This window comes from Campylobacter gracilis, from assembly GCF_018374135.1.
GTDB lineage: Bacteria > Campylobacterota > Campylobacteria > Campylobacterales > Campylobacteraceae > Campylobacter_B > Campylobacter_B gracilis_A.
The window spans coordinates 1-57,671 of the sequence record NZ_JAHAFS010000010.1; the positions used below are offsets into that span (position 1 = coordinate 1).

At 50.1% G+C, this 57,671-nt stretch carries 53 protein-coding genes and 1 pseudogene (1 of these 54 running past the window's edge); 13 read left to right on the plus strand and 41 right to left on the minus strand.

Annotated features, from left to right (window positions below):
• Position 1: 1 nt before the first annotated feature.
• From KH703_RS05785 to KH703_RS05810, 6 genes are all read right to left on the minus strand, one after another.
• The gene (locus tag KH703_RS05785) at positions 2–184 is read right to left on the minus strand and encodes a hypothetical protein (RefSeq protein ID WP_304294879.1); all 183 of its coding nucleotides are present in this window, start codon (positions 182–184) and stop codon (positions 2–4) included.
• Positions 185–280: 96 nt separating this feature from the next.
• Positions 281–1,513, minus strand: a complete 1,233-nt coding sequence (gene pepT / locus KH703_RS05790; protein ID WP_304294881.1) for a peptidase T — start codon at positions 1,511–1,513, stop codon at positions 281–283.
• An 11-nt stretch (positions 1,514–1,524) separates the two neighbouring features.
• Entirely contained in the window at positions 1,525–2,871 is a 1,347-nt protein-coding gene (gene dcuC, locus KH703_RS05795) for a C4-dicarboxylate transporter DcuC (RefSeq protein WP_304294882.1), read from the minus strand.
• A gap of 11 nt (positions 2,872–2,882) precedes the next feature.
• On the minus strand, positions 2,883–3,581 hold the full coding sequence (pepE, locus tag KH703_RS05800) for a dipeptidase PepE (RefSeq protein ID WP_304294884.1): 699 nt from the start codon (positions 3,579–3,581) through the stop codon (positions 2,883–2,885).
• Between the two features lie 10 nt (positions 3,582–3,591).
• A complete protein-coding gene (locus KH703_RS05805; protein WP_304294886.1) occupies positions 3,592–4,908 on the minus strand; it encodes an amidohydrolase in 1,317 nt (438 codons plus the stop codon).
• A 10-nt stretch (positions 4,909–4,918) separates the two neighbouring features.
• Positions 4,919–6,157, minus strand: a complete 1,239-nt coding sequence (locus tag KH703_RS05810) for a M20 family metallo-hydrolase (RefSeq protein ID WP_304294887.1) — start codon at positions 6,155–6,157, stop codon at positions 4,919–4,921.
• A 237-nt stretch (positions 6,158–6,394) separates the two neighbouring features.
• Between KH703_RS05810 and KH703_RS05815 the strand changes: the two genes are divergently transcribed.
• Both KH703_RS05815 and KH703_RS05820 read left to right on the plus strand, forming a co-directional pair.
• A complete protein-coding gene (locus KH703_RS05815; RefSeq protein WP_304294888.1) occupies positions 6,395–6,685 on the plus strand; it encodes a hypothetical protein in 291 nt (96 codons plus the stop codon).
• A 66-nt stretch (positions 6,686–6,751) separates the two neighbouring features.
• Entirely contained in the window at positions 6,752–7,342 is a 591-nt protein-coding gene (locus tag KH703_RS05820) for a hypothetical protein (RefSeq protein WP_304294889.1), read from the plus strand.
• 611 nt (positions 7,343–7,953) lie between these two features.
• Here KH703_RS05820 and KH703_RS05825 read toward each other — a convergent pair.
• The 3 genes from KH703_RS05825 to KH703_RS05835 all read right to left on the minus strand — a co-directional run bounded on the left by KH703_RS05825 (position 7,954) and on the right by KH703_RS05835 (position 11,167).
• Positions 7,954–9,291, minus strand: a complete 1,338-nt coding sequence (locus tag KH703_RS05825; protein WP_291938702.1) for an acetyl-CoA carboxylase biotin carboxylase subunit — start codon at positions 9,289–9,291, stop codon at positions 7,954–7,956.
• The gene (accB, locus tag KH703_RS05830; RefSeq protein ID WP_304294893.1) at positions 9,288–9,746 is read right to left on the minus strand and encodes an acetyl-CoA carboxylase biotin carboxyl carrier protein; all 459 of its coding nucleotides are present in this window, start codon (positions 9,744–9,746) and stop codon (positions 9,288–9,290) included. The genes KH703_RS05825 and accB overlap by 4 nt, the downstream gene beginning before the upstream one ends.
• A gap of 422 nt (positions 9,747–10,168) precedes the next feature.
• Positions 10,169–11,167, minus strand: coding sequence for a type II asparaginase (locus tag KH703_RS05835; RefSeq protein ID WP_304295006.1), 999 nt, complete (start codon positions 11,165–11,167; stop codon positions 10,169–10,171).
• Between the two features lie 174 nt (positions 11,168–11,341).
• Here KH703_RS05835 and dcd point away from each other — a divergent pair, with 174 nt between their 5' ends.
• From dcd to KH703_RS05855, 4 genes are read left to right on the plus strand one after another with little or no spacing between them, the layout of a single operon-like run.
• Positions 11,342–11,905 (plus strand): dCTP deaminase, encoded by a 564-nt coding sequence (gene dcd, locus KH703_RS05840; RefSeq protein ID WP_005871523.1) that lies wholly within the window; start codon positions 11,342–11,344, stop codon positions 11,903–11,905.
• 3 nt (positions 11,906–11,908) lie between these two features.
• On the plus strand, positions 11,909–14,140 hold the full coding sequence (topA, locus tag KH703_RS05845) for a type I DNA topoisomerase (RefSeq protein ID WP_304294895.1): 2,232 nt from the start codon (positions 11,909–11,911) through the stop codon (positions 14,138–14,140).
• The gene (locus tag KH703_RS05850) at positions 14,137–15,198 is read left to right on the plus strand and encodes a hypothetical protein (RefSeq protein ID WP_304294896.1); all 1,062 of its coding nucleotides are present in this window, start codon (positions 14,137–14,139) and stop codon (positions 15,196–15,198) included. The genes topA and KH703_RS05850 overlap by 4 nt, the downstream gene beginning before the upstream one ends.
• The gene (locus KH703_RS05855) at positions 15,195–16,334 is read left to right on the plus strand and encodes a cation:proton antiporter (RefSeq protein ID WP_304294898.1); all 1,140 of its coding nucleotides are present in this window, start codon (positions 15,195–15,197) and stop codon (positions 16,332–16,334) included. The genes KH703_RS05850 and KH703_RS05855 overlap by 4 nt, the downstream gene beginning before the upstream one ends.
• A 125-nt stretch (positions 16,335–16,459) precedes the next feature.
• Here KH703_RS05855 and KH703_RS05860 read toward each other — a convergent pair whose 3' ends face one another.
• The 14 genes from KH703_RS05860 to recA all read right to left on the minus strand — a co-directional run bounded on the left by KH703_RS05860 (position 16,460) and on the right by recA (position 32,974).
• Positions 16,460–16,927, minus strand: coding sequence for a hypothetical protein (locus KH703_RS05860; protein WP_304294899.1), 468 nt, complete (start codon positions 16,925–16,927; stop codon positions 16,460–16,462).
• 404 nt (positions 16,928–17,331) lie between these two features.
• Entirely contained in the window at positions 17,332–18,186 is an 855-nt protein-coding gene (locus KH703_RS05865) for a universal stress protein (RefSeq protein WP_304294900.1), read from the minus strand.
• Positions 18,187–18,206: 20 nt separating this feature from the next.
• Positions 18,207–20,321: a polyribonucleotide nucleotidyltransferase gene (locus KH703_RS05870; protein ID WP_304294901.1), complete on the minus strand. Its 2,115-nt coding sequence runs from the start codon at positions 20,319–20,321 to the stop codon at positions 18,207–18,209.
• Entirely contained in the window at positions 20,305–21,024 is a 720-nt protein-coding gene (locus KH703_RS05875; RefSeq protein WP_304294902.1) for a phosphoribosyltransferase family protein, read from the minus strand. Before KH703_RS05875 ends, KH703_RS05870 begins: the two co-directional genes overlap by 17 nt.
• Entirely contained in the window at positions 21,024–23,282 is a 2,259-nt protein-coding gene (locus KH703_RS05880) for an LPS-assembly protein LptD (protein ID WP_304294904.1), read from the minus strand. Before KH703_RS05880 ends, KH703_RS05875 begins: the two co-directional genes overlap by 1 nt.
• Positions 23,269–23,706, minus strand: coding sequence for an RDD family protein (locus tag KH703_RS05885; RefSeq protein WP_304294905.1), 438 nt, complete (start codon positions 23,704–23,706; stop codon positions 23,269–23,271). Before KH703_RS05885 ends, KH703_RS05880 begins: the two co-directional genes overlap by 14 nt.
• Entirely contained in the window at positions 23,703–24,959 is a 1,257-nt protein-coding gene (gene purD / locus KH703_RS05890) for a phosphoribosylamine--glycine ligase (protein ID WP_304294907.1), read from the minus strand. The genes KH703_RS05885 and purD overlap by 4 nt, the downstream gene beginning before the upstream one ends.
• Positions 24,960–25,204: 245 nt before the next feature.
• On the minus strand, positions 25,205–25,930 hold the full coding sequence (locus tag KH703_RS05895) for a uroporphyrinogen-III synthase (protein ID WP_304294908.1): 726 nt from the start codon (positions 25,928–25,930) through the stop codon (positions 25,205–25,207).
• A gap of 528 nt (positions 25,931–26,458) precedes the next feature.
• On the minus strand, positions 26,459–27,832 hold the full coding sequence (argH, locus tag KH703_RS05900) for an argininosuccinate lyase (protein ID WP_304295008.1): 1,374 nt from the start codon (positions 27,830–27,832) through the stop codon (positions 26,459–26,461).
• A gap of 193 nt (positions 27,833–28,025) precedes the next feature.
• Positions 28,026–28,655 carry an NAD(P)H-dependent oxidoreductase gene (locus KH703_RS05905; RefSeq protein ID WP_304294909.1) on the minus strand — a complete coding sequence of 210 codons (630 nt, stop codon included), beginning with the start codon at positions 28,653–28,655 and terminating at the stop codon, positions 28,026–28,028.
• Between the two features lie 9 nt (positions 28,656–28,664).
• Positions 28,665–29,840 (minus strand): hypothetical protein, encoded by a 1,176-nt coding sequence (locus tag KH703_RS05910; RefSeq protein WP_304294911.1) that lies wholly within the window; start codon positions 29,838–29,840, stop codon positions 28,665–28,667.
• Positions 29,841–29,851: 11 nt separating this feature from the next.
• Complete coding sequence (locus KH703_RS05915; protein ID WP_304294913.1) at positions 29,852–30,679, minus strand: septum formation initiator family protein; 828 nt, start codon at positions 30,677–30,679, stop codon at positions 29,852–29,854.
• Between the two features lies 1 nt (position 30,680).
• Positions 30,681–31,931, minus strand: coding sequence for a phosphopyruvate hydratase (gene eno / locus KH703_RS05920; protein WP_304295010.1), 1,251 nt, complete (start codon positions 31,929–31,931; stop codon positions 30,681–30,683).
• Positions 31,931–32,974: a recombinase RecA gene (recA, locus tag KH703_RS05925; RefSeq protein WP_304294914.1), complete on the minus strand. Its 1,044-nt coding sequence runs from the start codon at positions 32,972–32,974 to the stop codon at positions 31,931–31,933. The genes eno and recA overlap by 1 nt, the downstream gene beginning before the upstream one ends.
• A gap of 290 nt (positions 32,975–33,264) precedes the next feature.
• On the opposite strand from recA, the gene KH703_RS05930 reads away from it, so the two are divergent.
• The 3 genes from KH703_RS05930 to KH703_RS05940 all read left to right on the plus strand — a co-directional run bounded on the left by KH703_RS05930 (position 33,265) and on the right by KH703_RS05940 (position 35,562).
• A complete protein-coding gene (locus tag KH703_RS05930; protein ID WP_304294916.1) occupies positions 33,265–34,161 on the plus strand; it encodes a menaquinone biosynthesis family protein in 897 nt (298 codons plus the stop codon).
• A gap of 385 nt (positions 34,162–34,546) precedes the next feature.
• Positions 34,547–34,711 (plus strand): hypothetical protein, encoded by a 165-nt coding sequence (locus KH703_RS05935; protein ID WP_304294918.1) that lies wholly within the window; start codon positions 34,547–34,549, stop codon positions 34,709–34,711.
• A gap of 59 nt (positions 34,712–34,770) precedes the next feature.
• The gene (locus KH703_RS05940) at positions 34,771–35,562 is read left to right on the plus strand and encodes a UDP-N-acetylmuramate dehydrogenase (RefSeq protein ID WP_304294919.1); all 792 of its coding nucleotides are present in this window, start codon (positions 34,771–34,773) and stop codon (positions 35,560–35,562) included.
• A gap of 314 nt (positions 35,563–35,876) precedes the next feature.
• On the opposite strand, the gene KH703_RS05945 is transcribed toward KH703_RS05940, so the two are convergent.
• The 16 genes and pseudogenes from KH703_RS05945 to tig form a co-directional block, all read right to left on the minus strand.
• Positions 35,877–36,269 carry a hypothetical protein gene (locus KH703_RS05945; RefSeq protein ID WP_304294921.1) on the minus strand — a complete coding sequence of 131 codons (393 nt, stop codon included), beginning with the start codon at positions 36,267–36,269 and terminating at the stop codon, positions 35,877–35,879.
• Between the two features lie 42 nt (positions 36,270–36,311).
• Positions 36,312–37,841 carry a dual specificity protein phosphatase family protein gene (locus tag KH703_RS05950; RefSeq protein WP_304294923.1) on the minus strand — a complete coding sequence of 510 codons (1,530 nt, stop codon included), beginning with the start codon at positions 37,839–37,841 and terminating at the stop codon, positions 36,312–36,314.
• A gap of 622 nt (positions 37,842–38,463) precedes the next feature.
• Positions 38,464–40,470, minus strand: coding sequence for a bifunctional alpha/beta hydrolase/class I SAM-dependent methyltransferase (locus tag KH703_RS05955; protein ID WP_304294925.1), 2,007 nt, complete (start codon positions 40,468–40,470; stop codon positions 38,464–38,466).
• Positions 40,471–40,508: 38 nt separating this feature from the next.
• Positions 40,509–40,967: pseudogene (locus tag KH703_RS05960) on the minus strand (DUF1287 domain-containing protein); the annotation flags it as partial.
• A 103-nt stretch (positions 40,968–41,070) separates the two neighbouring features.
• Positions 41,071–42,000, minus strand: coding sequence for a phosphatidate cytidylyltransferase (locus KH703_RS05965; protein ID WP_304294927.1), 930 nt, complete (start codon positions 41,998–42,000; stop codon positions 41,071–41,073).
• Entirely contained in the window at positions 41,997–42,359 is a 363-nt protein-coding gene (locus KH703_RS05970; protein WP_304294929.1) for a hypothetical protein, read from the minus strand. Before KH703_RS05970 ends, KH703_RS05965 begins: the two co-directional genes overlap by 4 nt.
• Positions 42,340–42,978, minus strand: a complete 639-nt coding sequence (locus tag KH703_RS05975) for a 1-acyl-sn-glycerol-3-phosphate acyltransferase (protein WP_299086328.1) — start codon at positions 42,976–42,978, stop codon at positions 42,340–42,342. Before KH703_RS05975 ends, KH703_RS05970 begins: the two co-directional genes overlap by 20 nt.
• 461 nt (positions 42,979–43,439) lie before the next feature.
• Entirely contained in the window at positions 43,440–44,042 is a 603-nt protein-coding gene (locus KH703_RS05980) for a CDP-alcohol phosphatidyltransferase family protein (protein ID WP_304294932.1), read from the minus strand.
• A gap of 128 nt (positions 44,043–44,170) precedes the next feature.
• The gene (locus KH703_RS05985) at positions 44,171–44,347 is read right to left on the minus strand and encodes a hypothetical protein (RefSeq protein ID WP_304294934.1); all 177 of its coding nucleotides are present in this window, start codon (positions 44,345–44,347) and stop codon (positions 44,171–44,173) included.
• 255 nt (positions 44,348–44,602) lie between these two features.
• Positions 44,603–45,643 carry a DUF3137 domain-containing protein gene (locus KH703_RS05990; RefSeq protein WP_304294936.1) on the minus strand — a complete coding sequence of 347 codons (1,041 nt, stop codon included), beginning with the start codon at positions 45,641–45,643 and terminating at the stop codon, positions 44,603–44,605.
• Positions 45,644–45,773: 130 nt separating this feature from the next.
• Entirely contained in the window at positions 45,774–46,352 is a 579-nt protein-coding gene (gene purN, locus KH703_RS05995) for a phosphoribosylglycinamide formyltransferase (protein ID WP_304294938.1), read from the minus strand.
• Positions 46,343–47,989 carry an NAD(P)H-hydrate dehydratase gene (locus tag KH703_RS06000; protein WP_304294939.1) on the minus strand — a complete coding sequence of 549 codons (1,647 nt, stop codon included), beginning with the start codon at positions 47,987–47,989 and terminating at the stop codon, positions 46,343–46,345. The genes purN and KH703_RS06000 overlap by 10 nt, the downstream gene beginning before the upstream one ends.
• Positions 47,986–49,503 (minus strand): YifB family Mg chelatase-like AAA ATPase, encoded by a 1,518-nt coding sequence (locus tag KH703_RS06005; protein ID WP_304294941.1) that lies wholly within the window; start codon positions 49,501–49,503, stop codon positions 47,986–47,988. The genes KH703_RS06000 and KH703_RS06005 overlap by 4 nt, the downstream gene beginning before the upstream one ends.
• Positions 49,500–50,018 (minus strand): peptide deformylase, encoded by a 519-nt coding sequence (gene def / locus KH703_RS06010; protein WP_304294944.1) that lies wholly within the window; start codon positions 50,016–50,018, stop codon positions 49,500–49,502. The genes KH703_RS06005 and def overlap by 4 nt, the downstream gene beginning before the upstream one ends.
• Entirely contained in the window at positions 50,019–50,603 is a 585-nt protein-coding gene (gene clpP, locus KH703_RS06015) for an ATP-dependent Clp endopeptidase proteolytic subunit ClpP (RefSeq protein WP_005871578.1), read from the minus strand.
• Complete coding sequence (gene tig / locus KH703_RS06020) at positions 50,604–51,917, minus strand: trigger factor (RefSeq protein ID WP_304294946.1); 1,314 nt, start codon at positions 51,915–51,917, stop codon at positions 50,604–50,606.
• Between the two features lie 293 nt (positions 51,918–52,210).
• Between tig and folE the strand changes: the two genes are divergently transcribed.
• The 4 genes from folE to KH703_RS06040 all read left to right on the plus strand — a co-directional run bounded on the left by folE (position 52,211) and on the right by KH703_RS06040 (position 56,311).
• On the plus strand, positions 52,211–52,795 hold the full coding sequence (gene folE, locus KH703_RS06025; RefSeq protein WP_299086318.1) for a GTP cyclohydrolase I FolE: 585 nt from the start codon (positions 52,211–52,213) through the stop codon (positions 52,793–52,795).
• A gap of 111 nt (positions 52,796–52,906) precedes the next feature.
• On the plus strand, positions 52,907–54,106 hold the full coding sequence (locus KH703_RS06030) for a NifS family cysteine desulfurase (RefSeq protein ID WP_304294949.1): 1,200 nt from the start codon (positions 52,907–52,909) through the stop codon (positions 54,104–54,106).
• Between the two features lie 3 nt (positions 54,107–54,109).
• Positions 54,110–55,111 carry an iron-sulfur cluster assembly scaffold protein gene (locus tag KH703_RS06035; protein WP_298021778.1) on the plus strand — a complete coding sequence of 334 codons (1,002 nt, stop codon included), beginning with the start codon at positions 54,110–54,112 and terminating at the stop codon, positions 55,109–55,111.
• Positions 55,112–55,522: 411 nt separating this feature from the next.
• Positions 55,523–56,311, plus strand: coding sequence for a transporter substrate-binding domain-containing protein (locus KH703_RS06040; RefSeq protein WP_304294951.1), 789 nt, complete (start codon positions 55,523–55,525; stop codon positions 56,309–56,311).
• Positions 56,312–56,731: 420 nt separating this feature from the next.
• Here KH703_RS06040 and KH703_RS06045 read toward each other — a convergent pair whose 3' ends face one another.
• Together KH703_RS06045 and bcp are read right to left on the minus strand one after the other, a co-directional pair.
• Entirely contained in the window at positions 56,732–57,301 is a 570-nt protein-coding gene (locus KH703_RS06045) for an NAD(P)H-dependent oxidoreductase (protein WP_304294953.1), read from the minus strand.
• A 255-nt stretch (positions 57,302–57,556) separates the two neighbouring features.
• Positions 57,557–57,671: the end of a thioredoxin-dependent thiol peroxidase gene (gene bcp / locus KH703_RS06050; RefSeq protein ID WP_304294955.1), read on the minus strand. The gene runs 413 nt beyond the window's last position; only the last 115 of its 528 coding nucleotides appear in the window; its start codon lies beyond the right edge, outside the window — the gene reads right to left on this strand; it ends in the stop codon at positions 57,557–57,559.

The window sequence follows — 57,671 nt, forward strand, 5'->3', positions numbered from 1 at the left end:
TTTATCGTTTGCCCGCATAGTCAAATCGCGCAGCCCCCAAGCTAAACTCGAAGTTGTTTCGATCCACCGCGCCTACGCACGCGTCGCTATCGTAAAGCGCGAGCAGAAATTCCGCCATCTCCTCGCTCGAGTGATAGCGTTTAAAAGCCGCGTCGTAGTCGTAGCCCGCGTCATCCGTCGCCACGGGACCAAAAATTACGCTATGCAGGGTAAAATTTCGCGGCGGAATGAACGAGTTAAATTAAAATCAAATCTGTGCGCGGAGCAGAAAGCGCCCTAGCTAGGCTCGCGCCGCCGCCAGCGTTATGATCCGCTTAACCACCTCGCTCGCCGCTTTTAAAGAGCCTACGGGCAGGTATTCGTAGATCGAGTGGAAATTATGCCCGCCGGTAAAGAGGTTCGGGCACGGCAGCCCCTTTGCGGAGATGACGGCGCCGTCGTAGCCGCCTCGCATAGGCTTGATCTTGGGCTCGATATTTAGGCTTTTAAAAGCCTGTTTCGCAAAGCGTATCGCCGGCGCGTCGTCGTTTTTCAAAAAGTTATAGACGTTTTTATAGCGGTCGTTTAGCGAAATTTCGATCCGATCGCCCCAGATCGCGCGAAGCCCGTCCGCAGTTTTTTGCAAAAATTCCATGCGCTGCTCGTATCTTTTCTCGTCAAATTCCCTCACATCGATCTTTATGACGGTCTTTGCGCTGTTGCCGCTAAGCTCCTTGATCCAAAAATAGCCCTCCTTGCCCTCTGTGTATTCGGGCGCCTCGCCCGCGGGCAGCAGCGAGATAAACTTATGCGCCAAAAGCAAGGAATTTACGAGCTTGCCCTTGGCGTTCATCGGATGAGCGGACTGGCCTTTGAAGGTAACGACGCAATCGCCCGCATTCCAATTCTCGTAGATAAACTCGCCGATGCCGCAGCAATCAAGGCAGTAGCCGAAGTCCGCGCCTATCTCGCTTACATCCAGCGCCTTTGCGCCCCGCAAGCCCTGCTCCTCGTCCGGCACGAAGCAAGCGATTATCTCGCCATGTTTGATCTGCGGATTTTGGACGAAAAATTCCAGCGCATTTACGATTGCAGCGATCGCCGCCTTATCGTCGGCGCCTAGCAAGCTGGTACCGTCCGTTACGATGATCTCGTCTCCTTTGTAATCTCGCAGCTCCTCATTTTCGCTCTCTTTAAGATAGATCTCTAGCTCTTTATTCAGGCAGATATCGCCGCCTTCGTATCTTACGATCTGAGCTTTGGTATCATTCGTCTGCTCGGCGCTGGTATCAAGGTGGGCAAAAAACGCTATGCTCGCAGCGGGCGCGTCTAAATTTGATGGAATTTTAGCGATCAGAATCGACTTCTCGTTAAGGCTGATATTTTTTATGCCTAGCGCTTCTAGCTCGCCTTTTATGAGGCCTGCTAGCTCAAGCTCTTTGGGGTTTGAGGGCATTATGCCCGCAGCACCCGCGGCTCTATTTGTGGTGGTGTTGATCTTAGTGTAGTTCAAAAACCTCTGCACGATATCCATATTAAGCTCCTTTACAAAATGAAAAATGCGATGACGCAGACGGATAGAAACATACCTAGGGCTGTTCTTTTAGCGATCTGAATAGGGCTTACCATCGCAAGTCCCGCGCAGACTATACATCCGCCCGCGATCGGCGATGCGCTCCTGCCTAGCGCGCCGCTTATCGCAACCGCCATACCGAGCTTATCTTGCGCAAACCCTAGCTGGTCCGCATGCACGGTCACCGCGGTGTTAAACGCCATCGCCGCCGCATCTCCCGAGCCCGTTACGACGCCCATAAAAAACGGAACGAAGGTGCCGCCGAATTTTACGTAGCCCTGCTCGCCCTTCAGCCACTCGATTACGAAATCGATCGCTCCGCACGCGCTAAGACCCGCGACGAAGACGCCCGCTGCGATGATGATACCCATGATATCGGCATACGCGCTACCCATGCCTTTGAAAAATTCTTTCGTGATCTTTTGAGGGTTGGTCATAGTAATGACGATAGTGACGATAGCGCCCAGTAGCATCGCCTCGGCGACGCCCATCTTGGTCCATTTAAGAAAGGAGATCGTGTTGAGCTTGGACGTACCGCCGATGATTAAGATCACCAAAGGCACTAGCGGCATAAGCGCGTGTAAGACATTTAGCTTCTGAGGCTGCGCGTCCAAATTTGAACCGGCGGCGGAGCTTGCCGCAGTAGAGATTGCGCCGCCCTCTCTTTGTGCTAGATAATTCACCCCCTTGGTGTAGTCTTTGCAAACTATCGCCGTTATGCTAATTACGATCAAAACTACGATCAAAGCGGTAATCGCGCTAGAAAACTGCACGGCAATGACGTCTTGAACCGTGTAGGAAGGATTGTGCGCCTTTACCATATCGGCTACGAATACGTTGTGCGCCGAGCCTGGGCTCAAAACGCCGCCGAAAGTGCCCGCAAACACCGCCGCACCCGCCATCTCAGGCTTAATGCCCGCAGCCATTAAAAGCGGTATCATCGTAGCGCCGACCGCAGCGGAGCAGCCCGCAGCGGAGGGGATCGCGATATTTATGAAGTACGTAAGCGCCACGACGATGGGGATCAGCAAAAAGCCCAAATTCCCAAGCGGCCTGGTAAGCAAGCGGATCAAGGCTCTGTCGCAGCCGGTAAATTTCATCACGAAGGCAAAACCCATACTGGCGCATATCGCCTTAATAAGACCTGCTTTAGTCATATACGAGGTAAAGGCGCCCAGCCCGTCCAGCGGCTTTAGACAAAGCGCGCACAGCACCAAACCCACGCCGATAAGCACGGTTTTAGTATCCTTTTTCATGATCAGTAAAGCGACGACTGCGACGATACCCACAAGCGCCAAAAATAGCCTAAAAGTCTGCACGATAACTCCTTTTAAATTTTGAATTTACTTCCCACGGCGATGCGCGAGATCTCTTTTTTGTACTCGAATTTCAGCACGTCCGCATGCCCCATCACCTCGCACTCGTTTCCGTTTATCAAAAACGCGCTACCCTCGGGCATAGCATAGACGCTGTCGTTTTGATTGACGATCAAAAACTCCTCCAGCCGCTCCTCCCTGCTCTCGCCGTTGTGGTTTGAAATTTTACCGCTTATGAAGTGCGGATTGATCTGATACGGAAAGATCCCCAAAGCTACCGGCGAGGGCGGAAAGACGATCGGCATGTCGTTGGTAGTCATCATTGTCTTGCCCGCGACGTTTGAGCCCGCAGACCAGCCGAAATACGGCGTACCGCTATCCACGGCGTCTTTGATCGCACCCAAAAGATCAAATTTATAAAGCTCATTTAGCAGCACGAAGGTATTGCCGCCACCGATGCAGATCGATTTGGCATTTCTAACGGCGGCTTTCATATCGGCGAATCGATGGATCGATCTGATATTGCTATTCTCCAAGCAGTCTGCGACCTTCTGCTCGTATTGATCGCTTGTGCGCCTAACGCCCGCAAACGGAATGAATAAAATTTCATCCTCCCAAAGACCTCCTAAAAATTCCTTGACCCACCCCTTGCAGTGGTTCAGATAGCCGCTGTCTTTGTAACTAGAAGCGCTTAGAAGCAGTGCTCTTTTCATCTCATCTCCTTTAAACTTTGCCGTTTAGCTTATACGCGCAGCGCAGATACACGTCCACCCCCGCAAGCAGCGAGTCTTCGTCGAAGTCAAATTTGGCGTTGTGATGCCCCGCTGCAAGCGTCGTGCCGATCATCAGATATCCGCTTTTGCCGCCCGCATCTTGCACCGAGCGCATAAAATGCGCGAAGTCCTCGCACGCTCCGAAGTTTAGCTCCCTTACGATTTTATCATCGTCGATAAACGGCGATGCCTTCGCCGCATCTTCGTAAAGCTGCGTGGTAGCCTCGTCGCTATCGCCGCCCGCGGTGCCGCCCGTAACCTGCACGTCGTAGCTGACGCCGTAAATTTTAGAAACGCCCTCCACTATGTCCATGCATTTAGCCTTCATAAACTCATTCAGCTCCGTGCTTTCGCCGCGCGTCTCGCACGCAAGGTAGCCGTTAGGCGCGATGACGTTGCGTCCTTCGCCCGCGCGCAGCACGCCTACGTTGATACGCGTGACGCCGCCTGCGTGCCTGGTTATGCCGTGCATATCAAGCGCCATCTCAGCTGCGGCGAGCAGGGCATTGGCTCCATTTTGCGGCGCGCCCGCGGCGTGAGCGGACTTGCCTTTTAAGCTTATGTCAAATTTAGTGGTCGCAAGTAGCTTTTTGGTACCGCAGATGATACCTCTCATCGTGTTTGCCTGAAAGCCGATATGACCGCCCAGCAGATAATCCACGCCCTTGGTAACTCCCGCAGCCTCCATACCTACGGCGCCTCTGGTGCCCTCCTCGGCGGTTTGGAATATAAATCTAAATTTACCGCTAAAATCGTCTAAGTTTTGCGCGATCAGCTTCGCTAAAGCAAGCCCCATCGTGATATGCCCGTCGTGCCCGCACGCGTGCGTAATGCCGCTAATGTCGGAGCGAAAGCCCTCCTTAAAAGGGCGGTGATCCGCGTCCGTGCTCTCTGTCACGTCCACGCCGTCTATGTCAAATCTAAAAGCGACCGTTTTGCCCGCGCGCCCCGTGTCTATTTCGGCCACGAGACCCGTTAGCCCGTCCTCCATCGCATCAAGAAATTTTATCTGATCTGCGTTTAGCAGCCCTTCGGCGCGCTGCTTCGCCTTCTCGCAGGCATCCTTGCTACCTACGCCCTGCCTCGCTTCGGCTTTCACCACCTCGCGACCGAGCTTTATCTCATAGCCCAAGCGCTGCATACGATCTGCAATAACCGCGGTCGTAAAAAAGGTAAACCAGCCCGTCTCGGGATGCGAGTGAAAAAACCTGCGATCCCCGATCATCTCGCTTTTTAGCGCCTCTACTTTTTGTGCAATAGCATCCATATTCTCTCCTTTATTTTTTAGCTAAGCTTAACATCGCCGCGGCTAGAACCTTCGTAGCGGCAAACGCGTCGTCCCAGTTTATGCTTTCATTTACGTTGTGGCTGATACCGTCCTTACACGGCACGAAAAGCATCCCCACGCGATCCGCAAGCTCCGTCATATTCATCGCGTCATGTCCCGCGCCGCTAGGAAGTCTTAGGCTTGGAATTTTAAGCTCGCCGGCACAGCTCTCAAGCAGAGCTATCATCTCTTCGTTTAGCTTTACAGGGCGATCCTTGATGAGATTTTTTAGTTCAAATCCGCACCCTCTGCGAGCGCAAATTTCATCTATCGCGGCGCAAATTTTATCGTCCGCCGCCCTAAGCGCTTCCTCATCGATATCGCGTATATCAAGACCTAGCGTGCAGGAGCCCGGGATTACGTTTAGCACGCCGGGTAGCGCATTTGCATAGCCCGTCGTCGCGACCGTGGTTTTGCCCTCCTTTGCGATCCTTTCCGCGCTTAAAACGATCTCGCTAGCGCAAGCCAGGGCGTCGCAGCGCATATCCATCGGCGTAGCGCCGCTGTGATCGGCTCTACCCTCGATCCGCAGCTCGTATCGCACGGGTGCGGCGATACCCGTGACGACGCCTACGGGGATATCGCGTCGCTGCAATACCGGCCCCTGCTCGATATGAAGCTCGATATAGCTATGAAAGCTAGATTTTGGTAGGATGCAGCTTTTTAAATTTGCGGGATTTAGCCCGAAATCCTCCATGGCGTCAAACAGAGAAATTCCGTCTTTATCCTTTAGCTCGCCCAGCCGCTTTTGCGATAGCTTGCCGCTAATTATCTTGCTGCCTACGGTAGCCATTTTAAAGCGGCTTGATTCCTCACAAACAAAGACGATGAGCTCCAGCGGTCGTGCAAGCTTTTCGCCGCTATCTCGCACTGCGCGGATCGCCTCCAAAGCGGCCATGACGCCTAGCGTGCCGTCGTAAAAGCCGCCCTGCGGCACGCTATCGATATGCGAACCCGCGCTGACGGGCGGCAGATCGGGATTGCTGACGCCGCTAAATTTAGCGAAAATATTGCCCGTATCGTCGATTTTGATCTTGAAATTTTCTTTTTGAAGTAGCGATATGAGGAAGTCGCGCGCCTCTTTATCCTCGCGCGAAAATGCAAGCCGCGTAAGCCCGCCGCCCGCCAAAGCCCCAAAGCGGCTTATCTGCTCAAACTCGCTTTTAAAGCGCTGTATGTTTATGTCCATAAATTCCCCTTTTCTTAAAAAATTTATGAATACGGCATTTTAATATTAAATTTATATAACAAAGCTGAAATTTGCCTATCGCGGCGGCAAATAGGGCGCTAAAACGGCGCGAGCAGAGCTGTTTTAAAAATAGCGCTTAAATTTCATTTTGCCTTTTGGGCTTTAAAATCTCGACGAGCCCGCTTAACTTCAGACTAAACGGATATAATTATCGCAAAAATTTAATGAGGAGCAAGGATGGAACAGGGCTCGCTAGAGGGGCTTTATGAAAAGCTAAATGGGCTTAAAAGCGTGATAGATAAGGAGGAGTGTCTGTTTGACGCAATAAGAGACGCCGTAGAAGCGGAAAATTTCGAATTTGCCGCGCAAATTTGCGACTTTGTGCTAAACGACGATTTTGAAAAATTCGGCGCGTTTTTAAGAACCAGAGCGCTCTTATGGCTCACGAACTACATCGCGCAAAATTTAAAAGAAAGCGAATACCCAAATTTCGACGACTTTACGGACTGCCTGTGGAAATTTAAATGAATAGTCTCGGGCGTCGCCAAAAGCTCTATAATCGAAAAGGAGCTCATAGACGAGGCAAACGAAGCGATGCTGTTTTACTACGAGCGCATGGAGCTCTCGCTGGCCTCATACTACAAGGCTTTGATGAATCAAAACATCGACATGGGCGATGCTAGAGAGGCGAAGGCGAACTACGAGCTGTGGAAAAAGCTCGCCAAAGACGATATGGCCGACTGCGAGGCGTGCGAAGCAAGCGATGAGATCGCGTATCTGTGCTTTGTCGGCGAGCATGCAGCGGCGCTGGAGCTTGCCGAGCCGATACTTTTTAGCATGATTAAAACAGGCAAGATAGAAGAGGCGAAAACCCTGCTACCCAAGGCCGCGGCGACGATCGAGTCAAATCCTCGCGTGATAAATCAGATCGCGCCGCTAATCGAGATCGCCGTTAGGCTGGATGAGCGCGAGACGGCGTTAAGCTTAGCTCGCAAGCACTCGCACGCCATACTAGATAGCAACGACGATCTAAACGACCTGCGATTTTTCATCGCTGTTAGCGCGTTTGGCGATGAGGGCGACTACAAAACGGCTTTGGAGCTGGCGGGCAAATTTGACGCTAGAAATCAAAACTTCTATTATGCTGATTATCTAAATAAATTTTACGAGGAATTCGGGGTTTGAAATTTGACGGTTTAAAGGCCTAGCGCGCTTTGCCCGCAAAGCAGGACGCCTTTTCCCAAGCGCGTGCGGCGAGATAGTTTAAAATTTGCGGCTTGATACTACTCACGCTCGCAACGGCGAGCGTGATAAAATTTACGCCGAACGGACGCGAGCGGCTCGTGCGGTAAATTTATACCGCTTACTCGCGCACGGCGGTAACCGGTCGCCGAAATAGATGATAGAGCGCGCAATACTAAATTTTAACTGGTCGCTACGTATGAAAGAAAAATATCGTGGCGGCGCATACCAGCGCCAAACCGCATGGACAAGAGCAAATATTTGCGGTAGCAAGACTCTTATTCTAAATTTCAATCGCCGCAGAACGTAAAATTTAAACCGAGCCCGCCGTCAATCTCATCGTAAAATACATAAGCGGCACAATGGCGTATCTAGCACGTCGCCATCTAGATATAGCGGTAAATTTAATAGCAAAATTTAAAGCGCGGCGCAATAAAATTTTAAAACAAAATTTCAAGTAGCTTTTTAAATGAAAAATTTAAAGCGGAATCTTAAATTTAGAATTTCAAATAAATTTTAAAATTCCAAGAGTATCATCCCTTGGAATTTTAAATTCAGTGCTTGGCTAGGTAATTTGTGTCGTAGTTATTATCCACGAAATCGGGGTTGTTCATCATCCTAAGATGAAAATCGCGCGTCGATTTTATACCGCCGATGATGAGCTCGTCTAGCGCGACCTTCATCTTTGCGATCGCACGCGCGCGGTCCTTGTCGTAGACGATGAGCTTGCCGATCATACTGTCGTAGTAAGGCGGCACCGAGTAGCCCTCATAAACGTGGCTATCCATTCGCACATTTCTGCCGCCTGGGGCGACGTATTTGGTGATTTTGCCAGGATTTGGCATAAAGCTTTTGGAGTCCTCAGCGGTGATGCGGCACTCAAGCGCATGCCCGCTAAATTTTATCTCGCTTTGAGGTAGCAGCTTCTCGCCCTGCGCGATACGGATCATCCACTCGATCAGATCGAGCCCGCTTCGCATCTCGCTTACGGTGTGTTCGACCTGCAGGCGGGTATTCATCTCGATGAAATAGAATTTCTTGTCCTTGCTATCGTATAAAAACTCAAACGTTCCCGCGCTTGCGTATCCGATCGCCTTAGCGGCGCGAACCGCCGTTTCGTGCAGGCTTTTTCGCGTCGGCTCATCTAAGATTACGGCCGGGCTCTCTTCGATTAGCTTTTGATGGCGGCGCTGCATCGAGCAGTCGCGCTCGCCGATATGCACGACATGTCCGTGCTCATCGCCCAAGACCTGAACCTCGATATGGCGGGGGTTTGTGATATATTTTTCCATATACATCGTGCCGTCGCCGAATGCACTCATCGCTTCGCTCTCTGCCGACCAAAAGAGCTTTTCGATATCCTCTTCGCGCTCGACCACGCGCATTCCGCGCCCGCCACCGCCAGCTGCGGCTTTAATGATGACCGGATAGCCGATTTCGGCGGCTAGCTTGCGTGCCTCTTCGACGCTTGCGATCGCGCCGTCGCTGCCAGGCACTACAGGGATGCCCGCGCGCATCATCACTTGCTTAGCCTTGCTCTTATCGCTCATTAAAGTCATCGCCTCGACGCTTGGACCGATAAATTTAATGCCGTGCTTGGCGCAAATTTCGACAAAATTTTGGCTCTCGCTTAAAAAGCCGTATCCCGGAAATATCGCGTCGGCTTCGGTTAGCTCGCAGGCTGTGATGATCGCGGGGATATTTAGGTAACTATCGCTACTGCGTGGTCCGCCTATACAGACCGACGCGTCGGCGTATTTGACGTAAAGCGCGTCCTGATCGGCGGTAGAGTGCACGACGATGGCTTGCTTGCCCATCTCTTGGATCGTGCGAAGCGCGCGCAGAGCGATTTCGCCGCGATTTGCGATTAGAATTTTTTTAAGCTCCCTCATAGCTTCTCGACCTCAAACAGCGCCATAGCGTATTCGACGGGCTGTCCGTCTTCGACGAGAGCTTTTTTGATGCGGCAGTCAAACTCCGCCTCAATCTCATTCATAATCTTCATTGCTTCGATGATGCCGATCGTATCACCCTTATGCACGACCTGGCCTACGCTCACGAACTCTGCCGCACCGGGACTTGGCGCTTTATAAAAAGTACCCACCATCGGGCTGTCGATCGTATCCATCGCGCCTTTTGAGGCGGGCTTATCGCCCACGAGCACATTTACCGCAGGCGCAGCAAGCTGCGGGGCAGGTACCGGTGCGGCGAGCTGAGGCGTGCTCCCACCGCATGGGCCATATTTTTTTATCTCTATCTCAAAATCTTTATCTTTAATTTTTAGCTCGTTAATGCCTTGCTTTTCGCCGAAAAAGTCCATTAACTCTTTGATTTCTGCTTTTGTCATAAATTTCTCCTGAAAAAATTTACGAAATTTTAGCCAAATTTTTATAATTGTTTCTTTAAATGGATTTTTGCGGGGCTTTTAAGAAGTGCGAAGCGGAATTTACGACAGAATTTGCGGACTGATTTTAAGGATTTATAGGCTGCGATTTGCCTCGTTCATTTTAAGCTCGAACTTCGCAAGCAAAACACGAAATTTTGCAGCAAGAGCGCAGGATGATTTTAAATCCTTTAAAAATTTAACGCTTAATTTTACGACCGAAATTCTATGCCCAAGCTCAGAGCGCAAAAATGCCGTGCTTTACTTTAAAATCTCGCCTCCGAGCTCATATTAAAATCCCACGCCTTGCTTTTCTTTAAAATTTCGCGCTGAAATTTTGTTTTAAAACCCCGCGCTGAAATTCTATCCGCGCGAAGCCCTATGCGTTAATGTGTCGCAAAAAAGCTCTGAATTTTTGCTTTATCGCTCGTTTTGCTAAGAGCCAGCATCAATAGTACGCGCGCCTTTTGCGGATCTAGATTATCTGCGGTTAGAAAGCCAAGTTTTGCGTCGTCCACCTCCGAGCTAACGCTAGTTGAGCCGCTGCCTGTGCGGCTTGAGCGCACAACGATCACGCCTGCTTCGCTAGCCTTTGCGAGCGCGGCCTGCAGATCCGGATATAAATTTCCATTGCCTACGCCCGCTACGATAATGCCCTTAGCGCCCTTTTGCACCGCTGCATCGACCAAATCGCCGTTATCTTGCGCGTGTCCATAGATGATATCGACGCGCGGGCAGGCTTTGAGATCCTTGATATTAAACTCGCTTGCGACGGTGTGTTTGCGAAGCGGCGCCATATAGAAATTTACGGCTCCGTAATTTACGGTGCCAATTTTGCCGGAATTCGGCGAGGCAAAAGCCGCAACGTTAGTAGTATTTGTTTTCGTAACCTCGCGCGCGGCGTGGATTTCGTCGTTCATCACTACAAGAGCGCCCTTTTCGCGAGAGTTTTTATCTGCCGCGACGGCAACGGCATTGTATAGATTAAGTGGTCCATCAGCACTCATCGAGTCTGCATTTCGCATCGCGCCCACCAAAACGATCGGTTTTTTGGATTTTACTACCAGGCTTAAAAAATACGCCGTCTCCTCCATCGTATCGGTTCCATGCACGATGACGATGCCGTCTACGTCGTTTTTAGTAAGCAGCTCGCTTACGCGGTTTGCAAGCTTGAGCCAAATTTCATCATTCATCTCCTGCGAGCCGATATTTGAAATTTGCTCGCTTTTAATCGTAGCTAAATCCCCCAGTTGCGGCACTGCCGATAAGATATCTTCTACACCCTTAGAGCCTGCGGTATAGTTGCCCTCCGTGGCACTTGCGCTGCTTCCCGCGATCGTACCGCCGGTAGCTAAAATATAAATATTTGGCTTCGCAGCAGCCAAAGATGACGCGATAAAAAACGTAATGAACGCAAATTTCTTGAGTAGTCCCATAGTTGCTCCTTAAAAAGTGATAAAATTTTTATAATTTAAGCAAAATTCTAGCATAAAATTTTTATTATATTTTATTTTGCTGCTATAATGCGCGAAAAATTTTGATTATTTTAAGGAAATTTTATGGGACTGAAAAGCGATAAATGGATCAGACAGATGTCGCAGCAGCACGATATGATAGCGCCCTTTTGCGAGGAGAATATCGGTCGCGGCGTCGTTAGCTACGGACTTTCCAGCTACGGATACGACATACGCGTAGCGCGCGAATTTAAAATTTTTACAAACGTCGGCGGAACGGTCGTCGATCCTAAAAATTTCGACGCAAAAAACGTCGTGGATTTTGAGGGCGATGTCTGCATCGTGCCGCCTAATTCCTTCGCGCTAGCGCGCACTATCGAATACTTCAAAATGCCGCGCGACGTGCTTGCGATCTGCCTGGGCAAAAGCACCTACGCGCGCTGCGGCATCATCGTAAACGTAACGCCCTTTGAGCCGGGCTTTGAAGGGCACATCACGATTGAAATTTCCAATACCACGCCGCTGCCTGCAAAAATTTACGCGAACGAAGGCATCGCGCAGGTTTTGTTTCTGCAAGGAGACGAGCCGTGCGAGGTAAGCTACTGCGATAAAAAGGGCAAATACCAAAGCCAAAAGGGCATCACGCTGCCTAGAATTCTAAAGGATTAAGCAATGAAAAATTTAATCATCGTAGAATCCCCCGCAAAAGCCAAAACTATCAAAAATTTCTTAGGCGCCGATTACGACGTAATCGCGTCTAAAGGCCATATCCGCGACCTTCCTAAAAAACGCTTCGGCATCAAAATCAAAGATAAAAGCTTCGAGCCCGAATACGAAATCAGCGCCGATCACGATCAGATCGTAAAGCAGATAAAGACGCTCGCCAAAAAGGCGGATCAAATTTACCTCGCGACGGACGAGGACCGTGAGGGCGAGGCGATCGCCTATCATATCGCAGCTTCGATCGGCAAGCAGGCGCAGGAGCTGCCGCGCATCGTATTTCACGAGATCACCAAAAGCGCGATCTCAAACGCGCTAAGCTCGCCGCGCAAGCTTAATATTGCAAGCGTAAACGCCCAACAAGCGCGCCGCCTGCTCGATCGCATCGTGGGCTATAAACTAAGTCCGCTTTTAAATTTAAAGATCCAGCGCGGCTTAAGCGCGGGTCGCGTCCAAAGCGCCGCGCTTAAAATCGTCGTCGATCGCGAGCGCGAAATTTTAAATTTTAAGCCGGTAGAATTTCACAGCATTGACGCGGTTTTTAAAAAGGACTTGGAGGCCGAGCTCGTGGAATTTCGCGGCGATAAGATGGAAAAACTCTCGATCAAATCTGCGGCGCAGGCTAGTGAGATCGTCCTGACGCTGCAAAAAGACAAATTTAGCGTAGAGGGTATCGAGAGCAAATCACGCAAGACGAACCCCTACCCGCCGTTTATGACCTCGACGCTACAACAGGCGGCAAGCACGGCTCTGGGCTTTAATCCGCGCAAGACGATGAGCCTCGCGCAAAGCCTTTACGAGGGCGTTAATACCAAAAACGGCGGCGCGATCACCTACATGCGAACCGACTCGCTAAATATCGCCAAAGAAGCGATCGCAGCGGCTCGCGAGCTAATCGGCGAGCGCTTCGGCGAAAAATATCTGCCCAAAAGCGCGAATTTATACGCTACGAAAAGCAAAGGCGCGCAGGAAGCGCACGAAGCAATACGGCCTACCGATCTAAAGCTTACACCCGAGCTCGCGCAAAAAATCCTGCCTCGCGACGAATACCGCCTTTACGCGCTCATCTACAACCGCTTCGTAGCCTCGCAGATGAGCCCTAGCGTCTCGCAGATCCAAACGATCATTGTACGCGGCGAAGCGGGCGCGTTTAAGATCAGCGGACGCAAGGTAGAATTTGACGGATTTTACAAGGCTTACGGCGATCTGGATAAGGATAAAATTTTACCGAGCCTTAGCGCGGGCGACGCGATGAGCCTGCAAAGCCTAAGCTCGCAGCAGCACTTCACCGAGCCGCCGGCGCGCTATTCAGAAGCAAGCCTCATCAAAAAGCTCGAAAGCCTCGGCATCGGCAGGCCCTCGACCTATGCGCCTACCATCTCGCTGCTTACTGCGCGCAACTACGTAAATATCGAGCAAAAGCATCTGGTGCCCAGCGAGATCGCCTTTAAGATAACCGAGATGCTAGAGCAAAATTTTAAAAACATCGTCGATAGCGAGTTTACCTCAAAAATGGAAGAGAAGCTCGACGACATCGCCGAAAACAAAGCGGACTGGCAGCAAATTTTGGCGGATTTTTACTACCCTTTTATGGACGAGATCGCCAAAGGAAAAACCTCGATCGCAAGCCAAAAGCTAGCAGAAAAGATCGGCGAAACCTGCCCGAACTGCGGCGGCGAGCTACTTAAGAGACAGGGCAGATTCGGCGAGTTCATCGCTTGCTCGAACTATCCAAAGTGCAAATACTCACGCAACGCGGACGCTAGCGCCGAAGGGGCGAGCGAGGAGAAGGCGGCGCCCGAAGTGCTAGATGAGAAATGCCCGCAGTGCGGTAAAAATTTAATCAAGCGCAAGGGAAGATACGGCGAGTTTATCGCTTGCGAGGGCTATCCGAAGTGCAAATACTCGCGCAAAATCGAGGGCGCGGCAAAGGAGAAAAAGCCGCTCGTCTCCACCGGCGTTAAGTGTCCGAGCTGCGGCACGGGCGAGATCGTCGAGCGCTTCTCCAGACGCGGCAAATTCTACGGCTGCACGAACTACCCAAAATGCGGCTTTGTGAGCAACTATGCACCGATTGCGCGCGCATGCCCGCAGTGCGGCAACTCATACATGCTCCGCAAAGAGCTGAAAAAAGGCAACTTCGCCGAGTGCCCGCAGTGCAAGCTTAAAGAAGAGATCGATTGATAATAGGCGTCGTCTCGGACTCCCGCCCTGAAACGGGGGTCGCTGCCAGCGCCATAGAGTGGCTGCTCGCGCGCGGAGCTGATCTGCTCGTGCATGCAGAGGGCATCGTCGCGAGCGAGACGCTGCGGCTTTTGCGGCAAAGCGGCAAACCCTACTTCGCGGTTTTAGGAAACAACGACGAAGCGCTTACCGAGTTTAAAAATGAGTTCAACCTACGGGGTGAGCCCTTCTGCACGGAGTTTGCCAGGCTACGACTAAAAATAATGCACCATCTGTTTTATCTCTTTGACGAGGAGCCCGCGGCGCAAAATGAAGCATACAGGCCAAGCTTCGCCGCGGATTTTGGCTCACGCACGGACACGGATCGCGCGGTAGATTCTCGCAGGAATTCCAGCGCGAGCCTAGCTAAAAATTTAAGCTTAAGCGACGAAGCAAATCGCAGCGCAAATTTAGGCTCAAGCTGTAGGACAGATCACAGAGAAATTTTAATCTCAAATTATAAAGCAACGGATCGCTCGGTAAATTTAGACGCAAATTTTAATGTTGCGGACGTTGATAAAATTTTAAATGGCGCGCGCCGTTCAGATGAAAATTTCAAAAACGCGCATAGCGCGAGTGCGAATTTAAAAAGCGGGTGGTCGTCCGCAAGTCTAAATGTGAACTTGGGCTTGAATGCGGGCGCGGATGTGAACTCAAACGCAAATTTAGACTTAAATCTGGACGCAAACTCAGCCTCGAGCTCGAACGCAAATTTAAACTCAAATTTGACCGCAAGTTCGGGCACCAATACAAGCGGCGAAAGTAAAAATCGGGGTCTGTACGGGCGCGGGGCGGATAAAATTTCAACTATCAAAATTTACGGCCACACCCACTATTTCGCTGCGGCGGTGGATAAAAACGGCGCGCTCGTGCTAAATCCGGGCGAGATTTGCGGGCGCAAAAAGAGGCTTTTCGAATTTGCTTACGTCGTGGCGCAGGGCGGTAAATTCCGCGTATTTCACGTCTGCGCCGCACCCGAGAAAATTCTAAAATGGCGCGAACGCGAGGTAAAACTATGAATGAGATTTACGTCCTAATCGCGCTATCGTTTTTGATCTTTGCTTCGCCCTTTTTGGCTAGCTTAGCTAGAATTCCGCTCTCGCCTATGGAGATTATGCTCGGCATCATAGCTGCAAATTTAGGGCTTTTGCCGCCAAGCGCGACCTTCGATCTAGCCGCGCAGATCGGCTTTTGCTACCTTATGTTTTTGGCGGGCTGCGAGGTGGATTTCCGCGCGCTGCTTGCGATGTCGCGCAAAATTTTGCGGCTAATCCTAATCTTTTTGGCGCTGCTTTATATCCTAAGCGCGCTTGCGGTTTGGGTGTTTGAACTGCCGCAGATGCTTATCATCGCAGCGCCTCTGATGAGCGTCGGGCTGCTTTCGGCGCTGTATAAGGAGTACGGCAAGGATCAAGCGTGGCTCAATCTCGCGATGCCCGCGGGCGTGATCGGCGAGCTCATCAGCATCGCCGCCCTCACGGTGGGCGGCATCTACCTTAAAAACGGCTTCGGCGTGGAGATGGCGCTTCACATCGGCGCGCTTTTGGGCTTTTCGGCGGCAGCCTTGGCGGTTTTTAAAGGGCTTGAAATTTTATTTTGGTGGTTCCCTGCGCTAAAAACGGTCATTATGCCCAAGTACGACAAAAACGAAAAGGACGTGCGATTTGCGATGGCGCTGTTTTGCCTCATCTGCGCCGGAGTGATGCTTTTGGGGCTTGAGGTCGTCATCGGCGCCTTCATCGCAGGCACCTTTCTGCCGACCTTTTTCTCGCACAAGGACGACCTCATCGAGAAGCTATCGTCGTTCGGCTTTGGCTTTTTGGTGCCGATATTTTTCATACACACCGGAGCCGTGATCAAGCTAGAAGCGCTCCTTATGCCCGGAGTGATGAGCTTTGCCGCGAGCCTAGCGGCGCTGATGTTCGGCATCAGGCTGCTTGCGAGCGCTACGTTTTTAAGCACCTTAGGGCGCAAAGGCGCGGTGCTTTTCGCGCTATCGCTATCTATGCCCCTAACCCTCGTCATCGCCACGGCGACGCTTTTTTACTCCACCGCCGCGATCTCGCAAGAGATATACTTCGCGATGATCATCGCCTCGCTCATAGAGGCGCTCGCGTCGATGATTTTGATAAATTTTATTTACAAGAAATTTTAGGGCGGGGTTTTAAAATTTTGAAATTATAGAATTTTGGAATTTTAAAATTTTAAAGTCCTATGAAATTCTAGAATTCTATGAAATTTGATTTTATGCGGGATTAAAATGAAGTTAAATTTAAAGCTCTATTTTGCGCCGCAATCGGTTAGGTCTTGTAGCTCCATAGTATAATTCAGCTCCGGTTTCCACAAATCACAGTCCCTATATACTTCCAAGATTTCTTTTAGCAGGCATAAAATATCTTGCTTACTAAGATTTTGCGTATGATTTGGTTTTAAATCTAGGAGTTTCCAGATTCTATGAAATTTTTCTGGTTTTAAAGTTCTGTTTATAATAATTTCATAATCCATAATTACCTCTAGGAATTTATTATTATAATATAGAATCCAAATAGTCTCTGTACTAAGCGCATGATCAAACTCATTACTAGGAAAGTTATGAAGACACCACATCCAATAATTTCTACTTTTGTCAATAGTCCATTTTCGTTTGTTAATAAATTCTTTATACGGCGGATTATATTTATAAAATATTTTACTCAATCCATACTTCTCATCATCCTCTTTGGTGATAATTGCATTTTCAAACGCCATCTACGCTCCTTGGAATTTAAAATTTAGCGTGCAAACAGAAATTTCAAGCGCAAATTTTATGCAAAATTTCGCGACGCAGCCGAAAACGGCAAGCATGGAAACTTCAAACTCGCCGCGCTTAAAGATAGACCTACGAGCTTGCCGCGACCGCTAACTCCGCTCGCCGCGGATATATTTGCTTTCGCTAGCCGCGGCAAAGCAAACGCGGCTCGTTAGCAAAGCTATCAATAAAATTAATCGCAGCAACCCATCCGCAAAATAGCATAACTGCACGATTTGCGGACGGGCTAATAAAACCAAAGCGAGCCGATTAAAATTTAAGCTTTAGCTTGCGGCGCTTAAAAACCGATTAAGCTTAGACGCGGTGCGAGCAGCGTACCGCGACGCGGCGTCAAAGCTTCAAGCTACATTAAGACCGGAATTTTCGTCTTTTGTAGGAAGTATTTCGACGCGCCACCTAAGAATATCTCCTTGATGCCGCTGTCTGAATGCAAGCCCGCGACGATTAGATCGAAATCGCCTGCGTCGGCGTACTCTAGCAGCACCTGCCCCGGGATCTTGCCCTCGACGTTCAGCGCCTCGAAAACGTCGACTTTAATGCCGTGTAGAGCCAGATAATCGCTTATGCGGCGCTTCGTTTCGGCAAGATCATCCTGAAGGTAGTGATTTGCGGTAATGACGGTGATAGATTTGGCGTGCTGCAAAAGCTCCAGCCAATTATCGAGCGCTCGCGCAGATGCCGCAGTGCCGGTAAGTGAGACTAAAATTTTATCCACCTTAAACTCCCGCAGCTTGCGCGGTATGACGATACAAGGCTTGCCGCTTTTGGTGACCGCCGCCTCGAACGTGCCCGTGATAGAGCCCGTAGGCGGCACCGAGACCAGTACTAAATCGCAATACTTGGAGTATTTCTCGACTAGCTCGGAACGGATGCCCACCATATGCCTCAAAGCGGCGCTATTTGGGACGTGATCGTCATCGCTTTTATCTAGGCCCAGCTTGGCGCATTCGGCGTCGAAGATCGCTTTGATCACCTCGCGCTCGGCCTGCATTTCATCGCCCGCAGATTTTAAAAACTCCTCCATCAGCACGCCGCCTTTTAGCGTCATACGGACGTTGTAGATCATCTTGGGATCGAGCTGGCACGCCATTATGTTGATGTGCGTGCCGAAAAATTTATTTACGAGCAGCGCTCCGTGTATACGCTCTGCCAGCTCCTCGCCGCCGCCGATAGGGAAAAATATCTTTTTAAGCTGCATCTCATACTCCTATTAAAATTTTAAGCTAATTCCAGTGAAATTTTAGTGCCTTTCTGATCGGTCACGCGCACTCGCACCACATCGCCCGCCTTGTAAGGCGTCGTGATAAATTTAGCGCGCAGTAGCCCGTCCACGCCGTCTCGTAGCGAGATGAAGGTACCGAAATCCAGCACGCTTTGCACCACGCCGTCAAACTCCTCGCCGATCTGAAATTTTACCTCTTTGCGTTCACCGCGCGGCTTGCGAAAATCGCGAGAATTTGAAACTATCGATAAAATTTTCTCTTTTGCGCCCGATACGCTGCTAGCTTTGGCGCCTTGGATCTTGACCTCGCCCTTTTCTCGATCCAGATCGATATTTACGCCGAAGCTTTCGGTGATCTCTTTGATGACCTTGCCGCCCTGACCGATGATGTCGGGGATTTTGCTCGCCTCGACGCTAAAAATTTCAAGCTTCGGAAGCACGTCCTCGTTTATAACGATCGCCGCATCCGCCTGCTCCATGAGGCCCAAAATATGCGCGCGAGCCTGCTTTGCCTGCGCGAGAGCCTCTTTTAAAACCTCCAGGCTGATGCCGCCGAGCTTGATATCCATCTGAAGCGCGGTGATGCCCTCATGGGTGCCCGCGACTTTAAAATCCATATCTCCGTCGTGATCCTCAAGCCCCATTATGTCGGTTAGCACGGCGTGTTTTTCGCCCTCAAAAATCAAGCCCATCGCGACGCCCGCAACGAGCTTTAGCGTAGGCACGCCCGCTGCACGCAATGAAAGTGCGCCGCCGCAGACCGAAGCCATCGAGCTTGAGCCGTTACTTTCTAAAATTTCGCTCACTACGCGGATAGACTGCGGCGAGTTTAGATCGATGCTTGGATATAGCGCTCTTTTGGCTAAATTTCCATGTCCTAGCTCGCGTCTGCCCGGGCTTTTGAGCGGACTTGCTTCCCCGACGCAAAAGCCCGGGAAGTTATAGTTAAACATAAATCTATCGCTGATCGGCTCGAGCTGCGTTAGGCTATCGCTTAACTGCGCGTCGCTATCGCCGCCCAGCGTAGTGACGACTAAAGCTTGCGTCTGCCCGCGCGTAAATAGGCAGCTGCCGTGCGCGCACGGCAGGATATTGGTCTCGATACTTATCGGGCGCACCTCATTAAGCGCGCGTCCGTCGGCTCTGCGGTGATCCTCGATGATCTGCGCGCGGATGATGCCGCGCTTATACTTGCCGATGACGCTAGAGATCACCTCTTTACTCCACTCGTTTTGCGCCGCGACCTCGGTCGCTAAAATTTGATCTACAATTTTATTTAGCTCGATAGCGCGTTCGCTCTTTGCCATCTGATTGATCGCCGCTTTGACGGCGTCTTTGTAGTTTGCGTCGATAAAATCCGCGATATCCTCATCCTCGATCTCGGGCTTGTACTCTAGGCTTGCATCCGGCTTTTTAAGCGGCAAAAAAGCCTCTTCATAGGCGTTTGAACCCGCGCTTATCGCCTTTGCGGCAAAATCGATCGCATCTACCATCAGATCTTCGCTAAATTCATTCATCTGCTGCGCGCCGTCATTAATCTGCGGCAAGGAGCGCATCTCGATCATCAAAAGCTCATCGCCGACGCCCGCTACGTAAAGATCGAGTGCGCTAGCTTTAAGCGCGGAGTTACTAGGATTTAGGATGAAATTTCCGTTTTGATAGCCTATGCGCACGCCGCAAACGGGCGCCTTAATCGGGATGTCGCTAAGATACAGCGCCGCAGACGCCGCATTAAGAGCGACGACTTGCAGATCGACCTCGGGGTCCGCAGATAGCACGTAAACTACGATCTGCGTCGGATATGCGTATCCCTTCGGAAAGAGCGGACGCAGCGAGCGGTCTATGATGCGGCTGGTTAGCGTCTCAAAATCGCCCGGCTTGGTCTCGCGCTTGATGTAGCCTCCGGGGATTCTGCCCGCTGCGTACATCTTTTCGATATATTGCACGGTAAGAGGTAAAAAGTCCTCCTGCACCTGCGTCTCTTCGCGCGCTACGGTAGCGAGCACGACGGTATTTTTCACACGCAAAAGCGCCGCGCCCGCAGCTTGCTTTGCGACCTTATTGATATCGAAAATTTCGGTATTGCCATTAACTTCAATTTTGCACTGCATCAATTTTCTCCTTATTTTTGTTAGTCTCGTGAAACGGCAGATAAAGCGGACATTTATTTAAAATTTGCATTATCTCCTCCGCGCTTGAGAGCGTTTTTTCTTTGTAATAAAAATCCACATTCACAAAATCTCTGATCTTGTGAACGGCATAAATTCCATCTACTAACATGGCGATCTCGTCTACATTATCGCTGCCGATAACGGGCGTAGCGTAAAAGATCGCTTTGGCGTTTAAGCTTACGAGCGTCTTTATGCAAGTAAGTGCGGTCAACCCGCTCTCACACCCCTCATCTACCAAGATGATGTTTTTTTTCTCCAAATTTCCCAAAAGCTCGCCCTTGCGAAATCTATACATATTTTTTAAAATTTTCTCCTCATAAAGTCTGTTTGCCTGCCCGTAAACGTAATCCAGGCTGATGCCGAAGCTTCGAACGAGCTCATCTACCATTACGATCTCTTGGGTCTCGCTTACGCACGCAATCGCGCATTCCGGATTATTGGGCGCTAAAACGGGCTCTGTGAATAAAAACTCATAAGCAAGCCCCAGCTTTAGAGCAAGATGGTTTGCGATAGGAAGCGACTCCAGAGACTGAGCGATTATTAGAAAATTATCGTTTTTGATCACGGTAGCGGGTAAAATTTCTGAAAGTTTCATCGCAGCGTCGATTTGGTTTTCAAACATTAGCTCAGCTCTAGACGTCATTATTTTTCGCTTCCGTATTCGCTATCTACTGAAAAATCATACCCCACTCCGCCGAATGGATAGAAATTTACGAGAAAGTAAATTCCGCGCTCCTTGCTTGCTTTGCTATAGCCCGTCGTACTGGTGTTTTTAGGCTCGATATCCTCTTGATACACAAAAGAGTAATTCCAGCATTTGCGCGTATGAGAAAGTCCCACGCGCCACATTTTAGAATAAGATCGCTCCAAGTCGTAATCCCAACGCCCAAAAATTTTATTATTCCTAGGCAAATTTACCGAAGCGTTTACGATGCCGTAGTTATCTTTCGTATAGCGTTTAGGCTCCATGCTTAGCTTTTCGTATTCGTAAGCGTGGCTGAGTCCAAAGCTAAAGTCGTCGTTGGAGTAGTTGGCGTAGGTATAGACCTTATCGAAGCTTTTATATTTATGCGAGTAGGTAAAGCGGTTTCCGATATTTAGCCCATTTGCAAAATACGCATCGATACGGTGTTCTAAATCATCGAACTCATGATCGTCGAAGTCATATCGCTGCTTGACGCTATGGCGTAAAAATTTACGTCCGTCTTCATTATAAAAAAACTGCGTCATACTTAAAGCTGCATTTTCGTGAGTGTATTCGTCGCTAAGCTCACTTAAGAAGTTATCCTCCCAATAAAGCGAGTCTTGCAAGTTACCCAGCCGCGAACGATCTACTGCACCGCGAGCAAGGTCGTATTTATACTGATGATACTTTAAAATTCTATCCTCGATGTCGCCTTGCTGCCATCCGGGAATTCTAAAATCCGCTCTCCAGCTCATCGTATGATACAAGCTATCGTAAGCCCTGGCTACGTCGGTGTAGAGTGAAAGCTCGGTGTATTGATTAGCGTAGAAAGTGCTTTTATCCTCGCCAAGATCGCCGTTTGCGTAGTAGAATTTATCGTGCCAATCGATATTAGTCATATACACTCGCTCGGTAAAGGCGAAATTTAAATAATCCGCCAGTAGCGGCGTGCTTATACTAATCGGTACGTCAAACTCGTATTGGCGAGCAGTCGCGCCCTCCCATCTGGTGTAATTACGCGCTTTTGCATCAAGCGAATAGATCAAATTTGGCAGCCCCAAATCATTGCTAAATTTATGATATTGCAGCGTCGGAAGCTCTTGGACGGTATCTTCGTTACGGAAGGTATTATCGGCGTTTAGCTTGCTCGTATCGATGTAGTAGCGTCCGTAAGCGCCAAAATAGTGCTCGTCACCGGTCAAATAATAATTCAGCCGCGAAGTTACGAGCGAATTATCCGCATCGTCGCCAAGACCTCCCTTTTCCTTCAGATCGTAGTATTCAAGGTCGTTTAGCTGGGTAAAGTCGATCCATAAATTTTCGCGCAGATCGCCGTCTAGCAAATAGGTCGCAAGCTTGCTGCGATCGTATTGAACTTCAAAGCCGTGGTGGCGCTCGTTTTTGTATTCGAGGCGTTTTTGCGCCCGCGAGAAGTTATCGAAAACTCCACCTCTAATCTCGCCGTAAGAATACGGGGATTCCGTAAAGCGAAAGGTGCCGTAGGCGCCAAAGCCCCTTCTGCTGCGCACCTGCGGATCGAGCTGAAAATCCCAGCTATCGTAAGGCGCAAAATAGATCGGCTGCTTATAATAGATCCCTTCCTTGCTGATGTAGCCGGCCTCTGGAGGCAGCAAGCCCGTGCGGCGCGTGCGATCAGTCGGGAAGCCGAAATACGGCAGATAGAGCACCGGTACGTCGCCCACGTAAAATCTCGGATTAAAAAGATGGAGGAATTTGCTCTCTTTATTGAGCATGCCGCTGCTAAATTTGATGCGCCAATCAGGATCGGTGACATTGCAGCTAGATACGCTGGAGCCCTCCACGCGGTAATACTCGCTGTCGCTGCAGCTGGTGTCGTTTTGCATCCAAAGCTCGGAGTCCTTGTCCATCATAAAATTTACGTCGGCTTGCTGCTTATCGTTTTTCAGATCGATTTTGACATGCTGCGCACGCGTAGTTTCGCTGCTACCGCGCATCGCATTGACGTTACCAAAAAGCTCGATAATGCCGTTTTGTTCGTCGTATGTAGCGCGATCGGCGGTGATAAAGTAGTCCTGTGAATACACCGTTACGTTGCCGCTCGCCTCCGTCAAAAAGCCGTTTTTCTCGACATTATCTGCTATGAGCTCGACGTCTTGGACCTTTGCGCTCGCACTACTTGCTAAAAGAGCGCTAAAACTAAGCGCTAGAATTTTAAATTTTTTACTCTTTTTCAATCTCTACCACCAATGTTTTCGCCGCCATATCGTGCAGACTCTGACGCGAGTTCGTAAAAAGCGCCACCAAAAATCCCGTATAAAAGATCATCTCGCTTATCAACCTAACCGCCGCGCGGATCGCCGCCGTAGCGATATCCATAGAGCTGCCGTCAGCGCGGACGCAATAAATTTTAACCGCAAGCTTGCCTAGCGTCGCGCCGTATAGATAGACAAAAATCGCTTGATATAAAAATTTTATTATCGCGTAATGTAAAATGAATTTCGACGCGATCTTTTGTACCTCAAGATTGCTTCCGCTCTGCGCCGCTGCGACAAGCTCTGGCTCGTCGATAGCAAATAGCACGACCACAAAAAGCGTTACGCTCACCGCTTCGTCAATACTAAACGCGATTACGCGCTTGCTAAGCGGAGCGATGATCAAATTTTATCTCTTAAGGCTTGGTGCGCGATATCGCGCCTATACTGCGCGCCGCTAAATTTTATATTTTCGCACAGCGCGTAAGCCGCATCGCGCGCCTGCTTTAGGCTCTGCGCGACGCCCACGCTTACCAAAACGCGCCCGCCGCTAGCGTAAATCCGCCCCTCTCGCTCACTCACGCCTGCGTAGCAGATATGTGCGCCCGCAGGAATTTCTCCCGTCTTGATCGGCTCAGGCTGCGAAGGGCCGTAAGGGTAGCGCTCGCTAGCCATCACGACGCCCACCGCAAATCGCTCTTTTAAGCTTATGCTGCTTAGCTTGCCTACGGCGGCGTTGTATAAAATTTCGCTCAAATTTCCGTCAATTAGCGGCATCAAAACCTCGCACTCCGGATCGCCGAAGCGGACGTTGTACTCCAGCACGTAAGGCTCGTCGCCCACGATCATAAGCCCTACGAATAGCACGCCGCAAAATGGCGCGCCCTGCTGCTTCATCCCTTTTAGCGTAGGTGCTACGATCTCACTTTCTACTCTTTTTATCAGAGCGGCATCCGCTAGCGGGCTTGGCGCATAAGCTCCCATGCCGCCGGTGTTCGGGCCCAGATCGCCGTCAAGCAATTTTTTGTGATCCTGCGCTACGGGCAGACTTACGAAATTCTCCCCGTCGCAAATCGCAAAAAAGCTCAGCTCGAAGCCCTCTAAAAACTCCTCCACGACGACGCGCTTACCCGCTTCGCCGAAGCTTTCGCCGCTTAGCATATCCGCCGCGGCTTTTTTAGCTTCATCTTTGGAATTTGCGATTATGACGCCCTTGCCTGCGCACAAGCCGTCCGCTTTGACCACTACGCGGCCGTTTAGAGTATCGATAAATTTTGAAATTTCGGAGAGATCGTCGCTGCTTAGAAATTTTGCGGTTTTGATATGATTTCGCGCCAGAAAGTCCTTCATATAGGCTTTAGAGCCCTCCAGCTTCGCCGCAGCGGCGCTGGGGCCGAATATCGCGAGACCTTGCGCTTTGAAAGTATCCACTATGCCTTTTGTAAGCGGTTCTTCGGCGCCTACGACGGTAAGGGCTACGTCGTTGTTTTTGGCAAAGAGCGCGAGTTCATTAAAATCTTTTAAATCTAAATTTTTACCGAGCGCCTTTGTAGCGCCGTTTCCCGGAGCAAAATACAGATTTAAAACGTTTTTATCCTCGCGAAGTCTTAGCCCGATCGCGTATTCTCTACCGCCGCCGCCGATTATTAGGATATTCAATGAAGCCTCCGTAACGTAAAAAACCCAAGTGAGCGTTGCGTAAAAAGAATCGGCTCAAACAAAGCCAATCTTGCAACTAGGAAAAATCTCTAGGTCGCAACCCGTAACTTTTAAAAAAAAGCTCGAGCCGAGCCGCGTCACACGGACCTCTCACGTCGTCGCTTATACAAATATGTTGAACCCTCATATAAAACGCTCTCGCTTCACCCAGGCTTGGGCAAAATTATAGTCAAAATTTGCTTAAACTATGGCAAAAGCGCCAGATCGACGCAGGATTTTATCGACATTCTTTCGCAGATTATCGGCTCGCAAAACTCGCTCAAAACGCTCGCCGTCGTCTTGCCGATACAGATCACCTTGTAGCTCCCGTCCCAGCCGAAATTTGCGGTAAATCCGCGCACGTTTTTAGGCGAGGTAAAAATCAGCGTGCTGCCTTGCGGCGGCTTTGCGGCGGCAGGCAGGCTAAGGACGCAATTTTCATAGGCGATCACGCTTTGCAGCCGCACGCCGGCGCTAGACAGGATCTGCTCCAGCTTCGATACCGTCTGCCTCGCGCGCAGATACAGCGCGTCTGCGCTTTGCAAGAGCGGCGCGATCTCCGCGGCAAACTCATTTCCGTGCCCGTGCTGCGCCACAAAAATATCGCGAAATCCAAACTCGCGCGCAGCCGCAGCGCACGGCTCGCCGATAGCGTAAACGGGGGTATCTAAATCAAACGAAATTTCATTAAATTTTATCGCCGCTACCGCATTTTTGGAGGTAAAAATTAGCGCGCCCATCTGCGCAGGCAGGCTAAATTTTAGAAATTTTATCTCGCAGACCGCAAGCTGCCTCACCTGCGGATGATCAAATCTCGTATTAGACACCAGATATATCAAAACGCCCTCCATGTTTAAATTTGCTTGAGCCTCACCCCTGCCTTCACGACGCGCAGAAACGAAGAAAATATTATTTGATTTGCTTCGACTCAATTCTACTCCGAGCCGCCCTTTTTGCCTGGGCAAAACCGCCTGTCTGACCTGCTTACGCTTATTTTGCCGCGCTTAAACAACCTAGCGGCGGCATGCTTTTTTAAAATTTTATCTCACGCCTAAATTTATAACCAAGCACTCCACTTTGCGCCGACTCGGTATTTTAAATTTAACTTTATAACCTCAAGCGCCCACTCTAAAGCCAGCTTAGGACGCGCCGCCATTTTTAATTTGCGCAGTAATTACCCGCGACGAGTGCTTAAAACACTACTGCGAGGCCCGCTCCGCACACAGCCAAATGCGCCGCCGCTTGTCAATCCCGCCCAGTCCGTGCATGTATCCACACAGACCACCGAAGTCTCAAATTTAAAGACACGACTGCAAAATTCTAAAATTTTGCCACCTTAGCCCTCAAATTTCGATATCGGGCCCTATCCGTCTATTTCGCAGGTCGCAAACGGTACCGCCTCGCCCAAACTTAGCACTAAATTTTGCCCGTGCATCCGTGCGGTACTTAGCCCCTTAAATTTAACCTTTCAGCCACTCGTTTAAAATTTCAATCTGCGCCGCCACGCTCTCATTTGCCGTGCCTCCTTGCGACTTGCGCGCCTCTTTAGAGGCGTTTAGATCAAGAAATTTAACCGCGTCACCACCTAAGCTTTCATCCACGTTTGCAAGCTGCTGCGCATTTAGCTCGCTCAAATCTAGACCCAAATTTTCCGCATACGCCACGGCCTTGCCCGTGATGAAGTGCGCCTGACGGAACGGCACGTTTTTCTCCCGCACTAAAAAGTCGGCCAGATCGGTTGCCGTGAGGTGCCCGCGGCGCGTCATTGCTAGCATATTTTTCTCGTTAAATTTAGCCGTTTTTAGCATCTGTTTTAAAATTTCAAGGCTAGAAAGCGCGGTGGCAACGCTATCAAACACGCCCTCCTTGTCCTCCTGCATGTCCTTGTTGTATGCTAGTGGCAAGCCCTTCATCACCGTTAGCAGCGCGACGAGATTGCCGTTTACGCGCCCCGTTTTGCCGCGGATTAGTTCGCACACGTCGGGGTTTTTCTTCTGCGGCATGATCGAGCTGCCCGTGCTGTACGCGTCGCTGATCGTGATAAAGCCGAACTCCTGCGAGCTCCACAAGATTAGCTCCTCGCACAGGCGCGACGCATGCGTCATCAGCACGCTTACGTTAAACAAAATCTCCAGCGCGAAATCGCGGTCGCTGACGCTATCCATCGCGTTTGGCGTCACTCCCGCAAAGCCTAGCTGCTGCGCGACCAGCTCGCGGTTTATAGGATGCGGCGTGCCCGCAAGCGCAGCCGAGCCCAGCGGACAGAAGTTGTTTCGCTCGCGCGAGCCAGTAAAGCGCTCGTAGTCGCGGCGAAACATAAACGCGTAAGCTAGCAAATGATAGGCAAGGCTCACGGGTTGGGCGTGTTGAAGGTGCGTGTAGCCTGGCATCAGCGTGTCCGCGTGCTCGCTAGCTATATCTCGCAGCGCGGCGACTAGTTCGCGAGTTTTTTCGGCAACCTGAGCGCCGCTTTTAAGCACATAGAGGCGAAAATCAAGCGCGACCTGATCGTTTCTGCTGCGCGCGGTGTGCAGCCTACCGCCAAGATCGCTTCCGATGAGCTCGCTTAGGCGCTTTTCGACCGCCATGTGGATGTCCTCGTCGGCGGTTTTAAACTCAAATTTTCCGCTTTTTATCTCTTCAAACACGGCGTCAAGCCCCGCGACGATCTTTTCGCTCTCCTCAGGCTTTAGAATCCCGCAGGCGCCGAGCATTCTTGCGTGCGCCTTGCTACCTGCGATATCCTCCTGCCAAAGCGCCCTGTCAAAGCCGATCGAGGCGTTAAACTCCTCCAAAAGCGCCGAACTCGCCTCGCTAAAGCGCCCCTCCCACATTTTTTTCACGCTCGCTCCTTCGTTTAAATTTTCGGTGATTTTATAAAATTTTAAATCTCGCCGCACAAGATTTGCGGGCGAGAAAAAAGACCAAAGCGCGGTAAATTCCTAAAAAATGCGCGCGCCACGCTTTCGCACTAGATTTTGAAATTTATTGCACCTCAAGCTTAGTGCTTCAAAAGCGCTTGCTAGCTTATTCGATCCACTTTACTACGTCATCCATGCTGCGGCGGATCTTTTGCGGCTGCGGATTTACGCGGTAGCCGAAAGGCACTAGCAGCGCCACGCGACGCTCATTCCAATCAATGCCTAAAATTTTATTTAGCGCTGCGCGATCAAAGCCCTCCATAGGGCAGCTGTCGATGCCGCGACTTGCGGCCTCGTTCATCATCGCTAAAGCTGGGAACATGCACTGTGCGTGTGACCAATGAAATATCGCCTCGTCGTCGTTTTTAAAAATTTTACCTATGGCGTCTTCGTAAAATTTTAACGCCGAAGCCCTTTTCTCCTCGCTTGCAAACGAGCGACGATTTATCGCCTCCGTTATGTAGGTGCCGCCCGCTTTAAATTCCTTGATCTTTGCCAAAATCACGACCAGATGCGAGCACGAGGTGAGCTGCTGCTGATCCCACGATTTTTCGCGGATCCGCTCGCGCAGCGCGCGGTTTTGCACGACTAAAAAATCCCAATGCTCTAACCCCATATAGCTGGGCGCTAGGATGCCTGCCTGCAAAATGGCGTCGAAATCGGCTTTGCTTACCTTTTTGTTCTCGTCAAAAATTTTGCACGCATGGCGAAATTTCATAATCTCTAAATGTGTCATAGTCTCTCCTTAATTAGAATTTTTGTAGATCAAATACCCGCCATCTTTGCGCCTGATGCTGAGGTTACCCTCATGCGAGCGCACACCGATGCGGTAGTAGCCGTCCTCTTTAGTGACATTAATGTCGCTAAAACCGCCGATATTTACAGCAAAGCTCGCGCCGCTAAGCGGGATCTCTTGGCGCCAAAACTCAGCTTCAAGTGCACCCGAAGCATTTGCGTCGGAGCTTTTGAAATCATCTGCGGTGATGAGCTGCACGCTGTTTTTGCGGATAACGAATTTTAATCCATCGTCAAATTTAAGCGTCTCTAACGGCAGTTCCAGGCGCGGCGCGAAGCTAGGTGTGATGCCACTTTGCGAGACCTGCTTTTGTAAATTTGGATCAGTCGAAGTAACCGAGACGTCCAGTGCCCTATGTAGCGCAGGTTTGGCGCTCGCGCTTAGCACGAAATCATCGTGCCAATCAATCGAGCGATTGATATCAACGATCTTTTCGTGCAGAGCCCCATCGTCGTCCCTATATCGCACGATCAGGCTTTCGATCGTAAGAGCGTCGGAGGGAAGCGCAAAGGTTTGCTGCGTGAAATTTTTAGGCGCGGGCGTATTTTGTGGCGTGGCGGCGGAGCTTTGCGCCGGATTGGAATTTTGTGGAGCAGATTGCGCGTTTTGTTGCATAGTAGAGTTTTGCACCGTAGAATTTTGATCTGTAGAATTCTGTGCCACTTTGAAATTTTGCGCTACCGTAGAATTTGGCTCGCTTACTTCTGGCGCGATCGGTAACTCATCAGGAGGCGGAAGCGTCGCAGCTGAAGGCTGCGCAGAAGAGTTTCGTTCCGTTTTTATGACCTGCGAAGGAGCGCTAATGCCCGCTTTGGGCGCAGGAGCTTTTTTTTCGGTCTGCGAGAGCTGCGCGCCCACGGCTTTTTTAGCGACGCTTACTTTGACGCTGGAATTCGCTTCTGCGGCGTTTTTTTGCATTGCTGCGGTAGGACTTTTAGATGTTTCAGGTTTCATTACAGCTTGCTTTTCAGCATTTGGACTTTGCGCACCTGTTTTTGGCTCTCTAATCGTTAAATCGGTAGAATTTTGCTCTTTTACCGCGGCGATGCTAGGTTTCGTAGCGTTTGAATTTGCGCTATTTAAATTCTCTGCGTTTAAAAGAGCGCAGAGACCTAAAATTAACAAAAAAATTTTTCTCATTTTTTAAGGTCCGGATCGAGCGAGCGACGCTCTAAATAAAGCTTTTGCAGCTCGGCGTTTTCCTCTTTCAACCGCTCAACATCGGTAAATAAAAACGCCTTTTCTTTTTGCAGCTGGCGCAGCACCTCAAACGATCGTTTGCCAAACAGCACGTCGCCTACGAAGATGCCCGCAAAAACAACGCAGACGATCAGCGCAAGAGCTGCAAAAATCTGTTTAAGCGGCGAAAACGGATTGATAAAATTCAGCCGTTCTTTTAAATTTTTACGCTTCTTTAAAGCTTTTTTAGCGGCAGGATCTGCGTTCTGCGGCATAAAAGAAAATCCTTGCGCGGCAGAATTTATGTCTTGCGCCGCAAAGCCCGTGCCATTAAAGCCGTGCTCTACGCTCTGAGCCGCAAAATCCGCGTCGTTTGGAAAGTGGTTTTCTTTCGCGTATAATTCTGCATTCTTTAAATCGCCGCCCCCAATAAATTCCGCGCTGTAAAAGCCCGCGTCTGCTTGCGCGCTGCCTTCGTAGTTTCCGCTTGCAGCGGAGCTTTTACCACTTAAATTAGAGCTGCTGCTTGTGGCTTCAGAGGTAGAGCCTGCTTCATCTATACCGCGCGAAGCTCCGTTGCGATTTTTCCGGAAGCCAGCCCCCGCTTCGCTAAAGCCTCCGCTAAAATCTTCATCGCTATAAAATTCATCATCGTCAAAAAAATCGTCCTCGTCAAAGTCTGCGTCTGAATATCTACTTTGCGTGTCTGTATAATCCGCTCCGTCCGCATAGGTGTGCTGCGTGCCACCTTTTAAGCCCCGCTTGGACTTTTTTTTAAAAAACATTTTAAATTCGGTTTCCCAAAAACTCGTCCGTCTCGCGCTCAATCTCAAGCAGGCGGTTGTATTTGGCGTTGCGTTCGCTTCTTGAGGTCGCGCCCGTTTTGATTTGGCCCGTATTCATCGCGACGGCGAAGTCTGCGATAAAGCTATCCTCGCTCTCGCCGCTTCTGTGGCTCATCACGCAGCGGTAACCTTTGCGCTGAGCTAGGCGGATCGTCTGCATGGTTTGGCTGACGGTGCCGATTTGATTTGGCTTGATCAAAATCGAGTTGCCTACGCCTTTGGCGATGCCTTCGCGTAAAATTTTCTCGTTCGTTACAAATAGATCGTCGCCCACGAGCTGCACTTTAGAGCCAAGCTTGCTCGTTAGCTTCGCCCAGCCCGCCCAGTCGTCCTCGCTTAGGCCGTCTTCGATCGAAAATATCGGATACTTCTCGCAAAGCTGTGCGTATCGCTCGATCAACTCTTCGCTGCTAAATTCCTTGCCTTCTAGCTTGTACTTGCCGTTTTCGTACAGCTCGCTAGCTGCGACGTCCAGGGCTAGCTTGATCTGCTCGCCCGCTTTGTAGCCTGCTTTTTCGATGGCTTGCATGATTAGCTTGATCGGCTCTTCGTTATCGTTTAAATTTGGCGCAAATCCGCCCTCGTCGCCCACTGCCGTACTGTGACCGGCCGCGTTTAGAAGGCCTTTTAGCGTGTGGTAAATTTCGGTCGCCGCTCGCAGCGCGTCGCTAAATTTATCAAATCCAAACGGCATAATCATAAATTCTTGAAAATCCACGCTGTTGTTCGCGTGCGCGCCGCCGTTGATGATATTAAACATCGGCACCGGCAGTACGGTAGCGTTCGCGCCGCCCAGGTAGCGATATAAAGGCACGTCAAGGCTTTTAGCCGCCGCGCGCGCTACCGCCATAGATACGCCAAGCACCGCATTTGCGCCCAAATTTGAGTAGTTATCGGTGCCGTCAAGCTCGCGCATCTCATCATCAAGCGCCTTTTGATCGAAGGCATCCAGCCCGATCACTGCTTCGGCGATCTGAGAATTTACGTTTTCCACCGCCTTTAGCACGCCCTTACCGCAGTATCTATCGCCCCCGTCGCGAAGCTCCAGCGCCTCGCGTTTGCCGGTACTTGCGCCGCTTGGCACTACCGCGCTTGCTACGGTGCCGTCGCTTAGAGCCACGGTCGCTTTCACAGTCGGGTTGCCGCGGCTGTCAAGTACTTCTATCGCATAAACATCTTCGATATAAATCATCATTCATCTCCACTTTGTAAATTTTCTTCATCGTCCGCGTCTGCGCTGAAATTTACGCTGCCCATCTGTTCGCGGATCTTTGCAGTGATCTCTTCAGCGACAGCAGGGTTATTTTCCAGATACACTTTAGCGTTTTCGCGCCCTTGACCCAGCTTAGTGTCGCCATAGCTGAACCACGCACCGCTTTTATCAACGATGTCGAGCTTGACGCCGTAATCGATCAGCTCGCCCACCTTGCTGATGCCTTTGCCAAACATTATGTCAAATTCCGCGATCTTAAACGGCGGCGCCACCTTGTTTTTCACGACCTTGACCTTGGCGCGGTTGCCAATACTCTCTTCGTTTTGTTTCAAAGTAGCGATCTTGCGTATGTCGATGCGCACTGAAGCGTAAAATTTAAGCGCATTGCCGCCGGTCGTCGTCTCGGGCGTGCCATAGCCCATCGCTCCGATCTTCATACGGATTTGGTTGATAAAGATCACCGTCGTATTCATCTTATGTACGACGCCTGCGAGCTTGCGCAGCGCTTGGCTCATAAGTCGCGCCTGAAGCCCCACGTGCTGATCGCCCATGTCGCCCTCGATCTCGTTTTTCGGCGTGAGCGCGGCGACGCTATCTACGACGATAAGATCGATCGCGCCGCTCTTTGCTAAGGTTTCTACGATGTCAAGTGCCTGCTCGCCGAAATCGGGCTGGCTGACGTAGAGATTGTCAGTATCGACGCCTAAATTTGAAGCGTATTTGACGTCCAGAGCATGTTCGGCGTCCACGAATGCGCAAATTCCGCCCGCCTTTTGACACTCGGCGATGATGTGAAGCGTAAGCGTCGTCTTTCCCGAGCTCTCCGGCCCGTAAACCTCGATGATACGCCCTTTCGGCACGCCGCCGATGCCAAGCGCGATGTCAAGCCCCACAGAGCCCGTAGAGATGGCGTCTATCGGCTCGACCTGCTTATCGCCCAGCCGCACGAGCGTGCCCTTGCCGAAAGCTTTGTCGATCGATTTTAGCGCCGCATCCAGCGTCTTTTTCTTTCCCTCGTCCATGTTTTTCCTTAAAAATAAATTCGCTTGATTTTACCAAATTTGAAATGAATTTTTGATTATTCGCGCAAATTCGGCGCGGCATCGGAATTTGAAATTTTCAAAAGTGCAAAAGCTACGCGCGGGCAAGCGGAGAGCATTAAATTTACACTTCTAAGCACGCTCGGTTTTTCACGTTTTTCTTTAGAAATTCCACATTTTTATGAGGGCTGTAGCAAAATTTCACTATAATTTCGCAACATTTTGGAATCAAGCCGCGTGCGAAATTTAAAGCGGAGCAAAAAGGATTAAATTTGAAGATTTTTAAGCATATAAACGTCGCTCACTCGCCCGACGCCGACGATATTTTTATGTATAAGGCGATTGATTTTGGTTGGGTAAGCTCGAAAAATCTAAAATTTAGCGCCACCGCGCTTGACATCCAGACGCTAAACGACGAAGCGCTAAAAGGCACCTATGAGGCCACGGCGATCAGCTTCGCGCTATATCCGCTGATCTGCGACGAATACGCGCTTTTGCGCACGGCGGTGAGCTTCGGCGAGGGCTACGGCCCGAAGCTCGTTAAGAAAAAGGGCGCGGTTTTAAAGCGAAATTTTAAAGTCGCGCTAAGCGGCAAACACACGACAAACGCCCTGCTTTTTCGCATGGCATACCCGCAGGCGCGCATAGTTTATAAAAATTTCCTTGAGATCGAGGGCGCGGTTTTAAGCGGCGAGGTGGACGCGGGCGTTCTGATACACGAGAGTATTTTGGACTTTTCGGACGAGCTTTGCGTGGAGCGCGAGATCTGGGATATCTGGAGCGAGCTAGCGGGCGAAAATCTACCGTTGCCGCTAGGAGGCATGGCGGTTCGCCGCAGCCTGCCGATAACGGATGCCACCGAGTGCGAGCGCGTGCTAATGGGGGGCGTACGCATCGCCACCGCGCATAAGCCCTTTTTGTCGCGCATGCTCATGGAGAGAAATCTCATCCGCGTAGACGACGCAAAGCTCGAAAAATATCTGAGCCTTTATGCCAACGAAGCCTCGATCGAGCTTTCGGGGGCGCAGATAAAGGCGGTAGATAGGCTATTTGAGCTTGGTTACGAGCGCGGATTTTACCCTGCGCCGCTTAGTGCGCAGGAGAATTTTATCCCGCGCGAATATAACGAGATCCGTTTTACGGACTGCGGCGGGCAAAACCCAATGTAGGGCCGAGCGAGATCAAAATTTAGCTGAAATTTAGCCTTGCTTCGGCTGATTTTGCTCGGAACACTGCCCCTTCGTTTCGGCTAAATTTCTAGGCATTAAGGGGTTTGCGCCTCGGCGAAAATTTTACTTCGGCGTAAAGGCAGGCGCGCGGTAGAATTTTACCCCGCGTTCTTGCCGTGGCGGTGCTGCGCCGTAGCTTTTGAAATTTAGCCGTAGAGGGCGACGTGGATTTAAATTTGCGCGCAAATTTAACGTCGAACTTGCCGCGGATCGTCGCCGAGCTAGGCCGATCGACCGCGCGCTGTGGCGCCATTGTCGCGGTGCGATGTTCCGCCTCAAATTTACTGCTACGCGGCGATGAAATTTCACGGTGCGGAGGTACATTGTGCGGCTGTATTTTGTGCCGCAGGGTGCGAGCTGTGCGTGCGACGTAGCGCGCCGCCGAAAACGTATCGAAAGCGAGCTAAATTTAATCGCAGCAGCAGCGTTAAATTTTGAAATAGCGTTCGCGTTTCGCACCGTGCGGCGCGGCGGTATCGCTAAATTTTAAAACGATACGGGGCGAGCGGCAAGCGCGAAATTTAGAAATGAAATTTAAAAGGCAAAATTTTGAAAACAAAGCAGATAGATTTTAGCAAATACACCTCCGTGCGCATCGGCGGGAGCTTTGCGGTGCAAATTTTAAAGGACGAGGCCGATTTTGCGGAGTTTGAGAGTACCCGCGAGCGCGCGATCATCGGCGGCGGCAATAATCTGCTCATCTCGCCCGTGCCGCCGCACCTTGCGATGCTAAGCGAGGAGTTCGATCGCATAAGCTTAAGCGGCGATGTCCTTAGCATCGGGGCTGCGACGAAGTCGGGTAAAATTTACAACTTCGCCAAAAAGCAAAACATCGGCGGCTTTGAGTTTTTGCGAAATATCCCGGGCCAGCTCGGAGGGCTAATCAAAATGAACGCAGGGCTTAGCGGCGCGAGCATTAGCGATAGCCTGCTTGCCGTGCGCCTGGCTCGCGGCTGGGTGGAGCGCGAGCGGATAAGCTTCGGCTACCGAAGAAGCGGGATCGAGGAGCCGATTTTGGGCGCCGAGTTTGAAATTTCACGCGGCTTTGACGTCTCGCTCGCCGCGGATTTCGCCGCCAAACGCGCCAACCAGCCAAAGGGAGCAAGCTTTGGAAGCTGCTTTAAAAATCCGCCGAATGACGCTGCGGGCAGGCTGATCGAAGCGGCAGGGCTTAAAGGCCACGCGATCGGCGGGGCGAAATTTAGCGAGCAGCACGCAAATTTCATCATAAATTTCGGCAGCGCGAGCTTTGAAGATGTGATTGCGCTCATAAATTTAGCGCAAAGCCGCGTTTTTGAGGAATTTGGTATTGAACTGGAAACCGAGGTCGTGGTGCTATAAAAGGAAATTCGTATATTTTGCCCCGACTAAACTTGCTCGATCGTCCATTCTGTCTTTTTGCACTGGATTTTTTTATGCTTTGAAATTTTAAAATACCGACGAAATCGTCAAATTTAAAAGCGCTCGAATGCAGTGCGCCGATGACACTAACCGCCGTTTCATCGCTTAAAATGGTCGCTACAAAAATAGCCCGCAAAAGCAATCAATTTTATCCCGTTTATCTCGCCGTGAAAAACAGTTGTTGAATTTTGCGCGCCAAACCGACGCGGCCGTCTAAATCGGCGTTCCGTAACCGTCTAAGTGGGCAAGCAAATTTAGCTCAGATAGTAACCCGCAAAAGCCGCGACTGCGACTATGAGAGTAAGCGCAGCCGTTAGTTTATATAGCCGCAAAGCTCCCGCGCAGCGACTTTTCATATCGCGGATTTTAGGCGGCTTGCTAGCTAAATTTAGCTCCGCAAGCGCCGCGTCAAATTTGCCGCAATCAAGCCTCCCCTCCGCAAAATCCCTAAAGACAAGCGCATCAAAATGCAGCCTAACGTGCAGATAAAGCAGAGCCGCAAAAGCCGCCAAAAAGCCCGCAATCACGGCAAAATGAGTAAAAATCGTAAAACAGACGGCAAACTGAAGCAAATTTAACAAGAAAAACAGCCTATGCGTTGCTAAAAACCTAGCCGTAACCAGCGCCAGAGCCGTATCGTTCGCCATTTTTGCCTCCTTGGCCTTGTTTTTATCAAATTTATCTCCTTTTTAGCCTAGTTCGGCAAATCGATCGCAGGCCGAGCGGCCGTCCACCAGCCGCGCTATCCGATCGCGTAGCGAGCTAGCGACCGCGATCTTTTCTCGGCGAGATTTTAGCAAATTTAGCGCCTCGTCAAAGCCCAGTCCCGCGTAAATCACCAGCCAAGCAAGCAACACCGACGCGCTCCTGCCGTAGCCCAGTGCGCAACACACCAGCACATTTTTACCGTTTATCTCGACGGCTCGTTCGTTTGAGTCCGTGAGAGTTTGCTCCTCGTCTTTGCTTGCCGAGCCGCGCGTTTGTAAATTTAGCCGCGAGTCCGCTTGCCTGTGAAATTTAAAATCTCGCCCGTGCGCGCAGCCCGCCTTGGCGCTAAAATTTGATCCTAGTTTCGCCGCTATTTGCGGTAAATTTTCGCCACCGCAAAGAGCCCTTTTTACGAGCCGCTCGAGTTCGTCCGCGCCGCGTTTTAGCTCGTCCGCGCAGGGCGTTATCATATCTAGCATAGGTAGGCTCGCGTAAATTTGCGCGCCGCCAGGTCGCTCAAACTCAGCCGCGCAGTCTAGCACCGCGTCAAATTTGCCCGCCTGCTTAACCGAGCCTAGATAGAGCCCTGGCAAAATCTCGTCTGAAAGCCGGCGACCGCGCAGCCAAAAAAGAGCATTTAAGCGTGCGACGCAAAGATACGGGAAAAGTAAAGCTTTAGCCGCGGCGGCGTGACGGCCTTGCTCGTTTTTAGCAAAAACTCCCGCGCCCAAAAACGCGTAACCGCAAGCAACCAGTGCAAAACTAAGGCTCGCCCAAGATAGCCACAGCATCCACGCGCCCCAAATTTTAGCTCCCAAAATCGCCGCAAAAAGCGTCAAAAACGCAAGCCCCAGATATAGCGCCGCCCATTTGTAGCGCGCGGACTCCCTAGCTATAGCAAATCTAAGCGGCGCGCCCTCTAGCGGGCGAATCAGTAGCACCAAGCAGCCCGCGGCTAGCCCCGTAGGAATGTCGATAAAATGGTGCTGATATGTGGTCAGCACGCTAAGGCCGATGAGCGCAAACCACGCGACAAGCGCCGCTTTAAGCCAAACCGCGTGCGCCTTGCGAAGGTAAAAAGCGCCCACGACGACGCAAAGTATGATGTGCAGCGACGGGGCTTGATTAAACGGGAGGTCAAAGGCGGCGAGGCTTGAGAACAAAAAGCCGCTAAAACCCGAAACTGCGGGCTTTCCCCACGACATCTGCAGAGGAAAAGCGATAAAAAACAGCGTCGCGATCATCTGCGCGACTAGCAGCTGCATAACGTAGCGTGCGAGCTCCCCGGCGTCACGGCAGAGGAAAAATCCAAGCGCGTAGAGTAAATTTAGCGACCAGTACGGCACGATGCTCCACGCCCAAAACGGCACCGCACGCTCCCACGCGAAATAGATCTCCGGAACGTTTGCGCGAGCGCTCGCGAGGGCGTTCGTAGCGCCGTAGCTAGCGTAAAATATCGCCGCAACGACGACTAGCGCAGCCAGCTGCGATAAAAACGGTTTTGTTTTCATTTTTGCCTTTTTTGCTAATTCTATCAAATTTTAGCGGATTTGCGCTTTTACGGATTTATCGGTCCGAGATCGCTCGCTTGACGTAAAAGGCATAAAATTTACCTGCCGAGACCTGAATCTTTAAGGTGTCAAATTTGAATTAGTCAAATTTATCGTTATGAATTAAACTTTTTGTGCAAGTCAATCTTTTTCGTTAAGGGGGAAGGAGCTTGAATTACGCTCTGCTTTGCAGTTGCGAAGCGTAGCTAAAGCAAAAGAGCCCCCTTTTGTATCCGCCTTTCTCTTTTTCTTGGGTGGCGGAAGGGGTTTCTGCTTACGAAGCGTCGCCCCTTCCGCCCCCAAACCCCCACCATACCCACTGCACGTGAGATATTGCTGCACTGCGTGCAGATTTATCTGGCGCTAACGCGCTGCGTGTTCAAATTTACGCTTTCACGATGCGGGTCTCGGTCGGTAAAATTTGCAAATTTGACCCCAAATTTGAGCGTAAAACGATAAGGCGCAGTATTTTTTCTTTAGACGAGGCGGAAACGACGGAGGCCAGAGAGCGGACTAGTCGTCCGTGACCGAAGCCGACCGAGTTTCTAACGAAGTATAAAGGAAAAAGACAAGCCGCAAAAGGCTAAATTTTAACGGCCAAACTCACGCTAAATATCCCATCCCCATCTATCCACTCTTTTACTTTTTTAAATCCCGCATTTGCTACGAGCTGATCCATCTCAGCCTGGCTGCGGCGGCGCATGATCCACGCAGCGCCCTGCCTGTGGCTGGATAGAGCGCGCGCGATCATTTCAAGCTGCGGGTGCCACGGCTGATTGGTGTAGATGAGGTAGCCGCCGCTTCTTACGCTGCTTGAAAAGCCTTGTAGCGCGGTGCGCACGACCGAGTTATCCGGGAAGAGCTCAAAGAGCCCCGACACGACGCCAAGCGTATATGCGTCCTGCAGGCCCTCGTAGCTAGCGGCGTCAAAGGCGTTTACCTGCGCAAAGCTCGCGACGTCCTCTAGCCCGCGCTCCTTTATCATTTCGCTGCCGGCTTTTACGTTTATGTCGCTGTAGTCGCGCAGCGTTATGCGCTCAAATTTATGCCCCCGCGCGGCGTCTAGTATGTATCTGCCGTGTCCCGAGGCGATGTCGAGCAGTCGTAGCGGCTCGCCTCGCTCCTGTAGCTTTGCTACGGCTTGATCGATGGCTAGCTTGATATTTCGTTTGCGCTCTCTGATACCGCGCCAGCCGATGGCGTTTAGGTAAATTTCGTCGATAAATTTAAAAAATTTATTCGCCCCTTGCGGCTCGTTTCGGTAAACGTAATCAAGCGTACTGCCGCTATCGTAGCCGGTATTTTCGCCGATCTTGAGCCCGCCGACCCACGGCGAAACCGCCTGCATAAATATCCGCTGAAATTTAAACCGCAAATTTTTCGGGCTAAATCTCGGTAGCGGCGTAGCTAGCCTATCGGCCTCCTCGCGGCTAAAGCCGTATTCGTCCGCATGCGTGCAGTCCACCTCGCTAAAAGGCGCTCTAAACCTCTCGCCGACGAACTCGCGCACGATCTCAAACGCCCTCTCCCGCTCGCTCTCGCCCAGCGTATCGTGGTAAAATCCCTCTAAAACCTCGCGCCTTTTTACGCGTGCGCCAAGAGCGTTGTAAAACTCGTGCTGCGGTGCGTGCTCCACGACCCAGTCATCGCCCGAGATCAGCAGCAGCGTAGGCGTCGTGATAGCTGCAGCGTCAGAAACCACGCGCTGCGCCGCTTCGTAAAGCCCCAGCAGTATGCGCACCGAGATCGCGCGAGTGATGAGCACATCGGCGTCGTAGCTGGCCTGGCGATCCTTGTCGTGAGTGAGATAGTGAGCCTTGACGTAGCTGTTTACGAAAAAATTTCCGCGGGCGCAGTAGAGCGCCTTTAGGCCCGCTCTAGCAAACGGCACGTAAAGCTTCACGCTAAACGCAGGACTAGCTAGCACCGCGCAGCGAACGCGCGGAGCGTAGTCGTGCAGCCACGCCGAGACCAGCACGGCGCCCACGCTCTGGGCTATCACGGCTAGATTTTGCGTCTCAAAGCCGAATCTCTGCTCGATATGTGCCACAAACTCGTCCACGTCGGCGATGAGGCGGCCGACACTCGGCGCGTCGCCCCGCTCGCCGTCGCTCCTGCCGTGTCCGCGCTGATCCCACGCAAAATAGCTCAAACTCTCGTCCGCTAGCTCGTCCGCTACGTGCGTCGTCCTACCCGAGTGCTCGTGCCCGCGGTGAAAAATCGCTACGGCTTTGGCGTTTGGCGCGGCTTTAAATTTGAGATTTTGCTCGGCGTTTTCAGCCGGCTCTTTCTCGTTTAAATTTGAGTCCGAGTTTTCGCCGCCGTTTAGTAAATTTTGCTCGCCGGGTTTACCTTCGCCGCTTGAGCCTAGCTCCGCATTTTCATCCGCGCCGCTTGCTTGCTCGATAGTCAAATTTGAGATTTCGTTTGTGGCCCCGGTGCTTAAATTTGACCCGTCAAATTTACCGACCTCGCTCAAATTTACTTCATTTGCGCCCGGGTTTTCGCACGCCACGTCGCTAGCCAGGCGGTATCTGTAAAATATCCTAGCCCCGTCACTCGTTATAAAGTAGCTCTCTTTAAACTCCATTTTTCGCCTTTCTCGCTTAAATTTATCGATTTTTCTACTTATTTTATCCTAAAATGCCCCGTTATCTCGTAATCCTTTAGAACGTCCTCTTCCTGCGCGCCAAGCCCGATGTTATGGATCACGAGCGGGGTTTTGTCGGCGGCAAATTTATCCGAAACTATACCGATATGCGGCCTGCCGTTATCCAGCCGCCACGTCACGATATCGCCTGCTTTAAACTCGCCCTTCGTCTCGTAATCCTTGCGTTTTAAATAGGTCGCGATGTTTGGCACGCGGCGATGATCGATATTTTTATCGGTCTTTTTCGCGCCCCAGTTTTTTGGATAGGCGCTAAAATTTGCGCTCATGTCCTCGTGGATGAGCCGCTGCAGATCGATATCCTGCCCGCGTAGCACCCTAACTACGACGTCGGTGCAAACGCCCTTCATCATATCCACGTCGCCCATCGGATAGGCTAGCCTCTCGTACGAAGGATCGTAAAACAGCGTCCGTCCAACCTGCGCTCTAGCGTCTTACACGAGTTTTTCGGCCGAAAATGCAAATGCAAAATTTGCCGCGAGCGCTAAAAGTAAAATTTTGCTCCAAATTTTCATCAAAACCTCACGCGTAAAAATATCTAACTATGTGAAAAAATATCGGCGCCGCAAAGCACAGCGAGTCCATACGGTCAAGCATCCCGCCGTGCCCGCTGATCATATAACCCCAGTCCTTGACGCCTAGATCGCGCTTGATCGCAGACATAACGAGACCTCCTAAAAAGCCCATCATACAAACGGCAAGCCCGATGAAAAACGCCCCCACCGCGCCAAAGGGCGTGAGATGATGCAGGCACGCAGCCAGCGCGCTAGCGCTAAGAACCCCTCCCGCAAAGCCGACCACGGTCTTAGACGGACTGATGCTAGGCGCGATCTTGCGCTTGCCAAAAAGCTTGCCCCAGACGTACTGCAGCACGTCGCTAGACTGCACGACTATGATCAAAAATAGCATCAGCTCCATGCTGTTGCCGCGCTCAAGATCTAGCAAAAGAAGTGCCGGGATATGCGAGATACAAAACACGCAGATCATCAGCGCCCACTGGATCTTCGTCGAGCGCTCTAAAAAATATGCCGCATCGCCGCAAATAGCCGCTAAAATCGGCAAAAACAAAAATCCGTAAACCGGGATAAATATCATCGCCATCGCGTACCAATCGGCATAGATAAATATATACTGCACGGGCAAAATCACGTAAAAACACGCCACGAGCGCGATGTGATCGCCCCTGCGGATGTAGATGAGCGACAAAAACTCGCGCAATGCGGCAAAAGATACGAGCAAAAACAAAAATATCACGGCGTTTTTGCCCATGTATGTAAACGCGAAAATGACCAAAATCATCGCCCACCAGGCGTTTATGCGCGAGGTCAAATTTGCAATGGTTTTGTTCTCGGCGCCAAATTTCGCCTTTAGCATAAATGCAACGGCGCTAGAGACGACTAGCACCGCGATGAGTCCTAAAAATAGATTTAATATATGATTTTGCGGGTTCATTTTAGTGCCTTTTGGTTAAATTTGAAGCTAAATTTGACATCTGTTTTGAAGCGCTCCGAGCGAGCCGAATTTACGCGCGTTTGGTTTGCCTTGCAGGTAGTTTGCTTGATTAAATTTGTTAGCGAAAAAAGCTCGCGCTTTGGGCTCGCGCTTGAGTCAAATTTGATTTGCGGCGAGGTGAGCGTTTTGGCCCGGGCTTTGTTTTTAAATTTGACGCTTTTAGCCGCCGTTTTAGAAGGCTTGCCGTCAAATTTGCCGTAAAAATCGTTCGCAAATTTACCCGTCTTGTGCGGCAAATTTACAGGGCTCAAATTTACAGCTCTGGCCAAAGTCGCCTCGCTAGGCTTTCGTTCTATCATTTTGCATATCGCTCATAGCTAGCAGCGCGTCCTGCGCCTTTTGTAAAAACTCGCCCTTGCCCTCGCCGCCGTAGGTTATCTCCTCGCCCACTATCAGCTCGCAAAGCAGCGGGATGGGTATCATAAAGCCCTTGGGCAGGACGTTGCGCGCATTTTTGATCCATACGGGCACGAGCGGGATGTCAGGACACTGCTGCGCCAGGCGAAATATCCCGCTTTTAAACGGCTGTAGCGCGAGATCGTCGTCCATCTTGCGCGTGCCTTCCGGAAAGATGATGAGAGAGTGTGCCTGCAGCGCTTCGCTCATTTGCGTTAGCGCCTCTAACGGATCTTTATGACGGCTGATTAGCACCATATTAAATACGTTTTTAGCAAGAAATCTGCGCACTCGCCCGCTCTCCCAGTACTCCGCCGCCGCGACGGGGCGCACGCGCTTTCTCACGCGGTAAGGCAGCGAGACGAAAATCAGCAAAAAATCGCCGTGGCTAGCGTGGTTTGCGTAGTAAATTTTAGTGCCGTCGCCGATGTTTAAAAGCTCCTGCGGCGGCCGTACGCCCGTGATAAATATCGTGATGCGGCAAAGGATAAAATCAAGCGCTGCGGCTAAAAAATTTTTCATCTTGTATCCTTTTTACTCTTTTGTTTTTTAAATTCATTTTTTGTGACGCCCTCAATTTTACGATTGCATGCGGCAAATGAGCTTCTTACCCGCCTCGCCGAAAACGAGCTAGACATAAATTTGAGGCGATTAAAGCCGATACGGTTTTAAGTAATGCCTGCAATTTGTCGCTTTTGCTACTTGCCTTTGATTTCGCCGACTTTGATAAAACGCTCGGAATTAACCAAGCACGTTTTGCGCGCCGAGCGTCTTTAAAACATTTAAATTAAGCGGACAAATTCGTCGTGATATTTTATCCTCGCCTCAAAAAATCTCGTAAATTTAAACAAGATCAAATTTATAACGATTGCGTGCCCGCGTCGAGGCGAGCCTGAAACTTTTGCAATTATATCAAATTTAGACAAATTTACCTTGCGTTGGTTTTGGAGATAGCTATTAAATTTATCCTCGTCCGAGGTGCCCTATTCCCCGCTTTTTAGTCCCATTCTCACGCGGTTTGCACAAGTAAGCGCAAGTAAAAATATCGCGGCGTAAAGCACCCAACTAAACCACTCTGGCAGTCGCCCAAATAGCGCATATATCGTACCGATAAGCCCGAATATAAACGCGCGGTCGCTCTTGCCCATAGGTCCGTCGTAGCGTCTGCCCCGTCCGTGAATCTGACCTAGAACGCCTAAAAATTCGCTCATAAAAGCTAGAAAAATAACGAGCGCGATAACACCCCAGTCAAACGGCGCTACGAAGGCAAACGGCAGATACAGCGCGGCGTCCGAGATGACGTCCGTGGCTTCGTTCAGGTAGCCGCCCAGCGGGCTTTTTTGATTAAACTCGCGAGCCAGCATGCCGTCGATGGCATTTAGCGCCATACGCAAAAACATCCAAACGGGCAGCAGAAAGAATAGCGTCGAAATTTCGGCGAATTTTATCAGAAGTCCGCCCAGCAGAACGGAAATGACGCAGGCTGTGATCGTGACTTGATTTGCGCTGATGCCCGCGCCGTAAAGACCTCTTACTAACGGACGAAGTAAATTTTGAAATTTGGGCTTTAAGTCGTAAATTGTCATTGAGGACTCCGAAAATTTGATTTTCGTATTGTCGCTTAAAAATGCTTGGAGGCAGATTAAATGTGTAGCCGGCTTTTGTATGAGCTTTTTAATCGTCGATTTTTAAAAGCATTAGGATAGGAAATAAACTATGAAAATATGAGTAAATTATCTCTTATATCATTGCCGTGATCGGCACTCAATTTTTTGGTGCGGGCTCGCGGCGACAAAAGTAGCGTTTGCGGCACGATGATAGGCAGCGTGGTAATCTCCATTATGGAAAGCGTACGGCGCTCATCGTCATATCCGCATCCATCTTCGCTCAATTCGGTACGGAGAAGTGCTCAATCCCTCTATGCGGGCCGCAAAAATTTATAAATCGTATGGGATTTCATCGCGATAGATTTCAAACTTCGCTCTCCGCCGCAAATGCAATAAACCCTGCGGCAAAGCCCATAAGACCTTGTCGCGAAAATTCTAAATTATAGCGGCGCCGAGCCGGGAAGAGTACTTTTAAATTTTAAAATTTCGCGGCGGCGCAAAGCCTCCGTATTTGCGGATTTAAGGTCAAATTTTAAAATTTAATCTTGCCAGATATTTTCGTTTAATTTTAGACTTTTTACGATGGAGAGAAAGAATAGAAGCTCGTGCTTGATAGACGCGGCGGGATCAAAGCCAAATACGCTGCGATCTACACTAGGCTCGAAACTATCGTATTTCGTACGGATGAAAATATAGACGTTTCTACCCGAAAAGCTTAAACTGATCGGTCCACCGGCGCCGCTTCTAAAGTGAAGCAAGCGCCGCATAAAGGCGGGTGTGAGGGCATACATTGCAGACACGGCGTCGGCGCTATATACGCTAAATGCGGAGCTAAACTCGCTATCGTCCATCGCGATCTTCTTAAGTCCGCCGAGTGTTGGCCTCGCGCTGAGCGGAGGCAGGATCACGGCCACCGAGTTTACGCGCTTTTTAAATTCCGCGTAGAAAAAGATCCCCCTGCTGCTACGTCGTTCGTCGGTGTGGGTCACGCAGACATCCGCAAAGCTGAAAAATACTCCGTCATAAACGCCGGAAATTTTATCTTCGCAATCAAAATAGCTTATGCCGTCCACAAATAGACCGCTCGCGCGCAGATACGACGGCCTAAACGAGCCTGAAATTTCATAGCGGTAGCCTAGGCTTGCGATATAAGGCGTGATATATTGGTGTTTAAAGGCGCGGACGAATTTTTTGGATCTATTATATTTGATCCGCTCTAGCGCGGCACCCGCGATATTAAATAACGAAAGGCAGATGGTTACGAGTGCGATGACGAAGCGCAAGGTATCATTCTCGCACATTTCTACGCCTTTGGCAAGCATCCACAGCAAGATGCAAAAGATAAATACGCGCACTATATTTGCATCTTTATTCACTACTCTATAAGAGATGCTGCCGCAGCTAAATGCCACTATGATCCAGCAGAGGCCCATTGCTGCATTTTGATCTCTAAAATTGAAAAATAGCCACAGCGCCGAGGCTAGCACCGCTAGTACTATTATCGAAAACGCCGTGCCTTTGTGCTGCTCCGCCTCATCTAGGATGCCGAGCCTTAGTTTTTCCAGTTCGTTTGCGGTCATCTTTCTCTTTCTAAATTTAGCTAGCAAATTTTAAAGCTTAGCCTCGAATCTGCCCCTAAATTTAAAAGACTAAGCTTTAAAATTTACAAAATTCCGCTCTTTAAATTTAGCGCGAATTTCTGCGCTAAATTTAGCTTTGGCACAAAATTTCTACGATCACCTGCGGCAATAGCTCATGCTCGATCTCGTGGATTTTGGCTTCGTAAGCTTCAAAGCTCATGCCCGCACTCTTTTCAAACGCGCGCTGGGCGATGATCGCGCCGCCGTCAAGCTCCTCGCTGACCCAGTGCACGCTCACGCCGCCTACCTTCATATCGCTTTCAAAACTTTCTTTTATCGCGTGCGCGCCCTTAAAAAGCGGCAGCAGCGACGGGTGAAGGTTTATCGCGCGAACTCTGCTCGTAAAAACGGGGGTGAGGATACGCATAAAGCCCGCAAGTACCGTAAGCTCCGCGCCGCTTTTTTCGATCTCGCGCACGAGGGCGGCGTCAAATTCCTCGCGGCTAGCGAAGTCTTTGTGATTTAGGATCACGCTTTGAAGTCCGAATTTTGCGGCCTTTGCGATACCGCCGGCGTCCGCTTTGTTGCTTAGCGTTAGCACGACTTCGATCTTAGTTTCGCCAAAAGTTTTGCCGTGCAGCTTCTGCAAGATCGCCTCTAAATTTGAGCCGCTGCCGCTAAAAAGCACGGCGAGCTTTTTCACAACCATTTTACCTCCTCGATGAGATCGAGCGGATTTAGCGCGTAGGAGTTTTTGGCGAAGGCTCGCGCGGCGAGTGCGTGGGCTAGGACGCCGCAGATTGAGGCTTGCAGAGGCGAGTAGCCTTGCGCGAGCAGCCCGCCGATGAGCCCTGCGAGTACGTCGCCGCTGCCGCCCTTTGCGAGCGCGGCGCTGCCCTTGTCGCAGACGTAGATGACGCCCGCCTGAGCGATGAGCGTGTTTGCGCCCTTTAGCACGAGCACGCCGCTAAATTTCTCGCTCCACGCCTGCGCAAGCTCGAAACGCCGCTCTTGCAGCTCGCTCACGCTAAGATCTGCGATACCCGTGATCTTTAAAAGCGAGCAAAACTCCTTCGGATGGGGCGTTATGACTAAATTTGAGTTATCGCTAAGCAGGCTTAAAATTTCGCGCTCGTAGCACAGATCGGCGTCGATGACGCAGCTTTTGTCCCGCAGTGCAGCAAGATCTATCTTTCGCTCCCCGAGGCCGCAGCCGCAGACTACGACCCGCGCGGCATCGAATGAGCTTTTTTGCATCAAAATCGGGCTTAAATTTAATGGCTCCTTACTAACGACACTAACAAGCCCGCTGCCGATTGCGTGAGCCGCTAGAGCCGCCATCTGCGCCGCTCCGCTCATCTGCCCGCTTACGACGTAGGTGTGCCCGAAATCGCCCTTGTTGGTGTTTTGTTTCCTGCGTAGCGGCAGCTTCAGATCGCTTTTTTGAAGTAGAAAATATTCGCTCCGTCCTTCGAAATTTGAGCGCGAAATTCCAAGATTTGCGACCTTGATCCGTCCTACCTGATCCTTCGCGCCGTCCGAAAATAGCGCGAGTTTGAGCGCTCCCATCGCGATCGTCAGATCCGCGCAAAATGCACCGCCTAAAATGCGCCCGAACTTGTCGATGCCGCTTGGGATATCTACGGCGATTTTTAGGGATTTTGAGCTATTTGCGAGAGATAAAATTTCACAAATTTCAGAGCTTAAGGCTTTGTTTAAACCGCTACCGAAAATTCCGTCGATTATGCAGTCTGCGTTTATAATCTCATCGTGCAGGATGCTCGGCTCGCCGTATTCGTTGCCTAGGTTGCCGTGCTCGCCGCTGCGTCCCGCGATCTCAAATTTAGCGCTCGTAAATTTTGCGCTTAATTTATCGCTGTCACACGAAATGTCTGCACCGCTTAGGCTTTCGAGCTCTCCCCGCGGCTCGCTTGCGCCAGTGCCTTTTAAAGAGGAGCCGTCTACGCTTTCATGCGCGCAGGCATCCTTGCTAGACGCTTCCTCTACGTGCTCGCAAGCGTCTTTTACGCTCGAGATATCGATAAGTTTAACGCCCGCAGCCCGCGCCGCATCCGCTTGAAATTTGCCCGCCGCGCTTCTATTTTCGAGCACGCAAAGCGCCGTGCAGCTAAAATCCCCGCTTAATTTTCGCAGCGCCGCCATCGCATCCGCGCCATTGTTTCCGCCGCCGCAAAGTGCTAAAATGCGCGAGCCCTTTTTGAGTCGCTTTCTGATCTCGCCCTCGATCTTGCAAGCGGCGTTTTCCATTAAAATTTGCTCGCCAAGTCCAAATTTCGCGCTCGCCCTGGCGTCGAGCTCCTCGGTGCTAAAGAAAATTTTTTTCAAATTTCGCTCCTTATGCGAAAGCTAAGAGCCTCCAAAATATGCGCCTTAGCGATGATCTCTGCACCTGCTAGATCGGCAATCGTGCGCGCGAGCTTTAGCGTCTTATTTACGCCGCGCTGCGAAAGATCGTAGCGGGTGATCGCCGTTTGCAGAACCTCTCGCGCAGCGCTTTCGCAGACGCAAAATTTTTTGGTCTCCTCGTCGCGCAGCTTTGCGTTTAGTTCGCTCTGCCCACGAGCCTTTTGTGCGCGAAACGCCCGTAGCACCGCATCAGCCATCTCCTCGCTGCAAACGTCGCTTCTGTCGTCCGCACCGGTCTCGTCCATCGCGACGTATATGTCGATGCGATCCAGTAGCGGCGCGGAGATCGTGTTTTTGTAGCGCCTGATGTCGTTTAGCGAGCAGGTGCAGGTGAGGTTTTTGGAGAATAAATTTCCGCACGGGCAGGGGTTTTGCGCCGCGACGAAGATAAATTTCGTTTGGTATTCGACCTTGGAATTTACGCGCGAAATCAAAATTCTATTATCCTCTAGCGGCTCGCGCAGGCTTTCTAAAATTTGCTTGCCGAAGTGCGGCAGCTCGTCGAAAAACAGCTCGCCGCCGTTTGCAAGCGCGACCTCGCCGATCTTTGCGCCGCTACTGCCGCCGCCGAAAATGGAGCTGCGCGTGCTGGTGTGGTGCGGCGAGCGGAAGGGGCGCAGCGCGCTAAAATCGACGTCTTTGTTATTTAGCGACTCGTAGGCGCACGAGAGCAGCACTTCGCCTAGGCTCTGCGGAGGCAGAATTCTGGCTATTCGCTTGGCGCACATGCTTTTGCCGCAGCCGGGGCTGCCCTCAAAGAGGATGTTGTGCATGCCGCACGCGGCGATCAGGCTCGCGCGCTTGGCGCGCTTTTGCCCTTTGACGTCTTTGAAATCAAGCGAAAAATCGCGGTTGGGAACGTAAGCTTGCCCGTCAATTTCCACGACGTTTTTAAAAAGCGGATGGGTTTCTCGCATGAGCCTGCTTGCGGCAAATTCCTCGTCTAAAAAAAATCTGACCGCATCGCTTAGGTTACTCACCGCATAAACGTCGTAATTTGGGATCGTGCAGGCCTTTAGAGCAATGCTTTGCGGCACTAAAATTTTAGCGCGCTTCACCTTCGTGCTTAAAAAAAGTAGGATCGAAAAGAGGCTCGCCGTGCTCTTTAGGCTGCCGTCTAAACCGAGCTCGCCGAAGACGAAGAAATCGCCGTCGATGCGCTCTTTTTGCAGCGCGATGAGAAGCGCGATCGCAAGATCGAAGTGCGAGCCGTTTTTGGGCGTGTCGGAGGGGGAAAGATTTATGATGATTTTGGATGCGGGAAATTTAAAATTTAAGCTCATAAGCGCGGCTTTTACGCGACTTTCGCTCTCTTTTATCGTAGCGCCCGCAAGACCGACGATATTAAATCCCGGCAGCCCCCGCACGAATGTCGACTCGACCTCTACGGGGATCAGAGCATCCGTGAAGGCAGCGCATTTTAGGGATTTCATTTCGATTTTTCTTTTAGACTTTTTTTGAATTCTTTATCAAATTTTTTGCGTTTGTTGTATCCGATGCGCTCGATGAAAAGATGTCCGTCGAGGTGGTCCATCTCGTGCTGGATACAGACGGCTAGCAGCTCGCTAGCGTCCATTTCGTGGGTATTGCCGGCGCGGTCTTTAAACTGCACCGTGATAAACTCAGCGCGCGTTACGTCCTCGTAAAAGCCAGGCACCGACAGGCAGCCCTCCTGAAATACGACCTCGCCTTCCTTTTTTAAAATTTGCGGATTGATGATCTCGATGAGGTCTTTTTTGTCTTGGATTTTTTCCTCATTGGCTAAATTTATGATCAAAGCGCGCACGGGCCTGCCTACCTGGATGGCGGCAAGGCCTATGCCGTTTTTTGCGATCATCGTCTCATACATATCGTCCAAAAGCTCGCCCAGCGCTGCGTCGAATTTAACGACCTCGGTCGATCTTTGGTATAGCTTTTTATTCGGATAGGTAAGGACGTCCAGGATCATCTATTTAAAGCTCTTTTGAAGTACCTGATCGATCAGTCCGTATTGCACGGCATCCTCGGCGCTCATGAAAAAGTCGCGATCGGTATCCTTTTCGACCTGCGCGAGATCTTTGCCGGAATTTTGCGAAAGGATGCCATTCAGAATTTCTTTCATTCGTAAAATTTCTTTGGCTTGGATCTCGATGTCGGTAGCCTGGCCTTGCGCGCCGCCTAGGGGCTGGTGGATCATTATGCGCGAGTTTGGAAGCGCGTAGCGTTTGCCTTTGGCTCCGCAGCTTAGCAAAAATGCCCCCATCGACGCCGCTTGACCGATACAGATTGTACTTACGTCGGGTTTGATGTAATTCATCGTGTCATAAATGCTAAATCCGCTCGTAACCACGCCGCCCGGGGAGTTGATATATAGATAGATATCCTTATCCGGGTCCTCCGCCTCCAAAAACAGAAGCTGTGCGACGATCGAGCTTGCTACTGCGTCGTCGATCTCGCCGCTAAGCATTACGATACGATCTTTTAGCAGTCTCGAGTAGATGTCGTAGCTGCGCTCTCCGCGACTAGTTTGTTCGATAACGTAAGGAATCACCATCTATTCGCCTTTCTCTTCTTTTTTGCCCTGCTTGGAGAAAATATCATTGAATAGCTTCTCCTCTATAAGTGCCATTTTGACAGCCGGCAGCATGCCGTTGTTGCGGTATCTATTTAGATGCTCCTTCGGATCGGCGCCGTATGTGTAGGCCTCCATATAGACCGCTTGGACGAGCTCCTGATCGCTCACGTCGATATTGCGTTTTTTGGCTAGTTCGTCGATTAAGAAAGTAAGTTTGACGCTGTTTTCGGCAGCCTTTCTAAACTCTTCGCGCTTTTTATCCACTGCGTTTTTATCGTTTTTAAATTCCTCGATCTGCTCCTTTGAAAAGCCGCTCCAGGCGTTATTAAACTGCAAATTAATCTCCTGCTCGACGATCGCTTTTGGAAGCGCGAAGTTAAATTTCTCGGCGAGCGCGTCGGCAAATTTAGGCTTTAGATCCTCGTTTATCAGCTTTTGAAGCTTATCGTTTTTGATGCGCTCTTTGATGCGCGCTTCAAATTTCTCCTTGCTCGGCTCCGCTTCGCCTGGAAGCGCTTGCTTTAGCTCCTCCTCGCCGAGCTCTTTGGCGGGTTTTTTAGCTTGAATTTCATGAAGTTTGACTTTAAAGATCGCGTCCTTGCCGGCTAAATTTTTCGCGCCGTAATCTTGCGGAAATTTAACCGCTACGTCGCGTTCCTCGCCCACTCTAAGTCCGATCATACCGTCTTCAAAGCCCGGGATAAATTGATTTGAGCCGATCTGAAGGACGTAGTCCTGCGCCTTACCGCCGTCGAATGGCTTGCCGTCCACGAAGCCTTCGAAGTCGAATTTTGCAAAATCGTCTTTGGCTAGAATTTTTTTGTTGGTTTTAGAAAGCGGAGCGATCATCTGCAAAAATTCCGCCACTTTTTCGTCGATCTCTTTTTGGGTAACACGCGGGCTGCTAAATTTAGGAATCAGCTCCTCGTACCCCTCGACGCTAACCTCCGGTCTGAAAGAAATTTCGATCTCAACGTCGATGTCGCCTTCTTTTTCGTCAAATTTAGAAAAAATCGGCTCGGATAAAATTTCATCTTGTTTTTTCTTTAAAATTTTAAGAGACTGATCGATCATATCTTTAAGAAGCTCCTGCTTCGCATCGCCCTCAAGCTGCTTGCCGTATCGCTTCAAAACCACCGCGGTAGGCACTTTGCCCTGTCTGAATCCGTCGATTCTTAGCTGCTTGGAGGCCTTTTTGGCTAGCTCTTCTACTTTGGCTGCGATCTGCTTTGCTTCGATCTTGCTCGCAGCTACCGCATTTGCGGCGTCTTTCATTTTTGCTTTTACTTCCATAAAATTCCTTTAGAAAATTTAAAAATAGCAAATAATATATCAAAAAATTTCTTATTTAAAGTATAAATTCCTAAAATTTGCCGAGCCTAAGCGGCTCGCGGCTTTTAAATTTTAAAATTTTTAAGAGCCCGCCTTGAAATTTAAAGCGGGCTTGAGGCTAAAATTTTACCGATATGTTAAACATAAACTGCCGCGCGTAGCTCGAAATTTTAATCGGAATTTTAAAATTTATCAGCGTTATAAAAGGCGTTTTTGAGTAATATCGCGCATCGATTTTTAAGGAATTGCTAAAAATGGACGAAAAAAGCCGAGTAAAATTTGAAAATTGCGTGTCGCAGATGCTTGAAATTTTAGGCGAGGATCCGAAGCGCGACGGGCTTGCAAAGACGCCTGAGCGCGTAGCTAAAGCCTATGAGTTTCTAACTAGCGGCTATGAGCTGGATCCAAAAGAAATTTTAAACGACGCGCTGTTTGAGAGCAGTAACAACGAGATGGTTCTGATAAAAGATATAGAATTTTATAGCCTCTGCGAGCACCATCTGCTGCCTATCATCGGGCGCGCGCACGTCGCGTATATACCGAATAAAAAGGTCGTGGGGCTTAGCAAAATTCCGCGTATGGTAAATATTTTCGCGCGCAGGCTGCAGATCCAAGAGCAGCTTACCGAGCAGATCGCAGGCGCCATCGAGGAGGTGATCCATCCGCTCGGCGTGGGCGTGGTGCTGCAGGCGCGACACATGTGCATGGAGATGCGCGGCGTGCAAAAGATCAACTCGACCACGACTACGTCGGCACTGCGGGGGCTTTTTATCAGCCGAAACGACACGCGCAAGGAATTTTTCGATCTAATAAATTCTCCGAAAACTTTTGGTTTTTAAAACGGCAAACGTTAAAGAAAAATTTAGCAATTATGTTATATTATCGTGCGAAATTGATAAAAGAGCGAAATTGTCTGATTAAATTTCAGGCAAATTTTAGAAAGGAATTTTATGCAGCGCGTTTATTTGGATAATAACGCCACTACGATGGTCGATCCCGAAGTTTTTGAGGAGATGAAGCCGTTTTTTTGCGATAAATACGGCAACCCAAATTCCCTTCACAGCTTCGGCAGCGAGACCCACCCCGCGCTAAGAACTGCGATGGATAGGCTCTATGCGGGACTCGGAGCTGCGGATGCGGACGATATCGTCATCACGAGCTGTGCGACCGAGAGCAATAACTGGGTTTTAAAAGGAATTTACTACGATAAAATTCTAACCGGCGAGAAGGATAATATCGTCATAAGCTCCGTTGAGCACCCCGCAATCAGCGCAACCTGTGCTTTTTTAGAAAAAATTTGCGGCGTAAAGATCACTCGCCTGGGCGTCGATAAAGACGGACTAATCGATCTTGACGAGCTTAGCGAAAAGATCAACGACAAAACCGCGCTTGTTAGCGTGATGTGGGCAAATAACGAAACCGGTACGATCTTCCCCGTAAAAAAAATCGCACAAATCGCACACGAGCGCGGTGCGCTGTATCACGCCGACGCGGTGCAGGCCATAGGCAAGATAAAGGTAAACGTGCGCGATGCGAACGTGGATTTTTTAAGCCTATCGGGGCATAAATTTCACGCTCCAAAGGGCGTCGGCGCGCTCTACATCAAAGATAGCAAGCCGCTTACGAGTCTGCTTCATGGCGGCGAGCAGATGGGTGGGCGCCGCAGCGGTACGCTAAACGTAGCGGGCATCGTGGGGCTCGGCAAAGCTTTGGAACTAGCGAATAAATTTATGGATTTTGAGCGTACTCAGGTAAGCAGACTGCGCGATAAGCTGGAGGACGCGCTTTTGCAAATTTCAAACGTCAGCGTCGTGGGCGACCGCAGCATTCGCGTGCCAAACACTATCCTTGCCTCGATCCAAGGCGTCGAGGGAGAGGCGATGCTGTGGGATCTGAATAAAGCTGGTATCGCCGCTTCTACGGGCTCTGCGTGTGCGAGCGAGGCGCTCGAGAATAATCCGATAATGGAAGCGATCGGCGCGGATAAGGAGCTGGCACATACGGCGCTAAGACTTTCGCTGTCGCGCTTTACGACGGAGGCGGAGATTGATTATGCGATCGAACATATAGGTAAGGCTATCGCCCGTCTGCGCGGGATTTCAAGCACGTTTGCTTACGCGCCGCAAGGTTATGAGAAAAATAAAGGATAAAAAATGGCAAAAAATAGTTTGATAAACGGCTCGATCTGGGAGCAATACTCGCAAAAAGTGCAGGATCGCATGAATAATCCTCGCTATATGGGCGAGATCACCGAGGAGGAGGCGAAGGCTAGAGGCGGCAAGCTAGTGGTCGCGGACTTCGGCGCCGAGAGTTGCGGCGATGCGGTGAGGCTGTACTGGCTGATAGATCCTAAAACCGATAGAATTTTAGACGCTAAATTTAAAAGCTTTGGTTGCGGTACGGCGATTGCGAGTTCGGACACGATGGCTGAGCTTTGTATCGGAAAGACCGTCGATCAAGCGGTAAAGATTACAAATTTAGACGTAGAACACGCGATGCGCGACAACCCGGACGAGCCCGCCGTGCCGCCGCAAAAGATGCACTGCTCGGTAATGGCATACGACGTCATCAAGCAGGCTGCAGCGAATTATAAGGGCATCGATCCCGCGCATTTCGAGGATGAAATCATCGTGTGCGACTGCGCGCGCGTGAGCCTTGGCACGATCAAAGAGGTGATCCGCCTAAACGACCTTCACACGGTCGAGGAGATCACGCAATACACTAAAGCGGGTGCGTTTTGCAAATCCTGCGTGCGCCCGGGCGGACACGAGGAGAAGGATTACTATCTGGTCGATATTTTAAAGCAAACCAGAGAGGAGATGGAGCGAGAGAGACTTCAGGCTCAAGCCGATGCGAGCGCCGCTAATAACGTGAAAGCGGGAGCCGAGATGAGCTTTGAGCAGCTAAATTTGATCGGTAAATTTAAAGCGGTCGAAGGGGTACTTGACGAGGATATCCGCCCGATGCTTCAGATGGACGGCGGCAATCTCGACGTCATCGACATTAGGCCTGCAGACGACGGCAAAACGGACATCTACATCCGCTACCTGGGTGCTTGCAGCGGCTGCGCTAGCGGTGCGAGCGGTACATTATACGCGATCGAAAATGTTTTGCAAGAAAACCTTAGCCCAAACATCCGCGTAATGCCGATCTAAGGCTATTACTGCTACGTTTGCATCTTAGCTTAGTCTTACGAAATTTTAAGAGCTTGAGCTTTTGCGCAACAGCGGAGCTAAATTTCGCCCCTTAGCTAAATTCGCAATTAGACGTTAAATCTGCGTAGAATTTCGCCGTTTGCTTTTAAGAATATCGCAAATTTTGCTAAGGTTTTCTAGCGTGAAATTCATCCGTAAATTTTGTCTATAAAATTTAATTAAAAGAGCTTTTTATTTCGCTCATGTAAGTTTTTTTATGAGATTTCGTTTGTAAATTGGACATAGAATTTTCTCCGCGAATTTCATCTTTTCATAAATTTCGATGAAAATGCGCCATAAATCGCAGAATTTTAGCTGGCTATAATTTCTTTTTATTATAATTGCGCCTTATTTCAACTAAAAGGGGAGCAAATGAAAGTATTTGTTTTGGCGGCTCTGCTACTTGGTTTTCTATCTGCAAATTCTTTGGATCAGATCAAAAAAGATAGGCTCGTTCGCATAGGTGTATATAACGATCAGCCGCCGTTTAGTGCGCTCGTAGACGGCAAATATAGGGGATTTGAGATTGCTCTTGGCGAAAAGCTCGGTAAGGAGATTTTCGGCGATAATCCTGGCAAGGTAAAATTTATCCCAATCACGGCTTCAAGACGCATTAGCGCTTTACAGCGCAATGAAGTGGATATGGTGATTGCGACCTTTACTCCTACGCCCACGCGAGCGAAAAAAGTAGATTTTTCGGAGCCTTATTTTAAGGTGCAGGTAGGTGTGCTAGCCAAAAAAGACGAGAATGTCACGAGCTTCGATCAGCTGCGCAAAAAGAGGATTTTTGTCATCAAACACTCTCCTATTCACAATTTCTTACGCAAAGCGGGCTTTAGAAAGAATTTAAACTTTTGCGCCAGTTCGGCTAAATGTTACCGCGCTTTCAAAAGGGCGAAAAACGCCGTACATGTCGATGATAACCTAATCCTGCACGCATACGCGATCATCGATAATAAAACGCAGGTTGCTTTGGATGGTCTAGGTAAGCAAACTTACAACGCAATCGCCGTGCAGAAGGGCAATAATGCGCTGCTAGAGCTAATCAATACATCTTTAGCGGGATTAAAAAAAGATGGATTTTTGGATAAGACCTTTGACGATACGCTCGGGATTTTCTATCACGGCACGATCGATAAGAAGGAATTCTTGGTTGAATAAAATTTCGTAGCGAAAAACAGCCATGCGTATTTAAATTTCGCGCGCAAAACCTCGCTTTGTTGTAGCGGCAAAACGGCAGGAATGCCCTATGCATTTGAAATGCTTTTGGAATTCGGCTTAGATTTGAGAAACGCTTGTGCGTGAAGACATACAAATTGATCAAAATTTGTGTTTCGCGCTTGAGCTAAAATTTTATTTTTGCGGAATGAGATTCTGTGAATTTTATGCCGTATTTTCGCGCAAGATAACTAAGTTTAAAATTTACGTAATTTTGTAAGCTTGCTAAAATTCCTCGCTCCGTGGAATTTATATAAGTTTGAAAAATTCTACTTTTTAGCCCACGAAGTACTTACCTACCACTACATTTTAATTTCGATTTAAATTTTAAAATTTAGCCCCAAAACCTAGCTTGGTTTTGATTTAAAATTTTTTGCCCGCGCCTTTTGTGCCTAAATTTCTTAAAAATTCCGCGTACTCCGCCGCGCCTTTTTCTATCTGTTCGGTGCTGCTTTGATAATCCACGCCCGGCGTCTCTTCGGCGCCGTAAAACGCGAAAAATCCGCGCCAGTCGGCATGAAAATAGTAGCGGAATGCCAGCTCAAACGGCGCTAAAATCTGCTCCATCGTGAAATGGTACCGCCCGCTAGGCGCGTAGTCGGCGCGCTTGATGCCCGCGCTCACCGCCAGCGCCACGGCGCGCCTGCGCATGCCCTCGCTTGTGCGCCCATAAGCAAATCCGTACGTCATCGTCGCATCAATCCAACTTTTTAAAATCGCGGGCGAGGAGAAATTATGCAGCGGAAATTGCAGCACTAGCGCGTCGTGGGCTTTGATTATCGCGCGCTCGCGCTCGCCGTCTATTTCGCCGCTAGGATACTCGCGCGCTAGGTCGCGCACGGCGAAGCTTTGCGCGGCGGCCTCTTTCAAAAACCGTTTGTTTATGAGCGAATTTTCGATGTCGGGGTGAGCTAGAATGATTAAGCTTTTCATATTTTTCCTTTAAAATTTTGTTTTTGGGCGATAAAATTTGCCGCTAAAATCGCAGATAGAACTCCGCTTTGAAATTTCATTTTCAAATTAGCGGCGGAATTCTAAAGCAAAATTTCAAAGCGAAATTTTAATGCCGAAGCTTTGGCGCTTAAATTTTGACGCCGAAATCCGTAGTAAATTTCAGCGCATAAATTTTATATTAAAATTTAGCGCCCAAATACGCCGGAGCCCTATTTCAAACGCCGGCTTGGCGCTTTACTTCCCCGCAGCTAGCAGATCCGCGAGCACCTTTGCCGCGTGATCCTTTGCCTTGACGCTTTTATAGACCTTTAAAATTTTGCCGTCCTTGCCGATCAGAAAGGTCGAGCGC

Excerpts from the sequence above, each read along its gene's own strand:
- KH703_RS05980 (WP_304294932.1), bottom strand. The coding sequence starts at position 44,042 with ATGACAATTTACGACTTAAAGCCCAAATTTCAAAATTTACTTCGTCCG.
- accB (WP_304294893.1), bottom strand. The coding sequence starts at position 9,746 with ATGACAAAAGCAGAAATCAAAGAGTTAATGGACTTTTTCGGCGAAAAG.
- KH703_RS05820 (WP_304294889.1), top strand. The coding sequence starts at position 6,752 with ATGCTGTTTTACTACGAGCGCATGGAGCTCTCGCTGGCCTCATACTAC.
- KH703_RS05805 (WP_304294886.1), bottom strand. The coding sequence starts at position 4,908 with ATGGATGCTATTGCACAAAAAGTAGAGGCGCTAAAAAGCGAGATGATC.
- clpP (WP_005871578.1), bottom strand. The coding sequence starts at position 50,603 with ATGGTGATTCCTTACGTTATCGAACAAACTAGTCGCGGAGAGCGCAGC.
- eno (WP_304295010.1), bottom strand. The coding sequence starts at position 31,931 with ATGATTTATATCGAAGATGTTTATGCGATAGAAGTACTTGACAGCCGC.
- KH703_RS06005 (WP_304294941.1), bottom strand. The coding sequence starts at position 49,503 with ATGAAATCCCTAAAATGCGCTGCCTTCACGGATGCTCTGATCCCCGTA.
- topA (WP_304294895.1), top strand. The coding sequence starts at position 11,909 with ATGAAAAATTTAATCATCGTAGAATCCCCCGCAAAAGCCAAAACTATC.
- pepT (WP_304294881.1), bottom strand. The coding sequence starts at position 1,513 with ATGGATATCGTGCAGAGGTTTTTGAACTACACTAAGATCAACACCACC.
- KH703_RS06045 (WP_304294953.1), bottom strand. The coding sequence starts at position 57,301 with ATGAAAAGCTTAATCATTCTAGCTCACCCCGACATCGAAAATTCGCTC.
- KH703_RS05865 (WP_304294900.1), bottom strand. The coding sequence starts at position 18,186 with ATGCAGCTTAAAAAGATATTTTTCCCTATCGGCGGCGGCGAGGAGCTG.
- KH703_RS05975 (WP_299086328.1), bottom strand. The coding sequence starts at position 42,978 with ATGAAAAATTTTTTAGCCGCAGCGCTTGATTTTATCCTTTGCCGCATC.
- KH703_RS05875 (WP_304294902.1), bottom strand. The coding sequence starts at position 21,024 with ATGACGTCTAGAGCTGAGCTAATGTTTGAAAACCAAATCGACGCTGCG.
- KH703_RS05860 (WP_304294899.1), bottom strand. The coding sequence starts at position 16,927 with ATGGCGTTTGAAAATGCAATTATCACCAAAGAGGATGATGAGAAGTAT.
- KH703_RS05815 (WP_304294888.1), top strand. The coding sequence starts at position 6,395 with ATGGAACAGGGCTCGCTAGAGGGGCTTTATGAAAAGCTAAATGGGCTT.
- folE (WP_299086318.1), top strand. The coding sequence starts at position 52,211 with ATGGACGAAAAAAGCCGAGTAAAATTTGAAAATTGCGTGTCGCAGATG.
- tig (WP_304294946.1), bottom strand. The coding sequence starts at position 51,917 with ATGGAAGTAAAAGCAAAAATGAAAGACGCCGCAAATGCGGTAGCTGCG.
- KH703_RS06030 (WP_304294949.1), top strand. The coding sequence starts at position 52,907 with ATGCAGCGCGTTTATTTGGATAATAACGCCACTACGATGGTCGATCCC.
- purN (WP_304294938.1), bottom strand. The coding sequence starts at position 46,352 with ATGGTTGTGAAAAAGCTCGCCGTGCTTTTTAGCGGCAGCGGCTCAAAT.
- KH703_RS05955 (WP_304294925.1), bottom strand. The coding sequence starts at position 40,470 with ATGGAGTTTAAAGAGAGCTACTTTATAACGAGTGACGGGGCTAGGATA.
- KH703_RS05825 (WP_291938702.1), bottom strand. The coding sequence starts at position 9,291 with ATGAGGGAGCTTAAAAAAATTCTAATCGCAAATCGCGGCGAAATCGCT.
- KH703_RS05855 (WP_304294898.1), top strand. The coding sequence starts at position 15,195 with ATGAATGAGATTTACGTCCTAATCGCGCTATCGTTTTTGATCTTTGCT.
- KH703_RS05990 (WP_304294936.1), bottom strand. The coding sequence starts at position 45,643 with ATGACCGCAAACGAACTGGAAAAACTAAGGCTCGGCATCCTAGATGAG.
- KH703_RS05970 (WP_304294929.1), bottom strand. The coding sequence starts at position 42,359 with ATGATAGAACGAAAGCCTAGCGAGGCGACTTTGGCCAGAGCTGTAAAT.
- KH703_RS05870 (WP_304294901.1), bottom strand. The coding sequence starts at position 20,321 with ATGCAGTGCAAAATTGAAGTTAATGGCAATACCGAAATTTTCGATATC.
- dcd (WP_005871523.1), top strand. The coding sequence starts at position 11,342 with ATGGGACTGAAAAGCGATAAATGGATCAGACAGATGTCGCAGCAGCAC.
- argH (WP_304295008.1), bottom strand. The coding sequence starts at position 27,832 with ATGTGGGAGGGGCGCTTTAGCGAGGCGAGTTCGGCGCTTTTGGAGGAG.
- KH703_RS05810 (WP_304294887.1), bottom strand. The coding sequence starts at position 6,157 with ATGGACATAAACATACAGCGCTTTAAAAGCGAGTTTGAGCAGATAAGC.
- KH703_RS05950 (WP_304294923.1), bottom strand. The coding sequence starts at position 37,841 with ATGAAAACAAAACCGTTTTTATCGCAGCTGGCTGCGCTAGTCGTCGTT.
- KH703_RS05915 (WP_304294913.1), bottom strand. The coding sequence starts at position 30,679 with ATGTTTTTTAAAAAAAAGTCCAAGCGGGGCTTAAAAGGTGGCACGCAG.
- recA (WP_304294914.1), bottom strand. The coding sequence starts at position 32,974 with ATGGACGAGGGAAAGAAAAAGACGCTGGATGCGGCGCTAAAATCGATC.
- KH703_RS05945 (WP_304294921.1), bottom strand. The coding sequence starts at position 36,269 with ATGGCGAACGATACGGCTCTGGCGCTGGTTACGGCTAGGTTTTTAGCA.
- def (WP_304294944.1), bottom strand. The coding sequence starts at position 50,018 with ATGATCCTGGACGTCCTTACCTATCCGAATAAAAAGCTATACCAAAGA.
- pepE (WP_304294884.1), bottom strand. The coding sequence starts at position 3,581 with ATGAAAAGAGCACTGCTTCTAAGCGCTTCTAGTTACAAAGACAGCGGC.
- KH703_RS06040 (WP_304294951.1), top strand. The coding sequence starts at position 55,523 with ATGAAAGTATTTGTTTTGGCGGCTCTGCTACTTGGTTTTCTATCTGCA.
- KH703_RS05905 (WP_304294909.1), bottom strand. The coding sequence starts at position 28,655 with ATGACACATTTAGAGATTATGAAATTTCGCCATGCGTGCAAAATTTTT.
- KH703_RS05965 (WP_304294927.1), bottom strand. The coding sequence starts at position 42,000 with ATGAACCCGCAAAATCATATATTAAATCTATTTTTAGGACTCATCGCG.
- KH703_RS06035 (WP_298021778.1), top strand. The coding sequence starts at position 54,110 with ATGGCAAAAAATAGTTTGATAAACGGCTCGATCTGGGAGCAATACTCG.